Annotated in this window: 53 protein-coding genes (2 of these 53 cut by a window edge); 26 read left to right on the top strand and 27 right to left on the bottom strand. The window is 71.7% G+C overall.

Annotated features, from left to right (window positions below):
* Positions 1 to 1,031, bottom strand: the 5' portion of a protein-coding gene (locus tag OP04_RS21960; RefSeq protein ID WP_033341611.1) for a sensor histidine kinase. It extends 202 nt beyond the left edge of the window; only the first 1,031 of its 1,233 coding nucleotides appear in the window; its start codon is at positions 1,029 to 1,031; its stop codon lies beyond the left edge, outside the window.
* Positions 1,028 to 1,693, bottom strand: a complete 666-nt coding sequence (locus OP04_RS21955; RefSeq protein ID WP_033341610.1) for a response regulator transcription factor — start codon at positions 1,691 to 1,693, stop codon at positions 1,028 to 1,030. The genes OP04_RS21960 and OP04_RS21955 overlap by 4 nt, the downstream gene beginning before the upstream one ends.
* Before the next feature lie 137 nt (positions 1,694 to 1,830).
* Between OP04_RS21955 and OP04_RS51910 the strand changes: the two genes are divergently transcribed.
* From OP04_RS51910 to OP04_RS21935, 4 genes are read left to right on the top strand one after another with little or no spacing between them, the layout of a single operon-like run.
* Positions 1,831 to 2,289 carry a hypothetical protein gene (locus OP04_RS51910; RefSeq protein ID WP_033341609.1) on the top strand — a complete coding sequence of 153 codons (459 nt, stop codon included), beginning with the start codon at positions 1,831 to 1,833 and terminating at the stop codon, positions 2,287 to 2,289.
* A complete protein-coding gene (locus OP04_RS21945) occupies positions 2,286 to 3,344 on the top strand; it encodes a peptidoglycan-binding protein (RefSeq protein WP_033341608.1) in 1,059 nt (352 codons plus the stop codon). Before OP04_RS51910 ends, OP04_RS21945 begins: the two co-directional genes overlap by 4 nt.
* Positions 3,345 to 3,349: 5 nt before the next feature.
* On the top strand, positions 3,350 to 4,009 hold the full coding sequence (locus OP04_RS21940; RefSeq protein WP_456297621.1) for an ABC transporter ATP-binding protein: 660 nt from the start codon (positions 3,350 to 3,352) through the stop codon (positions 4,007 to 4,009).
* Positions 4,006 to 5,181, top strand: coding sequence for an ABC transporter permease (locus OP04_RS21935; RefSeq protein WP_033341606.1), 1,176 nt, complete (start codon positions 4,006 to 4,008; stop codon positions 5,179 to 5,181). The genes OP04_RS21940 and OP04_RS21935 overlap by 4 nt, the downstream gene beginning before the upstream one ends.
* A gap of 50 nt (positions 5,182 to 5,231) precedes the next feature.
* Here OP04_RS21935 and OP04_RS21930 read toward each other — a convergent pair whose 3' ends face one another.
* From OP04_RS21930 to OP04_RS21920, 3 genes are all read right to left on the bottom strand, one after another.
* Complete coding sequence (locus OP04_RS21930; protein WP_033341605.1) at positions 5,232 to 8,831, bottom strand: S8 family serine peptidase; 3,600 nt, start codon at positions 8,829 to 8,831, stop codon at positions 5,232 to 5,234.
* A 457-nt stretch (positions 8,832 to 9,288) separates the two neighbouring features.
* A complete protein-coding gene (locus tag OP04_RS21925; protein ID WP_033341604.1) occupies positions 9,289 to 9,615 on the bottom strand; it encodes a transcriptional regulator in 327 nt (108 codons plus the stop codon).
* Entirely contained in the window at positions 9,612 to 10,271 is a 660-nt protein-coding gene (locus OP04_RS21920) for a hypothetical protein (protein ID WP_033341603.1), read from the bottom strand. The genes OP04_RS21925 and OP04_RS21920 overlap by 4 nt, the downstream gene beginning before the upstream one ends.
* 141 nt (positions 10,272 to 10,412) lie before the next feature.
* On the opposite strand from OP04_RS21920, the gene OP04_RS21915 reads away from it, so the two are divergent.
* Both OP04_RS21915 and OP04_RS21910 read left to right on the top strand, forming a co-directional pair.
* The gene (locus OP04_RS21915; RefSeq protein ID WP_033341602.1) at positions 10,413 to 11,864 is read left to right on the top strand and encodes a ketol-acid reductoisomerase; all 1,452 of its coding nucleotides are present in this window, start codon (positions 10,413 to 10,415) and stop codon (positions 11,862 to 11,864) included.
* On the top strand, positions 11,861 to 12,292 hold the full coding sequence (locus tag OP04_RS21910) for an MEKHLA domain-containing protein (RefSeq protein WP_033341601.1): 432 nt from the start codon (positions 11,861 to 11,863) through the stop codon (positions 12,290 to 12,292). Before OP04_RS21915 ends, OP04_RS21910 begins: the two co-directional genes overlap by 4 nt.
* Positions 12,293 to 12,369: 77 nt before the next feature.
* Here OP04_RS21910 and OP04_RS21905 read toward each other — a convergent pair whose 3' ends face one another.
* The 8 genes from OP04_RS21905 to OP04_RS21870 form a co-directional block, all read right to left on the bottom strand.
* Positions 12,370 to 12,933, bottom strand: coding sequence for a hypothetical protein (locus OP04_RS21905; RefSeq protein ID WP_033341600.1), 564 nt, complete (start codon positions 12,931 to 12,933; stop codon positions 12,370 to 12,372).
* Positions 12,934 to 13,004: 71 nt separating this feature from the next.
* Complete coding sequence (locus OP04_RS21900) at positions 13,005 to 16,079, bottom strand: AfsR/SARP family transcriptional regulator (RefSeq protein ID WP_085066660.1); 3,075 nt, start codon at positions 16,077 to 16,079, stop codon at positions 13,005 to 13,007.
* A gap of 146 nt (positions 16,080 to 16,225) precedes the next feature.
* Positions 16,226 to 16,597, bottom strand: coding sequence for a peptidase inhibitor family I36 protein (locus tag OP04_RS21895; protein ID WP_198153928.1), 372 nt, complete (start codon positions 16,595 to 16,597; stop codon positions 16,226 to 16,228).
* Between the two features lie 19 nt (positions 16,598 to 16,616).
* Positions 16,617 to 17,480, bottom strand: coding sequence for a hypothetical protein (locus tag OP04_RS21890; protein WP_033341598.1), 864 nt, complete (start codon positions 17,478 to 17,480; stop codon positions 16,617 to 16,619).
* Between the two features lie 201 nt (positions 17,481 to 17,681).
* Positions 17,682 to 18,494: a carbohydrate ABC transporter permease gene (locus OP04_RS21885; protein WP_033341597.1), complete on the bottom strand. Its 813-nt coding sequence runs from the start codon at positions 18,492 to 18,494 to the stop codon at positions 17,682 to 17,684.
* Complete coding sequence (locus tag OP04_RS21880; RefSeq protein WP_033341596.1) at positions 18,487 to 19,455, bottom strand: carbohydrate ABC transporter permease; 969 nt, start codon at positions 19,453 to 19,455, stop codon at positions 18,487 to 18,489. The genes OP04_RS21885 and OP04_RS21880 overlap by 8 nt, the downstream gene beginning before the upstream one ends.
* The gene (locus OP04_RS21875; RefSeq protein WP_033341595.1) at positions 19,452 to 20,726 is read right to left on the bottom strand and encodes an ABC transporter substrate-binding protein; all 1,275 of its coding nucleotides are present in this window, start codon (positions 20,724 to 20,726) and stop codon (positions 19,452 to 19,454) included. Before OP04_RS21875 ends, OP04_RS21880 begins: the two co-directional genes overlap by 4 nt.
* Positions 20,727 to 20,797: 71 nt before the next feature.
* Positions 20,798 to 21,919: an ROK family transcriptional regulator gene (locus tag OP04_RS21870; protein ID WP_033341594.1), complete on the bottom strand. Its 1,122-nt coding sequence runs from the start codon at positions 21,917 to 21,919 to the stop codon at positions 20,798 to 20,800.
* A gap of 78 nt (positions 21,920 to 21,997) precedes the next feature.
* Here OP04_RS21870 and OP04_RS21865 point away from each other — a divergent pair, with 78 nt between their 5' ends.
* From OP04_RS21865 to OP04_RS21845, 5 genes are all read left to right on the top strand, one after another.
* Entirely contained in the window at positions 21,998 to 23,242 is a 1,245-nt protein-coding gene (locus OP04_RS21865) for a Gfo/Idh/MocA family protein (RefSeq protein ID WP_033341593.1), read from the top strand.
* A 4-nt stretch (positions 23,243 to 23,246) separates the two neighbouring features.
* A complete protein-coding gene (locus OP04_RS21860; RefSeq protein ID WP_085066659.1) occupies positions 23,247 to 24,287 on the top strand; it encodes an ROK family protein in 1,041 nt (346 codons plus the stop codon).
* Positions 24,288 to 24,394: 107 nt separating this feature from the next.
* Complete coding sequence (locus OP04_RS21855; RefSeq protein ID WP_033341592.1) at positions 24,395 to 24,820, top strand: DUF4259 domain-containing protein; 426 nt, start codon at positions 24,395 to 24,397, stop codon at positions 24,818 to 24,820.
* 17 nt (positions 24,821 to 24,837) lie between these two features.
* Positions 24,838 to 25,221, top strand: coding sequence for a hypothetical protein (locus OP04_RS21850; protein WP_232323685.1), 384 nt, complete (start codon positions 24,838 to 24,840; stop codon positions 25,219 to 25,221).
* Between the two features lie 80 nt (positions 25,222 to 25,301).
* Positions 25,302 to 25,835 (top strand): hypothetical protein, encoded by a 534-nt coding sequence (locus OP04_RS21845; protein WP_033341590.1) that lies wholly within the window; start codon positions 25,302 to 25,304, stop codon positions 25,833 to 25,835.
* 39 nt (positions 25,836 to 25,874) lie between these two features.
* Here OP04_RS21845 and OP04_RS21840 read toward each other — a convergent pair whose 3' ends face one another.
* From OP04_RS21840 to OP04_RS56495, 3 genes are all read right to left on the bottom strand, one after another.
* Positions 25,875 to 26,264 (bottom strand): MarR family winged helix-turn-helix transcriptional regulator, encoded by a 390-nt coding sequence (locus OP04_RS21840; RefSeq protein WP_198153927.1) that lies wholly within the window; start codon positions 26,262 to 26,264, stop codon positions 25,875 to 25,877.
* A gap of 41 nt (positions 26,265 to 26,305) precedes the next feature.
* Positions 26,306 to 27,838 (bottom strand): MDR family MFS transporter, encoded by a 1,533-nt coding sequence (locus tag OP04_RS21835; protein WP_051798595.1) that lies wholly within the window; start codon positions 27,836 to 27,838, stop codon positions 26,306 to 26,308.
* Between the two features lie 298 nt (positions 27,839 to 28,136).
* Positions 28,137 to 30,599 (bottom strand): FAD-dependent monooxygenase, encoded by a 2,463-nt coding sequence (locus OP04_RS56495; protein WP_198153926.1) that lies wholly within the window; start codon positions 30,597 to 30,599, stop codon positions 28,137 to 28,139.
* 101 nt (positions 30,600 to 30,700) lie between these two features.
* Between OP04_RS56495 and OP04_RS21825 the strand changes: the two genes are divergently transcribed.
* Positions 30,701 to 31,153, top strand: coding sequence for a MarR family winged helix-turn-helix transcriptional regulator (locus OP04_RS21825; protein ID WP_051798591.1), 453 nt, complete (start codon positions 30,701 to 30,703; stop codon positions 31,151 to 31,153).
* Between the two features lie 48 nt (positions 31,154 to 31,201).
* Here the strand turns inward: OP04_RS21825 and OP04_RS21820 are convergent, their stop codons facing one another.
* From OP04_RS21820 to efeU, 4 genes are all read right to left on the bottom strand, one after another.
* Positions 31,202 to 32,599, bottom strand: a complete 1,398-nt coding sequence (locus tag OP04_RS21820; protein ID WP_033341588.1) for an FAD-dependent monooxygenase — start codon at positions 32,597 to 32,599, stop codon at positions 31,202 to 31,204.
* Positions 32,600 to 32,795: 196 nt separating this feature from the next.
* Positions 32,796 to 34,025: an iron uptake transporter deferrochelatase/peroxidase subunit gene (gene efeB, locus OP04_RS21815; protein WP_051798586.1), complete on the bottom strand. Its 1,230-nt coding sequence runs from the start codon at positions 34,023 to 34,025 to the stop codon at positions 32,796 to 32,798.
* Positions 34,026 to 34,086: 61 nt separating this feature from the next.
* The gene (gene efeO / locus OP04_RS21810; protein ID WP_033341586.1) at positions 34,087 to 35,214 is read right to left on the bottom strand and encodes an iron uptake system protein EfeO; all 1,128 of its coding nucleotides are present in this window, start codon (positions 35,212 to 35,214) and stop codon (positions 34,087 to 34,089) included.
* An 8-nt stretch (positions 35,215 to 35,222) separates the two neighbouring features.
* Entirely contained in the window at positions 35,223 to 36,059 is an 837-nt protein-coding gene (gene efeU, locus OP04_RS21805; RefSeq protein WP_408606772.1) for an iron uptake transporter permease EfeU, read from the bottom strand.
* 362 nt (positions 36,060 to 36,421) lie between these two features.
* Here efeU and OP04_RS21800 point away from each other — a divergent pair, with 362 nt between their 5' ends.
* The gene (locus OP04_RS21800) at positions 36,422 to 37,387 is read left to right on the top strand and encodes a hypothetical protein (protein ID WP_157240154.1); all 966 of its coding nucleotides are present in this window, start codon (positions 36,422 to 36,424) and stop codon (positions 37,385 to 37,387) included.
* A 185-nt stretch (positions 37,388 to 37,572) separates the two neighbouring features.
* Here OP04_RS21800 and OP04_RS21795 read toward each other — a convergent pair whose 3' ends face one another.
* The 7 genes from OP04_RS21795 to OP04_RS21765 form a co-directional block, all read right to left on the bottom strand.
* Positions 37,573 to 38,103, bottom strand: coding sequence for a hypothetical protein (locus tag OP04_RS21795; protein WP_033341584.1), 531 nt, complete (start codon positions 38,101 to 38,103; stop codon positions 37,573 to 37,575).
* A 187-nt stretch (positions 38,104 to 38,290) separates the two neighbouring features.
* A complete protein-coding gene (locus OP04_RS21790) occupies positions 38,291 to 38,905 on the bottom strand; it encodes an alpha/beta hydrolase family protein (RefSeq protein ID WP_033341583.1) in 615 nt (204 codons plus the stop codon).
* A gap of 91 nt (positions 38,906 to 38,996) precedes the next feature.
* On the bottom strand, positions 38,997 to 39,743 hold the full coding sequence (locus tag OP04_RS21785; protein ID WP_033341582.1) for an IclR family transcriptional regulator: 747 nt from the start codon (positions 39,741 to 39,743) through the stop codon (positions 38,997 to 38,999).
* A 31-nt stretch (positions 39,744 to 39,774) separates the two neighbouring features.
* A complete protein-coding gene (locus tag OP04_RS49930; RefSeq protein ID WP_051798584.1) occupies positions 39,775 to 40,836 on the bottom strand; it encodes an extracellular solute-binding protein in 1,062 nt (353 codons plus the stop codon).
* 32 nt (positions 40,837 to 40,868) lie between these two features.
* A complete protein-coding gene (locus OP04_RS21775) occupies positions 40,869 to 41,927 on the bottom strand; it encodes an ABC transporter ATP-binding protein (RefSeq protein WP_051798582.1) in 1,059 nt (352 codons plus the stop codon).
* A 10-nt stretch (positions 41,928 to 41,937) separates the two neighbouring features.
* Positions 41,938 to 42,771: an ABC transporter permease gene (locus OP04_RS21770; RefSeq protein ID WP_051798579.1), complete on the bottom strand. Its 834-nt coding sequence runs from the start codon at positions 42,769 to 42,771 to the stop codon at positions 41,938 to 41,940.
* Positions 42,768 to 43,646 carry an ABC transporter permease gene (locus tag OP04_RS21765; RefSeq protein WP_051798623.1) on the bottom strand — a complete coding sequence of 293 codons (879 nt, stop codon included), beginning with the start codon at positions 43,644 to 43,646 and terminating at the stop codon, positions 42,768 to 42,770. The genes OP04_RS21770 and OP04_RS21765 overlap by 4 nt, the downstream gene beginning before the upstream one ends.
* 232 nt (positions 43,647 to 43,878) lie before the next feature.
* On the opposite strand from OP04_RS21765, the gene OP04_RS21760 reads away from it, so the two are divergent.
* From OP04_RS21760 to OP04_RS21700, 13 genes are all read left to right on the top strand, one after another.
* Positions 43,879 to 44,772, top strand: coding sequence for a DUF6282 family protein (locus OP04_RS21760; RefSeq protein WP_033341581.1), 894 nt, complete (start codon positions 43,879 to 43,881; stop codon positions 44,770 to 44,772).
* Positions 44,769 to 45,698, top strand: a complete 930-nt coding sequence (locus OP04_RS21755) for a BKACE family enzyme (protein WP_033341580.1) — start codon at positions 44,769 to 44,771, stop codon at positions 45,696 to 45,698. Before OP04_RS21760 ends, OP04_RS21755 begins: the two co-directional genes overlap by 4 nt.
* Positions 45,695 to 46,594, top strand: coding sequence for a cupin domain-containing protein (locus OP04_RS21750; protein WP_033341579.1), 900 nt, complete (start codon positions 45,695 to 45,697; stop codon positions 46,592 to 46,594). The genes OP04_RS21755 and OP04_RS21750 overlap by 4 nt, the downstream gene beginning before the upstream one ends.
* Positions 46,591 to 47,700, top strand: coding sequence for an HpcH/HpaI aldolase family protein (locus tag OP04_RS21745; RefSeq protein ID WP_051798577.1), 1,110 nt, complete (start codon positions 46,591 to 46,593; stop codon positions 47,698 to 47,700). Before OP04_RS21750 ends, OP04_RS21745 begins: the two co-directional genes overlap by 4 nt.
* Positions 47,693 to 48,457, top strand: a complete 765-nt coding sequence (locus OP04_RS21740; protein WP_033341578.1) for an SDR family NAD(P)-dependent oxidoreductase — start codon at positions 47,693 to 47,695, stop codon at positions 48,455 to 48,457. Before OP04_RS21745 ends, OP04_RS21740 begins: the two co-directional genes overlap by 8 nt.
* Before the next feature lie 172 nt (positions 48,458 to 48,629).
* Positions 48,630 to 49,880 carry an iron-containing alcohol dehydrogenase gene (locus tag OP04_RS21735; RefSeq protein WP_051798575.1) on the top strand — a complete coding sequence of 417 codons (1,251 nt, stop codon included), beginning with the start codon at positions 48,630 to 48,632 and terminating at the stop codon, positions 49,878 to 49,880.
* Positions 49,877 to 51,316: an NAD-dependent succinate-semialdehyde dehydrogenase gene (locus tag OP04_RS21730; protein WP_033341577.1), complete on the top strand. Its 1,440-nt coding sequence runs from the start codon at positions 49,877 to 49,879 to the stop codon at positions 51,314 to 51,316. Before OP04_RS21735 ends, OP04_RS21730 begins: the two co-directional genes overlap by 4 nt.
* Complete coding sequence (locus tag OP04_RS21725; protein WP_033341576.1) at positions 51,313 to 52,005, top strand: CoA transferase subunit A; 693 nt, start codon at positions 51,313 to 51,315, stop codon at positions 52,003 to 52,005. Before OP04_RS21730 ends, OP04_RS21725 begins: the two co-directional genes overlap by 4 nt.
* Positions 52,005 to 52,628 (top strand): CoA transferase subunit B, encoded by a 624-nt coding sequence (locus tag OP04_RS21720; protein ID WP_033341575.1) that lies wholly within the window; start codon positions 52,005 to 52,007, stop codon positions 52,626 to 52,628. The genes OP04_RS21725 and OP04_RS21720 overlap by 1 nt, the downstream gene beginning before the upstream one ends.
* A 99-nt stretch (positions 52,629 to 52,727) precedes the next feature.
* Positions 52,728 to 53,915: an endolytic transglycosylase MltG gene (gene mltG / locus OP04_RS21715; RefSeq protein ID WP_033341574.1), complete on the top strand. Its 1,188-nt coding sequence runs from the start codon at positions 52,728 to 52,730 to the stop codon at positions 53,913 to 53,915.
* Positions 53,916 to 54,875: 960 nt separating this feature from the next.
* Positions 54,876 to 55,538, top strand: a complete 663-nt coding sequence (locus OP04_RS21710; protein WP_033341573.1) for a GNAT family N-acetyltransferase — start codon at positions 54,876 to 54,878, stop codon at positions 55,536 to 55,538.
* Positions 55,539 to 55,606: 68 nt separating this feature from the next.
* Complete coding sequence (locus OP04_RS21705; protein ID WP_085066655.1) at positions 55,607 to 56,581, top strand: ArsR/SmtB family transcription factor; 975 nt, start codon at positions 55,607 to 55,609, stop codon at positions 56,579 to 56,581.
* A gap of 124 nt (positions 56,582 to 56,705) precedes the next feature.
* Positions 56,706 to 56,712 carry the start of a hypothetical protein gene (locus OP04_RS21700; protein ID WP_157240150.1) on the top strand. It continues 512 nt past the right edge of the window, so only the first 7 of its 519 coding nucleotides appear in the window; its start codon is at positions 56,706 to 56,708; its stop codon lies beyond the right edge, outside the window.

The following is a 56,712-nucleotide window of genomic DNA, read 5'->3' as shown; positions in this document are numbered from 1 at the left end:
GTGAGCGTGGCCACGGACTCCGGCGCGACCGGCGGACCGGTGTTGATGACCGTGAGGCGCGTCGCGGCCAGCCGGACCGTGACCTCCCCGCCCGCATGGTTGTGCCGCACCGCGTTACGGACCAGGTTCGACACGGCCTGGCGGAGCAGCACCGGATCGCCGACCGCGGTCGTGCCACCGGCCGTGACGTCACCCGCGAACGCGCCGTTGACCGTGGCGCCACCCGCAAGCGCACCGCCGCCCGCAGCGCCGGCCGGGCCCCTGATCGTGACGCCGGCCGCGGTCGCCTCCGCGGTCAGCTCCCCGATGGCGTGATTCGCAAGCGCGGCCAGGTCGACCGGCTCGCGCGCGGCGGTGCCGGTCTCGGCGTCGGCGAGGTCGAGCAGCGCGTTCACCGTCTCGATGCTGGCGCGGTTGACCTCGCTGAGCCGGGAGGCGAGCGTGCGGAGCGTGGTCGCGTCGGTCTCCGGGTCGTCGAGCGCCACGTCCAGCATGGTCTTGGTGGTGGCCAGCGGGGTGCGCAGCTCGTGTGACGCGTTCGCGGCGAAGCGGCGGTGGGCGGCGAACGACCGCTCCAGCGAGGCGAGCATCCGGTCGAACGTGTCGGACAGGTCGCGGATCTCGTCGCGCGGGCCGCCGAGCGCGAGACGGTGGTCCAGCGCACCGGTCGCGGCCCGGGTGGCGGCCGCGTTGATGGCGGCGAGCGGCTTGATGATCCGGCCGGCCACGATCCAGCCGACGGCCGTGCCCGCGGCGACGAACACGACGAGCGCCACGGCGGACGCGAGCATCAGCACGTCCAGGAAGTCGGCCACCGTGGTGATCGCGATGGAGGCGGGCCGCGCGACGCCGATCCCGGAGGGCTCGATCTCCCTGGTCGGCACGAACGGCGGGGAGATGACCGCGATCTGGTAATCCGGCACGTACCGCATGAAGAGGTAGATCACCGCGGTCAGCGCGAGCGCGCACCCGGCGATCAGGCCCACGTAGCTGAGCGTGAGCCGGACCCGGAGCGTGAGGCGCCGGGTCATCGCGCGGCCCCGAACCGGTAGCCGACGCCGGAGACGGTCTGGATCACCCACGGTTCGCCGAGGCGCTTGCGCAGGTGCGAGATGGTCACGCGGGTGGTGTTCGTGAACGGGTCCACGTTCATGTCCCAGGCCTTCTCCAGCAGCGTCTCCGCGCTGAGCACGCCGCCGTCCGCGTTCATCAGCAGCTGAAGCACCGCGAACTCCTTCGGGCTGAGCCGGACCAGCCGGCCGTCGCGGTAGACCTCGCGACGGAACGCGTCCAGCCGGACGCCGTGGGAGGTCACGACCGGCGGGCGGGCCGGCTGGGTGCGCCGCTCCAGCGCCCGCAGGCGCGCGACCAGCTCGGGGAACTCGAACGGCTTCGACAGGTAGTCGTCCGCGCCGAGCTCGAAGCCGGACACGCGCTCGTGGAGCGTGCGGGCCGCGGTCAGCATCAGCACCCGGACCTGGGGCTGGTCGGCCGCGAGCCGCACGCAGACGTCGTCGCCGTGCATGCCGGGCAGGTCCCGGTCCAGCACGACCACGTCGTAGTCGCCGACCGCCACCGCGTCCAGCGCGGCGACGCCGTCGTGCACCACGTCCGCGGCGATGGTCGCGCGGCGCAGTCCGACCCGCACGGCGTCGGCAAGATACGGCTCGTCTTCGACGATCAGAACGCGCATGTGCGGCAGCCAACCACATGAGGCATATCCAGAACGTAAAAGAAACTGGATACATCCTGGATACACGCGAGCTGCTCCACTGGTCGGCGTCGCGGCGGCACCGGCCGTCGCGACCGCACCACGAAACGGAGCAGCACGTGAGACATCGGACCCTGGCGCTCGTCGCCGCCGTGATGATCGCCCTGACGAGTGCCTGCGGCGGCGCGGAGGAGCCCGCAGCGCCGCCCGCGCCGCAGACGCTGGAGGACTACCGGCTGGCGTTCTCCGCCTGCATGCGCGAGCACGGCATGAACATGCCGGACCCGGACGCCGGCGGGGGCATCCAGCTCGACACGGGCGGCGACCAGGCGGCGTTCCAGACCGCGGCCGAGGCCTGCCAGAGCGAGCTGGGTGAGCCTCCGGCCGGCGAGGGCGGTGTACCGAACGAGGACGAGCGGATCGCCCGGCAGCTGGAGATCTCCGCCTGCCTGCGCGAGCACGGCGTCGAGGTGAAGGACCCCAAGCCGGGCGAGCTGATGGAGCTGCCCCGCGAGGTGCCGCAGGACGTGATGGACGCATGCGGGCTGGCCATGGGCGCGACCGGGGCCGGCCAGTGACGATCCGGCGGCGCAGACTCATCCGGCTCGCGGCCGCCGGGGTGGTCGCGGTCGGCGCCGGGGCGGGCGTCCGGGCCGCGCAGGCCGCCGGCCGTGGCGACGGCGGCGCGCCGGCCGCGTTCCAGGGTGCCACCGGCACGATCACCCGCGGCGACCTCGAGGGCAACACGGTCGCGACCGGCACGTTGCGATACTCCGGCTCGCGCACCGTGCGGGCCGGACGCACCGGCACGCTCACCGCGCTGCCCGCGCCCGGCGCCGTGGTCCGCCTCGGCGGCAGGCTCTACACGGTCGACAACGTGCCGGTGCCGCTGCTGCACGGCGCCCTGCCCGCGTGGCGGGACTTCGAGATCGGCATGGCCGACGGGCCCGACGTGGAGCAGCTCGAGGCCGGGCTGCGCGCGCTCGGCCACCTGAAACGGCCGCCGCGCCGCGCGTTCACCTGGGTCACGGCGAACGCGATCGTGGCCTGGCAGAAGGCCACCGGCGTCGACCGGACCGGCCGGCTGCCGCTCGGGTCCGTGCTGTTCGCCGAGGGTGACCTGCGGGTGGGCACCACGGCCGCGCGGGCCGGCGACCAGGTCGGTCCCGGCGCCGCGCTCTACGACGCGACCGGCACCACCCAGATCGTGGACGTGGACCTGAAGCTCGCCGACCAGCGGCTCGCGGTCACCGGCGCCCCGGTCGGCCTGCGGTTGCCCGGCGGCGCGACCACGACCGGGAAGATCTCGTCCGTCGGCACGCCCACGGAGCGCGAGGATCAGCAGGCGGTCATCCCGGTCGTGGTCACGCTGGACGACCCGGCCGCGGCCGCGGCGCTGCAGCAGGCGTCCGTGACCGTGACCGTGCCGAGCGAGCGCCGCGAGGACGTGCTGTCCGTGCCGGTCGGCGCGCTGCTCGCGCTGGACCCGGGCGAGTTCGGGGTCGAGATCGTCGGCGACGACGGCACGACCCGGCGCGTGCCGGTCACCACCGGGCTGTTCGCCGCGGGCCGCGTGGAGATCAGCGGTGACGGCGTCAGCGCCGGGCAGCGGATCGTGGTGCCGCAGCGATGACCGCGATCGTCTCGCTGGAGAACGTCGAGCGTGCCTACGGCGGGGAGCCGCCGGTGCTGGCCTGTGCCGGTGTCACGCTCACCATCACGGCCGGTGAGCTGGTGGCGATCGTGGGGCCGAGCGGTTCCGGGAAGTCGACGCTGCTCAACATCATCGGCACGCTCGACCGGCCTACCGCGGGGGTGGCCCGCATCGACGGCCACGACGTCGCCGGGCTCGGAGATCACGATCTGTCAGCTCTCCGGGCGTACCGTATCGGCTTTGTCTTTCAGCAGTTTCACCTGGCGGAGGGCGTGAGCGCGGTCGACAACGTGGCGGACGGGCTGCTCTACACCGGCGTGCCACGCGGCGTGCGCCGTCGGCGCGCGGTGGCGGCGCTCGAGCGGGTCGGGCTCGGGCACCGGCTCGGCCACCGCCCGCACCAGCTCTCCGGCGGTGAACGGCAGCGGGTGGCCATCGCACGGGCCGTGGTCGGCGACCCGCCGCTGTTGCTGGCGGACGAGCCCACCGGCAACCTGGACACCGCCTCCGGCGCGGCCGTGGTCGAGTTGCTGCACGAGCTGAACCGGCAGGGTACGACGATCGTGGTGATCACGCACGACACGGAGCTGGCCGCGCGCCTGCCCCGGCGGATCGCGGTCCGGGACGGGCGGGTGGTCGCGTGAGATCCCGGATCCTCGGCCGTGACCTGCTGCGACTCGGCAGTACCGGCCTGCGGGCCCGGCCCGCGCGGGCGGTGCTGTCCGCGCTCGGCATCGCGATCGGCATCGCCGCGATGATCGCGGTCGTCGGCATCTCCGCCTCCAGCCAGGCGCGGCTCAACGACGAGCTGGCCCGCCTCGGGACGAATCTGCTGACCGCGCGCGCCGGCACCGACCTGATGGGCCGGCCGGTCACGCTGGACCCGGGCGCGCTGGGCAAGGTGGGCCTGATCGACGGCGTCACGGCGTCGAGCAGCGTGGCCGCGCTGTCCGCGCCGGTCTACCGCAGTCAGCTGTCCGATCCGGCCGGCACCGGTGGCATCGTCGCCATGGCCGCGGATCTGAGCCTGCTCGACGTGGTCTCCGGCCACGTCCGCGCCGGCGCGTGGCTCAACGACGCGACGGCCGCGTTCCCGAGCGTGGTGCTGGGCAGCACCGCCGCCCGCCGGCTCGGCGTGGTCTCGCCCGGCACGCAGGTCTGGCTCGCCGGCACGCACTTCACCGTGGTCGGCATCCTCGACCCGGTGACGCTGGCCCCGGAGCTGGACAGCGCCGCGCTGATCGGCGGCGAGGCCGCGACCGCACACGCGGGTTATGCGGGTAACCCGACCACGATCTACGAGCGGTCCGCGGACGCGGTCGTGGACCGGGTCCGCGCGCTGCTGGCGCCGACGATCTCGCCGCAGTCGCCGGACCAGGTCGAGGTGTCCCGTCCGTCCGACGCGCTCGCCGCGAAGAACGCCGCGAACCAGGCGTTCACCGGCCTGCTGGTCGGCCTCGGCTCGGTCGCGCTCCTGGTCGGCGGCATCGGCGTCGCCAACACCATGATCATCTCGGTGCTGGAGCGGCGACGCGAGATCGGCCTCCGCCGCGCGCTGGGCGCCACCCGGCGGCACGTGAGGCTGCAGTTCCTGGCGGAGGCGCTGCTGCTGTCCGGGCTGGGCGGGGTGGTCGGGTGCGCGCTCGGCGCGCTGGTGACCGGCGCGATCGCGCTGCTCAACGGCTGGCCGTTCGCGCTGCCGCCGGTCACGCCCGGCATCGCCGTGGTCGCGACGCTGGCGATCGGCGCGGTCGCCGGCTTCTACCCGGCGGTGCGCGCCGCCCGCACACCACCGACGGTGGCGCTGAGCGGCTGATCAGGCAATGGGGCCGGGCCGCGTCGACTCCGACGCGGCCCGGCCGGGGATCATCGGAGGCCGAAGGCCCGGTCGACGGTCTGGTCCACGCTGTTGCCGTAGGTGTCGCGGGCGCTCGCCCGGATCGTCACCTGCCGGGCGGACTTCGGGGCCTTGAGCCGGGTTCTCCAGCCGTCGCGCGTGCGGAGCAGCGGCTGGTGGGTCCAGGTCTTGCCGTCGTCGTAGGAGAGCTGGATCGAGGCGGACACGATGGACGCCGCGCTCGGGCCGCCGGGCAGGTGGGACGGGGTCAGGGTCAGCGCGGCGTCGCGGGCGGCCCGGTGGTCGAGGTCGGTGTCGATCGTGTAGTCGAGCTGGATCAGGGGCAGGCGGGCATCGGACGCTTCCCCGGACGTGAAGTCCCAGGCGGTGCGGGTGGTGACGGAGTAGGGGTAGACGGACGGGTCCCGTTCGGTGACCACGACCATCTTGTAGGGCAGCCGGCGTGGGCTCAGCTCGGCGTCGCCGCTCAGGTAGCCGCCGGGGGTCTGGTCGACGACCTTGCCGCCCTGGTAGACGGTGGTGTTCCAGTCGACGACGCCGGTGACGCCGAGGCCGGCATGGTCGGCGCCGGAATCGCTCCAGCCGGGGATCTCCACGCGGAGACGGTTTCCGGCCCGGTACGGGAGCATGACCGCGTCGGTGATCCGCGGGCGCTGGATCGGGCCGAACCACTGCTCGCGCACGGTCGTGCCGGCCCGGTAGGACGTGCCGGCGCCGAGCTGGATCGTCGAGCGGTTGCTGGCCTCCGACGTCCAGCGCACGTCGTCCTGCACGGTGACCCAGTCGGTACGGAAGCGGTCGGACCGGACCAGCGGGGCCGCGAAGCCGACGCCGGTGTGCAGGTGCGGGTTGAGGTCGTAGCGGAACTCCCAGGCGTCCTCACCGGACGCCTTGCGGAAGTCCACGTCGACGCGGGCCAGTTCACGCTCGGCCGGCCGGTAGGTGACCGTGCCGGGCACCGTGCCGTTCCAGTGCCGGACCAGGTCGTAGACGTAGCCGGTGACCGGGTGCGGGTCGACGAGCAGGCTCACCGGGCTGCCGGCGGTCAGCTGCGCGATGAGCCGGTCCCCCGCGTCCTTGGTCAGCGTGGCCACGGCGAGCGGCGTGCGGTAGGTGCCGTCGAAGTAGCGTCCCGGCTCGTCGTTGACGATCAGCATCAGCGTCGCGCCGGCCGCCGCCACGTTCTCCACCTGGGCGTCGATGTCGCCGCGGCGTACCACCGCGATCTTGCCCTTGACGTCGGCCTTCGCGAGGTCGGGCACGCTGCCGGAGCCCGCGAAGACGGCCGGCATCTGCCGCACCCCGGCCGGGAGCAGCGTGGATCCGGGCAGCACGTGGAGGTCGTCCAGCAGTCTCCCGTCGTGGGTGAGGGACAGGATCGGCTCGGTCTTGCGCCAGCGCGCGGTCACCGACATCTCGCCGGATGCGGTCGTGGCCCCGGGTGTCACCCACATGCTGTCGTAGTAGCGGGCGACCACGTAGGAGTCCGTGACCGAGGCCGTGTCGCCGAGCGTGCGGTGGTAGTCCAGGCGCATCTCCGCGTCCGCACTGGGTCTCGGCGTGACCGCCTTGATCTCGCGGGTACGGGACGCGTCCAGCGTGACCGTGGTGTTCGCGTCCACGACCACCTCGGGCGCGGTCAGCAGCGCGACGCCGCGCGAGTTCGGGCCGTGGGTGCCCTCGACCTCGCCCCACATCCACAGTGAGTAGCGGCCCTCCGGCACCAGGATGTCCAGCTCGCCGGTGCCGCTGATGTAGGAGTAGTAGAAGTCCTCCGGGTCGCCCTCGCGCAGCAGCACCACGGAGCCGGCCATCGGTTCGCCGCCGCGGCCGGTGGACTTCACGACGAGGTGGCGTGGCTGGTCCTCGGTGCTGACGCCGACGACCGTGTCCGCGAGCACGCGCCCGTCCGCACCGGCCGCGTCGACCCGTCCGGTGTTGAGCCCCTGCTCGGCGGTCTTGCTCAGGTCCGCCGTGATCGTGACGGCCGCGGTGCCGCCCGCGGGCACGGTGACCGTGTGCGAGGAGAGCGTCAACAGGTCCGGGGCGTCCAGCGTCAGCCCGAGCGTGACCGGAGCCGTCCCCGTGTTCGTGTAGGTGATCTCCCGCGTGATCGTGCCGGTCGGTTCGTCGTCGCGCGGGTGGATGCCCAGGTACGCGGTCGCGGTCGCGAACACGGTCGCGGCCGTGGTCGCCGCGATGTCGACCCGCCCGCTGCCACCCGCATAGGGGTCCAGCTCCGGCGTGTTCTTCGCGGTGCTGACCAGCGCGTCCTTCAGCTGCGCGCCGGTCCACCCGGTGTGCTGGGCCGCGAGCAGCGCGGCCGCGCCGGCCACGTGCGGCGTCGCCATCGAGGTGCCGTTCATCGACCGGTAGTAGCCCTCGCCCTCGGTCGAGTACTGCGAGCGGGCCGCGAGCACGCCCACGCCGGGGCCGGTGATCTCCGGCTTGAGCGCGCGGTCGACCAGGCGCGGGCCGCGGCTGGAGAAGTCCGCGATGGCGTCCTGGCCGTCGACCGCGCCGACCGTGAGCGCCGCGTCCGCCGCGCCGGGCGTGCCGACCGTGGTCTCGGAGGGCCCGCTGTTGCCGGCTGCGATGACGAACAGCGCGCCGGTCTCGGCGCTGAGCGCGTTGACGGCCGCGCTCATCGGGTCGGTGCCGTCCGTCGGTGAGCCGCCGAGGCTGAGGTTGATGACCGTGGCGTGCCGGTCGCGGGCGGCCCACTCCATGCCGGCGATGATCCAGGATTCCTGTCCGCCGCCGCCGTTGTCGAGCACCTTGCCGATCTGCAGGTCCGCGCCGGGCGCCACGCCGCGTTCGCGTCCCCCGGAGGCCGCGCCGGTGCCGGCGATGGTGGAGGCCACGTGCGTGCCGTGGCCGTGCCGGTCGGTGACGTCCTCGCCCGGGACGAAGCTGACACCGGCCTCGATCTGCCCGGCCAGGTCCGGGTGGGCCGCGTCGATGCCGGTGTCCAGCACCGCGACGTCGACGCCCTCGCCGGTGTTCCCGCCGGCCCAGACCGCGGGCGCGCCGATCTGCGCGGTGGTGTCCGCGAGCGCGGCGTGCACGGTGCCGTCCAGCCAGACCTTCTCAATGTTGTGCGACAGTGTCCGTGCTTGCGGGGCGCCGCCGGTCAGTCCGGCCCAGATCTCGCCGGTGTCGGCGCTGAGCGCGCGACCCCGGATGCTGGGCAGCGCGCGCACCTCCCTGGCGCCGGCCGGCAGCGTGTCCGCCCGCCGCCCGGTGGCCGCGTCCCGATAACTGACGATGAGCGGAAGGTCGTCGTACCCTTCGCGCAGCAGCAGGGAGACGTTGAACAGGCGGCGGTCGAGCACGCCCAGGTAGGGCAGCGCGCTGTCCGGATAGACGTAGGTGTCGCCGCCGGCCGAGGTGATGTGGGCGCCGACGGATTCACCGTCCGGCCCGGTCACCGTGGTGGCGCCGGGCCGGACGGTGACCCGATCACCGGTGATCAGCGTGAGCGTGGCACCGATGTCGGCAGCCGACGGAGCAGGCCGGGCGGGCCGGGCGGGCTGGGCGGGCTGGGCGTAGGCGGGCGCCGGCGGGGTCGCCGCCAGCACGGTCACGGCCGCGACGATGAGCGGCACCGACCTGCGTGAAACTGAGAGCGTCACAGGGTTCCCTTGACTCGATCAAGAGCGGATCCGCAGACGCTACAACGCCGTTCATCAATGCCCGGTTAACGGTGTATTTCAATGGGATAGCGCCGCCGGCACCTCACCGCAGTCCACAAAGGACATAGATCGAACCCGGAAAGCAGATCTTCCCACTTCGCGGTGGTCGCGGTCCGCACGCTCCCGCGGGCACCGGTCGTCGCTGGCGCTCCTCCCTTCCACTCCCGCGCCACACCGGCTTCCACCAAAACCCGCCCGCCCGCACAGCTCCGGGCACCCTTCCGTGATCAAGGCGTCCCTCATGTCGCTAGAACAACATGAGGGACGCCCCGATCACGGGAGAGGCGCCCTGCACAGCACGTGACGCAAGACGCGCACGCCACCCCACGCATGAGCGTCAGGGCCGGGTCTGGGGTCGTCCCGGGCACGCTCAAGCGCCGGAATGGCCGGTCGTCTCCACCCGCGTGATCAGCAGCTTCAACCGGGCGATCTCCTCCGCCAGCGCCGTGCTGCCCGCCGCGGTCAGCGTGATCCAGGTCCGGCCGCGACGCCCCTCATAGCCCTTCTCCGTCAGGATCAGGCCCGCCGCCTCCAGCACCCCCAGATGCTTGGAGAGGTTGCCCGCGGACAGATCCAGCTCCGTGCGCAGGAACCCGAACTCGACGCGACGCCCCTCGTGCGCGATGGTGAGGATCCCGAGCCGGACCCGCTGATGCACCACGTCGTCCAGCCCGGTCACCGGATGCGAGTCGCTCACCGGAAGCGCCGCAGCGCGAAGAAACCGCTGCCCAGCAGCAGCAACCCGCCGTTGATGGCCAGCTGCGGCGCCATCCCCCACTCGTCGCCCCAGCCGGCGCCCCACCCGAGGTTGATCGGCGTCAGCACCACCGCAAGATAGCCCAGCGCGAAGACCAGCAGCGTCGCGCGCCGCTCCAGCCAGGCGAGCGCGAGCAGCGCCAGCCCGATCACGGTGGGCGGGTCGAGCAGGCGCAGCACGACGTGGAGGGCGGCGGACGGCTCGCCCAGGCCGAGCGCCAGCACTGTGGCGGCGGCGGAGAGCAGGACGAGCGCGATGCCGGTCAGCACGTACGGCAGCACGCGCGCGCCCAGGCCCCGCGAGCGGGCGACGCGCAGGTATCCGGCGGCGATCACCAGGTAGCCCAGCAGTAGCGCGGTCCACCAGTAGATCTGCGCGCCGCGGTAGAAGACCGTGCAGGTGCCGTCGGCCGCGCAGTCACTGAGGATCGGCGGGAAGAGCCGGTAGACCGGGATCGCGCCGAGCGTGACCAGGCCGAGCACCAGCAGCGGCAGCCAGGTGACGCGCTGGGCGAGGCGCACCCGGCGGGCGAGCGCGCGGGCATCGTCCAGGAGCCGGCGCGGGTCGGGGCCGGCGGGAACCGCATCAGTAGTCATGCCAATAGGTTTGCATCAGAAACCAGTTGGCACAAGAGTAAGCGTGCATCGGCTCACACCACCAAACCGCCGGGGCCCGCTCACGTAGATCGGGTTGGCGCGCCGGAACGTCCGCGCGCCGGACGGCAAGGAGCTGACCGCATGGATTTCGAGACCGGCGTCTTCGACAAGGAGTACATAGCCCTGCACGGCGGCCGTGAGGCGATCGTGCGCGGTGGCCGTGACCTCTTCGCGCGGCTCCCGCGCGCGTTCGACGGCGTCAACCAGGTCGCGGTGATCGGCTGGGGACCGCAGGCCTCCGCCCAGGCCCAGAACCTGCGCGACTCACTGGACGGCAACGTCACGGTCGTGGTCGGCCTGCGCGACGGCTCCGCCTCCCGCGACGCGGCCCGCGCGGCCGGCTTCACCGAGGAGGACGGCACGCTCGGCGAGATGTTCGCCGTCATCGCGGCCTCGGACATGGTGCTGCTGCTCATCTCGGACGCGGCCCAGACGGCGCTGCACGAGCAGATCTTCGCGGCGCTGCGGCCCGGCACCACGCTCGGCCTGTCGCACGGCTTCCTGCTCGGCTACCTCGACCAGCGCGGCAGCCGGTTCCCGGACGGCATCGACGTGATCGCGGTCTGCCCGAAGGGGATGGGCGCGTCCGTGCGCGCGCTCTACCTGCAGGGTGCGGAGACGAACGGCGCCGGCATCAACGCCAGCTTCGCGGTCGAGCAGGACGCGACCGGGCACGCCGTGGACCGCGCGCTCGGCTGGGCGGTCGGGATCGGGGCGCCCTACACGTTCCAGACCACGCTGCGCTCGGAGTACCTGTCCGACCTCACCGGCGAGCGGTCGATCCTGCTCGGCGGCGTGCACGGCATCGTGGAGAGCCTCTACCGGCGCTTCCGCGCGCAGGGGCTCGACGAGACCGAGGCCTACCGGCACTCGGTGGACTGCGTGACCGGGCCGATCTCGCGCACGGTGTCCAAGGACGGCCTGATCGGCCTCTACCGGCGGCTCGAAGGACAGGACCGGGAGACCTTCGCGCGGGCGTACGCCGCGGCGTACCCGGTCGGGCTGGAGCTGACCCACGAGATCTACGACGAGGTCGCGTCCGGCAACGAGATCCGCAGCGTCATCCTGGCCGGAGAGCGGCTCGCCCGCTTCCCGATGGGCCGGATCGACCAGGCGGACATGTGGCGCGCGGGCGAGGTGGCGCGCCGCGACCGCGACGACGACACGATCCCGCTGGACCCGTTCACGGCCGGCACGTTCTGCGGCGTGATGATGGGGCAGATCGACACGCTGATCGAGAAGGGCCACCCGTACTCGGAGATCGCGAACGAGTCGGTCATCGAGGCCACGGACTCGCTCAACCCGTACATGCACGCGCGCGGCGTGTCGTACATGGTGGACAACTGCTCGACCACGGCCCGGCTCGGCGCGCGCAAGTGGGCGCCGCGGTTCGACTACCTGCTGACCCAGACCGCGTACCCCGCGACCGACCCGGACCTCACACCGGTCAAGGCGTTCGAGGAGCACCCGATCCACGAGGTGCTGCGCATCTGTGCGCGGATGCGGCCGTCCGTCGACATCTTCGTCCAGTGAACGAGTTCGCCGACGTCCTCGCCGACAGCTACCACGCGCTGGTCGGCGAGCCGCTGGTCCCGATCGGGCTGCGCGGCCTCGAGGCGGCCGAGTGGCTCTACGAGGCGCCGTTCGGCCTGCTGGCGCACGACACCGCGCCGGACCCGCTGTTCACCTACGCGAATCTGACCGCGCAGCAGCTGTTCGGCTACACCTGGGACGAGTTCCTCGGCCTGCCGTCCCGGCTGTCCGCGGGCACGCAGGACCAGGAGTCACGCCGGATCTTCATGGACTCGGTGCGCCTGAAGGGTTTCGCGGAGAACTACCGCGGCCCGCGCGTCACCAAGGACGGCCGCGCGTTCTGGATCGAGGACGTCACCATCTGGAACCTGCGTGGTGCGGACGGCACCCCCGCCGGTCAGGCCGCGTTGATCCGCCGCTGGACCTGAGGTGCCGGTCGGCGCCGGGCCCCCGACCCGGCGCCGGCCACACACCCCCAGATCAAGATCATGCGATGGTACGGAGGTCAGCCCAGCGTTTCGCAGATGTTCTTCGCGATGCGATAGGCCCCGGAGACGGTGCGGTAGTTGTCCGCCGAGATGTGGATGGACCACGCGGGCCCGTCGATCTCGTAGAAGCCGCGCGGCACGTTGCCCCGGCCCTCACGGAAGCCGACCAGCAGCGGCCCGTGGTTGACGTAGGTGAGCCCGCCGTCACTGTGATGGATCATGATGCTGCTGGCGCTGGCGTCGCCGATCATGGTCGCGCCGGTGTCGACGTTGGAGAGCCGGTAGACCAGCGCGCCGGTCCCGGCCTCGGTGTGCACCGACCCGTCCGGGTACCGGCTCAGCACCTTGTAGTAGACCTCGTCCTCGATCGGATCGCCGTGGACCGGGAAGTCACAGGTCACCCCGGCCGGGGCGTCGTACGGCGGGCTCGGTATCAGCACCCACCCGGACCCGGGCGGCGGCGTGGCGGTGGCGGTCTTCAGAAGCGTCGGTTCCGGCGGGACCGGGACGGCCTGGGCGGGCGCGCTCAGCGAGAGTGCGGTCAGGACGCCCGCCGCGAGGGCGATGGACAGTCGGCGCATGGTTGCCTCCTCTGATTCCTGACGCAGAGACGCGCTGGACACCGGGATCGGTTGTCCACGTCGGACATGTGTCAGCAGGGGACGTCCTGGCGCAGCAACGCGTCCAGCTCGGCCACCACGGCGGTGTGACCGAGCCGCCGGTGGATGGTCCGGGCCTCCTGCCGGGCACGCGCGGCCGCGGCCGGATCCGCCGGGGCCTGGGCGTCGCCGAGCGTGCGCAGCGCGTCCGCGAGGAACGCGTCCCAGCCGCGTTCCCGCCACAGCCGCACCGACGCCTCGAGGTGGGCGATCGCGCGGGACCGGTTGCCCTCGGCCAGTTCGACGGCGCCGAGCACGGCGAGCGCGTCCGCGGTGTGGTGCGGGAGGTTGTACTCGCGGGCCGTGGTCAGCGCCTCGGTGGCGTACCCGCGGGCGGCCGCGGCCGGCAGGTGGGCGCGGGCCAGCGTGAGCAGCGTCAGCACCTCGGCGTACCGGTCCCGGTAGCGGCGCAGGATCCGCAGCGACTCGTCCAGCGCCACGATCGCCGGACCCGGCCGGCCCGCCCGGGTGTGCAGCACGCCGATGAACTGCAGCACGGTCGCCACGTAGCGCTGGTTGCCCAGCTCCCGGGCCAGGCCGAGCGCGACCGTGAGATGGTGCTCCGCCTCGGCCAGCGCCAGCGACTCACCGTGCACGACCGCGCGGGCCACGTGCGCGCGGGCGCGTCCCCCGAGGTGGTCGTGCCGCTCGGCCAGCCGCAGCGCCTCGGCCGCCCGGTCGGCGGCCGCGGCGTAGTCGCCCCGCGCGGTCAGCGCCCAGGCCTGGTCCACGGCCGCGTCCGCGGTGCCGGGCCCGTGGCCGGCCTCGGTGAACAGCGCGGCGAGCAGGTCGGCGTCGCGCAGCATGCGGTCCATCGCGGCGCCCGGGTGGTCCGCCTCGTGCCAGGTGGAGAGCTCGATCAGGCCGCGCAGCATGACGGCCTCGCCGAGCCGGTGGCCCGCGGCGCGGCAGACCTCGCGGACCCGGTCGTTGGTGGCCCGCCAGTCGATGTAGACGCCACGGATGTCGAAGTACTTCTCCAGGCAGCCGGCCAGGTCGAACGCGGCCTCGACCTCGCCGGTGTCGCACGCGTGCCGGACCACGGCCAGCAGCGAGGCACGCTCGGCCGTGAACCAGTCGATCGGGTCCGCGTCGGCGAGCCCGGCCACCGTGACCAGCGGGAAGGTGCCGTGGACGGCCGCGTAGCAGGGGCCGGGTATGCGTGCGGACATCCGGCGGGCCAGGCCGAGGTAGGCGCCGAAGCCGATGCGCAGCACTTCCGTACCCCCGTGCGGCTCTTCGTGCTGTGCACGCTCGCGCAGGTAGAGCCGGACCAGGTCGTGGAAGCGGTAGCGGGCCGCGCCGGCCGCGTCGGTGCCGGCGTCGAGCAGCAGGTGCGCGTCCACCAGGCGTTCCAGCAGGTCCTCGGCCGCGGGGAGCGGCACGCCGGCGACGGCCGCGGCCAGCCAGGACGGCAGGTCCGGCACGGTGAACAGGCTGAGCCGGCGGGCGAGGCGGCGGCCCGGCTCGCCGACCGCGCGGTAGCTGGCCGCGAGCGAGGTCCGCACGGCCAGGTCACCGGCGACCAGGTGATCGAGGCGCCGCTGCTCGTTGCGCAGCGCCGTGGCCAGCCGGGACATCGGCCAGGTCGGACGGGACCGCAGCCGGGCGCCGGCGATGCGCACGGCGAGCGGCAGCCGGCCGACCAGGCGTAGGATCGCGGTGCTCTCGGCCGGTTCGCGGGCGACCCGCTGCGGCGCCACGACGCGGCCGAGCAGTGCGACCGCCTCCTCGTCGGAGAACACACCGAGCTGGACGCGATGCGCGCCGTCCAGGCCGTCGAGGCCGGCACGGCTGGTCACCAGCGCGGTCGACGAGCCGTCGCCGGGCAGCAGCGGGCGGATCTGCGCCTCGTCCGCGGCGTCGTCCAGCACCACCAGCACGCGCCGGCCGGCCATCCTCGACCGGTACGCGTCCGCGCGCGCGGTCAGGTCGATCGGGATCGCGCGCTCGTCCACGCCGAGCGCGCGCAGGAAGCGGGCCAGCACGTCGCCGGGCTCGACCGGGTGCGCGTCGGTGCCGCGGAGGCTGGCGTAGAGCTGGCCGCCGGGGTAGTCGGCGAGCGCGCGGTGCGCGGCGTGGACCGCGAGGGTGCTCTTGCCGACGCCGCCCATGCCGGTGATCGTGACGACCGGGAGCGGTGTGCCGGCCGGGGTGAGCACGGTGCCGAGGCGGTCCATCTCGTCGGTGCGGCCGGTGAAGTCGACGATGTCGGGCGGCAGCAGCGCGGGCACGACGGTCTCCTCGGCCTGGGCGTCCTTCTCCGGCCGCACGGCGAGGTCTCCCTCGGGCCGGCCCGCGGTATCACCGTCAGAGTCGTCCCCGACCGGCGGCTCGGCGTCGTCGCGGAGGATCGCGCGTTCCGCGTCGAGGAAGGCCTGGCCCGGCGTGAGGCCGTGCTCGCCGGAGAGGAAGCCGCGCAGCTCACGGGCGGCCGCCAGCGCGTCCGCCCGGCGCCCGCAGCGGTGCAGCGCCAGCATCAGCGCGATCCACAGCCGTTCCCGGGTCGGCTCGTCCGCGGCGGCCCGGACCAGCTCCGGCACGATCTCCCGATGCCGGCCCAGCTCCAGCTCCGCGTCGAACAGGTTCTCCGTGGCGACGAGCCGTTCCTCGTCGAGCTGCCGCCGGGCCGCGCCGACGTAGGCGCCGGCCGCGTCCGCCAGCGCGGTGCCGCGCCACAGCGCGAGCGCCTGCCGTAGCAGCGGCACCCGTTCCGCGGCCGGTGCCGCACGGGCGCGGGCGGTCAGCGCGCCGAAGTGCAGGTGGTCGAGCTCGTCCGGCCCGGCGCGCAGCACGTAACCACCGCTGCGGCTCTGCAGATCCAAGCGGCCGCGGCCGGCGCGGCGCAGCGCGGAGATGTCGGCCTGCAGCTGCGAGCGGGCGGTGGCGGGCTCGGCGCCGCCCCACATCGCCTCGGCCAGCGCCTCGACCGTGACCACGCGGCCCGCGTTGAGCAGCAGGTAGCCGAGGACGGCCCGGTGGCGGGGGCGTGCGACCGGGGCCGCCTCGTCGCCGAGCCACACCTCCACGCCGCCCAGGATCCGGTAGCGCACGGCATGGGGTGGCATCGAAAGCAGACTATCGCTACAGGTGGCCGGAAATCGGTGTTTTGTTGGATTTCCGATCGTGCGCGCGGACGCGCCGCCCGGCGCAGGAGGCCGGGCGGCGCGGTTCAGGCCGTGTCAGGTGCACCCTCGTGTCGCACCGGGCGCGATCAGCAGGAGTGGACCCACAGGTGGGAGCTGTAGTCGTTGTCGTCCATGCCCGCGTCGTAGGTCTCGCCCGGAAGCACGCAGATGTCGAAACCCCGGTAGTCGACGTCGTCGTAGACGTTGACGTTGTCCGGGACGGTCGAACTGGACAGCGCGTTGTTGAACACCGACTCGGCGTCGTCGTTCATGCTCCCCCAGTTGGAGGAGCTGCCCTGCCACTCGCGGATCGTGCCGGAGAAGCCGTCGTTGCTCCAGGCGCAGAACGCGCCCCGGTCACAGTCGTTCAGCCCGGCGCTGGCGCTGCTGGGCGACATCACGAGTGCGGCCGCGACCAGGGACAGCCCGGCGAACAGGCTGGTGATGACCTTCTTCATGTGCATGTCCTCTCTCGGTTCAGGATTCGGCCAGGATCTGCCCGGCCGTGGGAAGTGCCGTGCGTTCGTACCGGTGCAGGGTGTTGATCTCGGTGGTGAACCTCCTCTCCGCGTCGGGCCGGTACCGCTGGTCGAGCGCGCCGACCGTCCCGGTGAACCCGGTGGTCACGGCGCAGCCGGCCTCGGTCTCGGCGGCGTGGATCTCCGGTGCCGCGGGTGGGCCCGGAAGCTCGGTGGTGACGAGCGCGCGCAGTTCCTGCGGTGTGGAGGCGGCGTAGCCGTGTGCCCGCACGCAGGCGCCCCACTCGGACAGCGCGGTGACGTACTCGGGCGCGCGGGTCACCTGCCCGGCCACGTAGTTGTCGACGTGGTCGACGATGCGCCGCGCCCGGTACCAGCCCTGCAGGTCGCCGAAGAGCGTGCGGTGCGACTCGGCGCGGCAGCCGTTGTCCGGTGCGGACAGCCGGCCCGCGTCCGGCAGGTCGACGGTCAGCTGGTTCCCGGCACCCATCAGCCTGTACTGCCAGGCCTTGCGCCGGGCGGGTGACAGCGCGGCCAGATTGCCGTCGTTGACGTCGTGTGCGGTCTCGTCGCGGCGGCCGGTCAACGCGCCGTAGCCGTGCTCGCGGGCATAGCCGACGTCGTCGAGCACGTAGCGGAACTGCCGGTCCTCGACCGGTGGTGGCTGCTCGGCGTAGGCGAAGCCGTGCGCGTGCATGCATTGTGCGATCAGGCGCTCCGAGGCCTGCCGGAGCGTTTCCTGCTCGGCCGCGGTCAGCGCCGGCGTGGGCTCACCGGATCCGGAGTCGCCGGATCCGCATCCGGCCGTCAGCGCGCCGAGCGCGACGCCGGCCGCGATCAGTGCTGCCAGCGAGCGTGCCATGGCTGCCTCCGTCCGTCGCGTCCCCTGTCGTCAGCGCCGGTCCGGCGCTGATTCGATGGTTCGCCACGGCGCTGACACGCCTCGCATGTCCGCGGCATCCGTCCGGCATACGCCCGCTATGCGGCCCCTCCAACGATCGAGGCGTCATTCACGTCGCCGGAACGACAGGAATGACGCCTCGCTCACGGGCTCGGGAAGCGCTCAGCCCTTGGTGCCGGTGAACGCGATGCCCTGCACGAACTGGCGCTGCATGACCACGAAGACCGCGATGACCGGCAGCGACGCCAGCAGCGACCCGGCCATCAGCACCGGGTAGTCCGTCATGAACTGGCCCTGCAGCGACGCCAGGCCCGCGGAGAGCGTCATCTTCTCCGGGTCGTTGTTGACCACCAGCGGCCAGAAGAAGTCGTTCCAGGACCAGATGGTGGTGAGGATGCCGAGCGCGACCAGTCCGGGCCGGGCCAGCGGCAGCATGATGGACCACCAGATGCGCAGCGGGTTCGCGCCGTCCAGCCGGGCCGCCTCGTCCAGCTCGACCGGCAGCCCGAGGAAGAACTGGCGCAGCAGGAACGTGCCGAACGCGCTGAACAGACCGGGAACGATCAGCGCGGGCAGGCTGTTGAGCCAGCCGAGGCGCGCGATGATCTCGTACTGCGGGATGATGAACAGCTGCGGCGGCACCATCAACACGGACAAGAAAATGCCGAAAATGAAGGTACGACCGGGGAAACGCAGCCGGGCGAACGCGTACGCCGCCATCGAGCAGAACAGCACCTGGCCGATCGCCCGCGCGCCGGTCATCAGCACCGTGTTCAGGAACTGCTGACCGAACGGGATCAGGTCGAAAATCTGCGCGTAGTTCTGCCATCGCCAGTCCGGTGCCAGCGTCGGCGGCACCTGCGTGGCGTGGTGCAGCGTCTTGAGCGAGGTCAGGAACTGCCAGATGAACGGCGCGACCATGCCGAGCGCGCCGAGCGCCAGCAGGACGTGGACCAGCACGCGTGACCTACGCATAGGTGACCCACTTCTTCTGCAGGCGGAACTGCACCGCGGTGAGGACGACGATGATGACCAGCAGCAGCATGGCGATCGCGGCGCCGTACCCCTTGTCGTTGGTCTGGAAGGCCTTGGCGTAGAACAGGTAGACGATCGTCTCGGTGCTGGGGAACGCCGGGTTCGCGCGCGAGCTCTGGCTCGATCCGCCCATCAGCACGTAGACCAGGTCGAACAGCTGGAGCGAGCCGATCACGGAGATGACCGAGATGAAGAAGATGGTCGGCGAGAGCAGCGGCACCGTGATCCGGAAGAACTGTGCGATCGGTCCGGCGCCGTCCAGCGACGCGGCCTCGTAGTAGTGCTTCGGGATGGACTGGATGCCGGCGATGAAGATGACCAGGTTGTAGCCGAGGCCCATCCAGATGCCGACCACGACCATGGCGTAGAGCGCGGTCGCCGGGTCCGCGATCCAGTGCGGTCCCTCGATGCCGACCAGCGACAGCAGGTAGTTGATGATGCCGAAGTCGCCGTTGTAGAGCCACTTCCAGATCATCGCGACCGCGACCGGCGTGGTGACGACCGGCAGGAAGAAGAACGTCCGGTAGATCGCCACGCCGCGCAGGCCGGGCCGGCTCAGCAGCGCGGCGAAGACCACCGCGATCGGCACGCCGACCAGGCCGAGGACGGTGTATTCGACCGTGTTGAGCAGCGCGGTCCCGACCTCGGGGTCGCTGAACATCTCGCGGTAGTTCTCCAGGCCGATCCACTCGGCCGCGCCGCCGAACGGCCCGGTCTTGGTGAAGCTCAGGTAGGCGGTCTGGAGCACCGGCCAGAGGTAGAAGACGAGCAGTCCGATGCCGGTGGGCGCGACCAGCGCGTACCCCCAGGCCGCTTCTGCCCGTCGGCCCTTGCTCTTGCTTGTGCGGGCCGGCGCCGCGGCTTTCACCGCGGCGCCGGCTTCCTGCGACGAGACGCTCATTCCTTGGCGAGGCTTTCGTCCATGGCCTTGGCCAGCTCCGTGGCGGCGGCCGCGACGTCCTTCTGCTGGTTCCAGGCGGGCGTCAGGTAGGTGGTCTCCAGCTCCTGCCAAGCGGCCGTGTTGCGGGAGATCGGGTAGGCCACCGCGTTCGGGACCTGGTCCAGGAACGCGGCCTGCAGGTTGAGCTCCGGGTGGGCGGCGGCCCAGCCGGCCTGGGTGCCGTTGTAGGCCGGGATGACGCCGCTCTTGCCGAGCTGCTCCGCCGCGGTCCGGCCGCCGAGGAACTTCACGAACTTCCAGGCCGCGTCCGGGTGCGCGCTCTTCGCCGAGACCACGTTGACCAGGCCGTGAATGACCGTGGCGGACTTGACGCCCTTGGGCAGCGGCGCCGCGGCGACGCGGGTCTTGGTGTACTCGTTCGCGGTGAACTCCGCGACGTTCCACGAGCCGCCGTAGTACATCGCGGTCTTGCCGGACTCGAAGAGGTTGAGCGGCACCGTGTCCGTCATGGTCTTGAGGTCCGGGGAGTAGCCGTCCTTGATCAGGTCGGTCCAGAACTTCAGGCCCTCGATGGTGGCCGGATCCGCGTAGCCGGCCTTCTTGCCGTCCGCGGAGATGACCGAACCGCCGGCCTGGAAGATCGTGTTGTACTGGTACTCCTGCGCCGACGAGAGGTTCGCGCCGATCGCGTACTGACCCTTGCTCTTGTCGGTCAGCTTCGCCGCGGCCTGCTTGAACGTGTCCCACGTCCAGGTCGCGTCCGGGTAGCCGACGCCCGCCGCGTCGAACAGCTCCTTGTTGTACCAGAGCCCCACGGTGTCGAAGTCCTTCGGCAGGCCGTAGTGCTTGCCCTCGACGGTGTAAAGATCAATAAGCGCCTGGGGGTACGACGAGAGGTCGACCTTGTCCGCGGCGATCTTCTCGTCCAGCGGCGCGAGGACGCCGTTGGTGGCGTAGAGCTGGTAGTTCGGCCCGTTCATCCAGAAGACGTCGGGCGCGGCGCCGCCGGTCGCGGCCGCCTTCATCTTCGTCCAGTACGTCTCCCACGGGGTGAGCTGGACGTCGATCGTGATGTTCGGGTTCTCCGCGGTGAACGCGGTGGCGAGCTGCTGCATCGCGGGGACCTGGTTCTTGTCCCAGACCGCGTACGACAGCGTGACCTTCGCGTTCGGGTCGTCATTTCCGGTATCGCCACCGCCGCATGCCGCCGTGGCCATCATCAGGGCAGCGACACCCAGCAGGGCACCCGCCCGTCGTCCAATCCATGCCATGGATAGTCCTTCCGCACCGGCCCTGTCAGCCGTCAGGGTTGGGACTATTAATGGTGTCCACAGAAAGTTTGTCAAGACTTCAAACGAGCGGCCTCCCCGAACATCGCCCGCTCGGCATGGTCCAGCGCCAGGCGCACTGCACCCAGAGCGACACTTTCCTCACCGAGTGTAGATGCTCGGACCTCCGGCGTGCGGATGCACTGCTTGTCGAGCTCGCGTCGCAACGGCTCCAGCAGCACGTCCGCCGACCGGGAGAAACCGCCGCCCAGCACCACCATCTGCGGATCCAGCGCCAGGACCAGCGCGGCCGTGCCCACGGACAGGTCCTTGACGTAGCGGCGCACCGCCCCGAGCGCGCGCCGGTCACCGGCCCGCGCGGCCGCGAACAGGTCGCCGACCTCGCCCTCCCAGGTGGCCAGGTGGTCCTGCGCGCGGATCCAGCCGGCCGCGGGCAGCGCGCCCATCTCACCGGCCGCGCCCGCGAACCCGCGGTGCAGCTTGCCGTCGATCACCAGGCCGAGGCCGGTGCGCAGGCCGGCGAGCAGATAGATGAAGTCCTTGGCATACCGCGCGACGCCCCGCCACTGCTCCGCGAGCGCGGCCAGGCGGCTGTCGTTGTCCACCAGGACCGGTGCCTGGATCTTCTTACCGAAATGTTCCGCCAGGTTGAGGCCGGTCCACTCCGGGATCGCGACCGAGAGCACCACCTTGCCGGTCGGGTCCACCAGGCCGCTGCTGGCCACGCCCGCGCCCCACAGATCGGCCGGGTCCACGCCGCTGTCGCGCAGGCAGGTGTCCACCACCTCGTCCGCCGCGGCCAGGCGCTTCTCCCGGCCGGCCGAGTCCGGGACCTCGGCCTGCGCGCGCCCGAGCACGGTGCCGTCCAGGTCCGTGACCAGCGCGCGGACCCGGTGCGCGCCGATGTCCACGCCCAGAGCGTGGCCGGCGTCGCCACGGAACCGGTAGCGCCGCGCCGGGCGGCCCATCACGCCCGCGACCGGCGGCACCTCGGCCACCCGGCGCTGCGCGATCAGGTCGTCCACCACGTCCTCGGTCGAGGCGCGGGACAGGCCGGTGCGTTTGGCCAGCTCGGTGAGGGTCATCGGCTCCGCGCCACGCAGCACGCGCAGCGCGGTCTGCGTGTTGAGCTGCCGCAGCCGCGACAGGTCGCCGCCGAGGATCTCATCCGACATCCGGCTCCTCCTTGGATCTCTCTTGACAAGGCTGCCTCGCACGCCACTAATTGTGGAGACCATAGAAAGTGAGACAACGTGAATCAGGTCAGCTTAGTGGTCGTGGGCGCCGGGCTCCGAGGTCAGGGCTACGCGCGTCGCGCGGTCGCCGGCGGTGCCGCGCGGGTGGTCGCCGTGGCCGAGCCGGACGAGGGACGCCGTTCGCGATTCGCGGCCGAGTACGGCCTCGAACCCTCCGCGCTCTTCCACGACTGGGAGTCGCTCGCCGCCGCCGGAAAGCTCGCGGACGCCGCGATCGTGGCCACGCCGGACCGGGTGCACACCGGCCCCGCCCTCGCGCTCGCGGACCTGGGTTATCACCTGATGCTGGAAAAGCCGATGGCACCGACCGAGGACGAGTCGATCGCGATCGCCGACGCCGTGTCCCGAAATAAGGTCATTTTTGCACTCTGTCATGTTCTTCGGTATACCGAGTACACGAAGACCGTGAAGGAGCTGCTCGACGGCGGCCGGATCGGGCAGCTGATGAGCGTGCAACACCTGGAGCCGGTCGGCTGGTGGCACCAGGCCCACTCGTTCGTGCGCGGCGAGTGGAGCAACAGCCGCACCTCCTCCCCCATGCTGCTGGCCAAGGCCTGCCACGACATCGACTGGCTGCTCTACCTGATCGGCAGCCCGGTCGCCCGCGTCCACTCGTTCGGGCGGCTCTCCCACTTCCGGCCCGAGTCCCGGCCGGCCGGCGCCACGGCGCGCTGCCTCGACTGCCCGATCGAGCCCACCTGCCCGTACTCGGCGAAACAGCTCTACCTCGGCTGCCTCGGCGACCCGGACCGCGAGTTCTGGCCGCTCTCCGCCGTCACCGCCGACCACACCGAGGCCGGGGTGCTGACCGCACTGCGCGAGGGCCCGTACGGCCGGTGCGTCTACGACAGCGACAACGACGCGGTCGACCACCAGGTGGTCAGCATGGAGTTCGCCGACGGAGTGACCTGCTCGTTCACGATGACCGCGTTCAGCCCGTTCGAGCAGCGCAAGACCCGCTTCTTCGGCACCCACGGCTACATCGACGGCGACGGCGCCACGCTGCGCATCGTCGACTTCCGCACCGGCGCGGACTCGGTCATCGAGATCGGCGCGTCCGACGGCATCTCCGCCGACCACACGGACGCCGACCACGCACTGACCGACGCGTTCCTGGCCGCGGTCGCCACCGACGACCCGTCACTGCTGCTCTCCGACGCGGGCGCCAGCCTGGCGAGCCACCGGGTGGTCTGGGCGGCGGAACGCGCCCGCCACACGGGCACCGTCGTCAGCATGGCCTGACGCCATGGCCTCGACCAGCACGCCCTCCGGCAGCGACGCAGGCGGCGCGATCGCAGGCGGCGACGCAGGCGGCGCGATCGCAAGCGGCACCGGCACGACGACCGCGGCCGGCGGCAGCGCGGTCCGGATCGCCGCCAACGCCGGCCGCGGCGAGGTGATCGCCGTCGACGTGGGCGGCACCAGTATGAAGTGCGCGATCGTCGGCCCGGACGGCGTGCCCCGCACGCTCTTCCGCCGCCCCACCGGCCGTGAGCACGGCCCGGACGCGGTCGTCGCCGCGCTGCTCGACGTGGCCGCGGGCCTGGCCGCCGACTGCGAGGACACGCCGGTCGCCGCCGGGATCGTGGTCCCCGGCTTCGTCGACGAGCAGGCCGGCATCGCCCGCTACTCCGCGAACATCGGCTGGCGGGACGTGCCGCTGCGCGCGCTGCTGCGCGACCGGCTCGGCCTGCCGATCGCGCTCGGCCACGACGTACGCGCCGGCGGCCTGGCCGAGGCCCGCGCCGGCAATCATGGCGACGCGCTGTTCGTCCCGCTCGGCACCGGCGTCGCCGCCGCGCACGTGGTCGACGGCATCGCGATCGCCGGCGCGCACGGCATCGCCGGCGAACTCGGCCACATCATCGTCCGCCCCGGCGGCCCCGCCTGCGGATGCGGCCGCCGCGGCTGCCTGGAGGCGATCATCGGCGCCCCCGCGGTGGCCCGCGCCTACAGCGCCCTGACCGGCCACGACCTTCCCGTGGCCGAGATCGCCACCCGCGCCGCCACCGGCGACCCCGACGCCGCCACCGTCTGGACCGGCCTGATCGACGCGCTGGCCGACGGCCTGCTCACCGCGATCGCGCTGCGCGACCCCGAGGTCATCATCCTCGGCGGCGGCCTCGCCGAATCCGGCGACACCCTCTTCATCCCGCTGCGCGCCACCCTCGCCACCCGCAACGGCCCGCTTCCCCTGCCGCCACTCCTTCCCGCCCTCCTCGGCGAGAACGCCGGCGTCCTCGGCGCCGCCCACCTGGCCCGCGACCTGCGAGACCGCACCGTCTGACACGCAGGTTTCCACTCGCGTCCCGGTGGGCCTGGTCGGCTCGGAGCCCGCTGGACGGACGATGAGATGATCGGCCGCGACATGACCACCGATATGGGGGATCGCTCGTGGGAACCTGGGATTTCGGGCCGCTGGACAACGACACCGCGGCCGATTGGTGCGGAGACCTGCGGGAGGCGCCGGCCGCCCGCCGCCTGGAACTGATCCGCACCGCCTTGACCGCCGCCGCGGACCACGATGCCGCCGCCTACCTGGACGACACCATCGGTGACCGGGCCGTAGCCGCCGCGGCGGTCCTCGCCGCGCAGCTACCCGGCGGCCCGCCGCTCGACTCCGCCTACGGTCCGGCCTTCCTGACCGACGGTGTCAGCACCGGCCTCCCGGCCGACCTTCCGGCGCTGGCGATACGCGCCCTGGACCGGGTCGACGGCGACAACTCCGAAATCCGCGAGAACTGGGAGGACGGCTACCCCAAGGTCCTCGAGCGGCGCAGCCCCTTCCGCACCGCACTCGAGCGCGCCGCCGCGTCGTGACGGTCGAGCGTCTGACCGTGCGGTGGCGGCGCGAGGTCGCGGAGCAGGAAGCCGCGGTCGCGGCCGGAACGCTCAGCGACGATGAAGCCTATGCGGCGCGAGCCTGGCCGCCGGAATTCATCTCCGGCGTCGATGCCGCGCTGGCCGTGTTCGAGCGGGATGTCGCCGCGCTGAGCGACATTGCCCCGGACGAGGCCGTCTGGGCCGCGGTCGAGCACGTCGTGCTCGCCCTCAACGACATCGACGCCCCGCCCGGCCACGCCATCGACACGATCACCCGCGAGGAGCTGTGCGATCACATCGACGACGTCGTGGCCGCCGCAGGCATCGACGTCGAGTCGCTGACCGCACGCCGCGACTGCGCCGGTGGCTCCCTGGCTGACGAGTGGCGCGATTGGTAGGGCAAAGCCGGGGTGGCGTGCCCCCGCTATCGTCGCGGCTCCCGCCGTGCGCGGGGCAGGAACGACCGCGGAGGTACGACGTGCGACAGCTCAGCCCCGACGAACTCGATCAGCTGTTCCGGTCCAACCGGAACCTCAAGATCTCCATGTGGACGCTGCTGGGCGTGCTGGTCCCGGCGCTGATCGGGCTGTCATTCGTCGGCATCAACCTCGCCGTCACGGGAGCGACCGGCGCGTTCATCGGCGGTCTGCTGCTCATCCCGCAGCAGTCGCTGCTGCGGCGGCTCGGGCTCAGCGGTCCGGAGGCGCGGGCGATCCTGGAGGCCGAGCGGGAGCGCCGGTCCGGAGCGGCGCAACAGCCGCCGGAGGTGCGGGCCGCCCGCGATCGCCGCTTCGGGCATGTCTACCTGGTCATCGGCCTGGCCTGCGCGGTGCTGCTCATCGTGTGCATGAGCTACTTCTTCCCGAAGGCCGGGCAGACCACGGTGGAGGGCGAGCCGGGCGACCCCTGGTTCGGGATCAGCTTCTTCGTCGGGTTCGCCTCGCTCATCGCCGCCCCGAGCTTCATCTCCGCGGCCCGGCAGCGCTACGCCCAGGCCAAGACGTACCGGTGACGGCGCGACCCCGGCGCGGCCTGAGCCGCGCCGGGGATGTCACCCGAGCGTGCGGTTGTACTCCGCGAGCAGGCGCACGAACCCGGTGAGCTGCTCGTCCGGCCACTCGCTGAGCCGGTCGTCCCGGTGCCGGCGGATCGACGCGGTCAGCTCGGCCATCCGGTGCACCGCCTCGTCGCTGGCCGAGACGACCGTGGCACGGCCGTCCGTGGGGTCGGGCGCGCGCACGATCAGCCCCAGCTCGTCCAGGTGGGTCAGCAGACGGCTGACCGCGCCCTTGTCCAGCGCGAACGTCTCCACGATCGCGCTGGCCCGGGCCGGGCCGTGCTCGCCGAGCCAGGCGAGGATGAGGTACGCGTTCGGCTGGAGGCCCGGGTGCACGCCCCGGGCCTTCGCGTCGAAGACGCACTTGAGCCGCCGATGCAGCACGCCCAGCTCGCCCTCGAGGCGGCGTAGGTCGTCGGCCCTGGTCAGCTGCTCGCCACCTTCACCGCGGCGGGCGTCTCCGGCACCGCGTGCACGGCCGTGCGCAGCGGGATCTCCTTGATGAAGACCACGCAGAGCAGCCCGAGCGCGGCGAACGGCGCGGACACCAGGAACAGCTCCGCGATCGACGCGCCGAACGCGTGTTCGAACACGGCGCGGATCGGCGCCGGGAGCGTGGCCAGGTCCGGGATCCCGGCGCTCTGCCCGCCGGTCGGCGCGACGCCGAGCGCGGTCAGCCCTTCCGTCACCTTCGCCGTGACCTGCGGGGACAGCACCGCACCGAGCGCGGACACGCCGATCGTGCCGCCGAGCGAGCGGAAGAACGCGACGACGGAGCTGGCCGCGCCGAGGTCGGCCGGGGCGGCCACGTTCTGCACCGGGAGCACCAGGTTCTGCATGGAGGCGCCGACGCCGGTGCCGAGCACGGCCATGTAGACGCCGACCAGGACCAGGTTGGTGCGCTCGTCGATGGTGCCGAGCAGTACGCAGCCGGCCAGCACCAGGATCATGCTGACGATCAGCCAGATCTTCCACTTGCCGCTGTTGCTGATCATGCGGCCGCTGACGATGCTGGAGACGAGCAGGCCGCCGACCATCGCGATCGACATCAGGCCGGCCTCGGTCGGGGACATGCCGCGCGCGAGCTGGAAGTACTGGCTGAGGTAGACCGTGGACGCGAACATCGACACGCCGACGAACACGGACGCGAGCGTGGCCAGCGTGATCGTGCGGTCCCGGAAGAGCCGCAGCGGCACGACCGGCTCGGCCGCGACGCGCGCCTCGACGTAGGTGGCGGCCGCGAGCAGCAGCAACGCGCCGCCGAGCACGAGCGCGCTGGTGGCGGAGACCCAGTCGAACTGCTTGCCGGCCAGCGACACCCAGACCAGCAGCAGCGAGACGCCGCCGATGATCAGCGCGGAACCGAGGTAGTCGATGCGCGCCTCCCGCTTGATCACGGGCAGGTGCAGCGTCTTCTGGAGCAGGATGAACGCGACGATACCGAACGGGAGGCCGATGAAGAAGCAGCCACGCCAGCCGAGCGGGCTGTCCGCGACCAGGCCACCGATCAGCGGCCCGGTGACGGTCGCGGCCGCGAACACCGCACCCATGTACCCCGAGTACTTCCCCAGGTCACGCGGGCTGACCATGCTCGCGATCACGATCTGGACCAGCGCCATCAGGCCGCCGACCCCGAGCCCTTGCAGCACGCGCGCGCCGATCAGCACCTCCATGTTCGGCGCGAGCGCCGCGACCAGCGACCCGGCCAGGTAGATCGACAGCGCGAGCTGGACCAGCAGCTTCTTGCTGAACAGGTCGGCCAGCTTGCCCCACACCGGCGTGGTCGCGGTCATCGCCAGCAGCGTCGCCACCACCACCCACGTGTAGCCGGTCTGGCTCCCCTCAAGGTCCGTGACGATGCGCGGCAACGCATTCGTCACCACCGTGCTGGAGATCATCGCCACGAACATGGCCAGCAGCAGCCCCGACAGGGCCTCAAGTATCTGCCGGTGCGTCATGGGCGCGGGCGGAGCGGAAACGTCTGACACCGGTGCTCGATTCATCGCGAAAAGGTTGAGTTTTGTCAACCATAGAGGGTGTGGTCGACGCGAATCCACCCTGGGGCGACCCCGGACCCCGGCCCTGACGCACTCGCGATGGGCGGCGCGCCACCCGCTTCGCGAAGATCCGGATCCAATTCATTTCCCGCTTCCGGCGTGGTCCGGCAGCGCTGCTCCCGCGGGCAAACCTCGCGCCGGGCTCCGCTGGCGCTCCGCACGACGCGAGGAGCCGGTCACGCCGTGGTCCGGCACACCATCAGGCGTGCACCGCGTCCGCGGAGTCGATCGCCAGGGCGGAGTGGACGGTGCCACGGCTGATCCGCCAGCCGGCGTCCGTGCGGCGGAAGGTGGCCTCGAGGATGCCGAAGACCTGCCTGGCCCGGTCGTCACTGGAGGTGGCGATGCGCATCTGCCAGGCGCCGGCCGCGGTGTCGCCGGAAACCGCGATGATCGGGTTCAGGTAGGCGTGCTGGGAGACGTCGTGGACGACCTGCTCGCGCACGCCGCTGATCAGCAGGTCGACGCCCTGGCCTTGCTGCGGCGTCCCGCCGGTCATGGACCACTCGACGTCCTCGGTGAAGATCTCCCGCAGTCGGTCGGCCTGGACCTGCTTACCCGGCCAGCCGCTGTCGACGATCCACGCCCACCGCGACACCAGCGTCCGCAGCTCCTCCAGATCCTCCAGCCGCCGCAGCCGCTCCTCCACGGTGGGCGCCGGCGCCCCACCGGGCACCGTCCCGTTCACCACCGCCCCGCCGGACGTCGCGCCGCCGGACGCTGACCCACTGGACGCCAGCCCGCTGACCGCCGGCCCGCCGGACGTCTGCGCGCTGGACGTCGGCGCGCTGGACGTCGGCGCGCTGGACGTCTGCGCGCTGGACGTCGGCGCGCTGGACGTCGGCGCGCTGGATGCTGCCGCCACGTGGCTGAACGCCGAGGTCAACGCGCCCGCGGGGTCGGCCGGGAGCGTGGTCGCGCGCCAGGCCACGTAACCGTCCGGGCGGACGAGGGACGCACCGGACGCGGTGATGCCGAACGCCTTCGTGATGCCCTCGTCGCGGCGGGTCGGGGCGAACGCGGCCACGATGCGGGCGAACCGGTCCGGGCTCAGCTCCTTCTTGGCCATCGGGCGCAGCGCGGTCAGCGTCATCCGGCGGAAGCGGTTCCACTGCGGGTGCGTGCGCATCTCCGGCACGACCTCGTCCATGACGTGCGCACCGCGTACGTCCGCGAAGATCTCCTCGATGGGTGTGTCGTCCACGGACAGCACGGTCGGCGCATCCGCGGAGGCACCGTCCCCGACCAGGGCGAACGTGAGCGGCACGGCGGTCCGGGCGCTCGCGGAGCCGACGGCGGCACGCCAGCGCGGGTCCTCGGAGAGCAGCACCCACCCGCGGCCGACCAGATCGAGCGTGGAACCGGTTCCCACCGGCACGTGCGGCGCGCGGGTGCCGGGCTGGCCCGCCCACTCGGCCGGGCGCAGCGCCGGGGGCAGCACGTCGGCCGCGCCGATGACCGCGGACGAGCGCAGCAGCTGGCCCAGCTCGATCGCGGCGGACGGGAGGATCGCGGACGGGACGACCGTACCGCCGAAGACCGCGAAGTCGGGGCGGTTGACGGTCTGCTGGTAGCGCAGCAGCGCGATCGGCCGGCGCTCCCGGTCGTAGGTGTCCAGCAGGCGGGGCGCGGACTCGCCGGCGAGCACGGCGGCCAGCTTCCAGGCGAGGTTGTGCGCGTCCTCGATGCCGGTGTTCGCGCCGAACCCGCCCCGGTTCGGCGGCAGCGTGTGCGCGGCGTCGCCGGCCAGGAAGACGCGGCCGGCCCGGAACGTGTCCGCGATCAGCGCACTGACGCTCCACGCGCCGGTCGCGAGGATCTCCGGGCGGCCGTCCGGCGTGCCCATCGCGCGGTTGATCAGCGGGATCAGGTTCTCCGGCGCGAAGTCCTTCTCGTCGTTGACGTAGAGCAGCCAGGTGTTGTCGAAGCCGCGCCCGATCATGGCGTCCAGGCCGGGCTGCTCGATCCGGTACTGCGAGACGCCCCGCGACCGGGCCTCCCGCACCCGGGCCTCGACCGCGTCCGCGACCGGCGCGCGGAACGTGACGCTGCGCATCTCCGGCAGGTGTCCCTGTCCGCTGCGGCCGATCCCGAGCGCTTCCCGGACCGGGCTGCGGTTGCCGTCGGCCGCGATCAGGTAGCGGGCCCGGATCGTGTGCGCGGTACCGTCCTCGCCGGTCAGGCGTGCGGTGACGCCGGCGTCGTCCTGGGTCGCGCCGGTCAGCGTGGTGGCGAACCGGACGTCCGCGCCGAGGGCGGTGGCGCGGTCGCGCAGCAGCGGGTCGAGCAGGCTCTGCGGCAGCCAGGCGTGCCGTTGCGTGGAGAGCGCGCTCATGTCGTCCTCCCCCTGGTCCGCGCTCCAGGGCAGCTCCTCGAACCAGGTGCCGGAGATGCTCTCGACGCGCATCCGCTTCGGCGGGCCGCCCGCGACGGTCCCGGTGGGCACCATGCCGCTGACCGCCTCGGCCATCCGGTCGGCGATGCCGGCGGCGGCGAAGATCTCCATGGTGCGTGGTGTCCAGCCGACCGCGCGCGGATGCAGGCCGGTGCCGGGGTGCCGCTCGACCAGGATCGTGCGGACGCCGTGGCCGGCGAGCAGCACGGCCGCGGTCAGTCCGACCGTGCCACCGCCTACCACCAGGACGTCTGTGGAGTTACGCATGGTCATCCACTCCTCACGCTGAATACATAGCCTGCTATGATGTTGGTCGGACCGCGGCGCCGCCGCGGTCTCGGCACAGGACTCACAATACATAGGGTGCTATGGAAAGCAACGATCTCTGGTCGAGCGGATTCGTGGCCGAACCCACGTTCTGGATCAACCACGCGTCGCGGCTCATCATGCGCGAGTTCGAGCAGCTGTTGCGGCCGCTCGGGTTCGGCACCGCGTACCTGCCGGTGGTGATGCTGCTCGAACAGCACAGGGAGCTGCAACAACGGCAACTGGCGGACTTCGTGCGCGTGGAGCAGCCGACGATGGCCGCGCTGCTCACCCGGATGCAGCGGGACGGGCTCATCGTGCGCACACCGCACCCGACCGACGCGCGGTCGAGCCTGATCTCGCTCTCGCCGAAGGCGCTGGAGCGGCTGCCGGAGGTCATGGCCGTGCTCGGTGACGGCGTCGGACGGGCGCTCGACGGCGTACCGGAGGAGGATCGCGCGGCGCTCCAGCGCATCCTCCGCATCGTCGTCACGAACCTCGGCGGCATCCCGTGACCCGGTGATCAGGGCGTCCCGAGGCCGGGTACGCCCTGATCAGCGCGCTCAGCTGGCAGGGCCGCCGAACCAGCGGGACAGGGCCGCGTCCAGGTCGTGCTGGTCGTCGCCGATCCACGCGACGTGGCCGTCCGGGCGCAGCAGGAGAGCCGGGGCCTCCAGTGCGGCGGCCGGGTCGGCGACATGATCGACCCGGTCCGGCCACGCGTCGGCGTGCAGGTGGCCGGTGCGGTCCAGCAGCAGGCCACGGCCGTGACGCAGCAGGTCGAAGAGGCGGCCCTGCTTCAGGTCGAGGTCGGGCAGGCGGCGGCCGAGCAGGTCGGGGCCGGGGCCGAGGTCGTACCGGATGCCGGTTGCGGTGATCTTCGCGGTGAGGTGGCGGTTGACCTCGTCGAAGTCCATCAGCTCGGTCAGCAGCCTGCGGGCGGCGGCCGGGCCGGGGCCGTCGGCCAGCAGGGCGGTCTGGGCGCGGGTGTTGTCCAGCACGCCGGCGGCGACCGGGTGGCGTTCGGCGTGGTAAGTGTCCAGCAGTGCGGGCGGCGCCCAGCCGCGGACCTGCGCGGCCAGCTTCCAGCCGAGGTTTACCGCGTCCTGGATCCCGAGGTTGAGGCCCTGGCCGCCGATCGGTGGGTGGATGTGGGCGGCGTCGCCGGCCAGCAGGACCCGGCCGGCACGATAGCGCTCGGCCAGGCGGGTGGCGTCGCCGAAACGGGACAGCCAGCGCGGGGAGTGCACGCCGAAGTCGGAGCCGGCGAGGGCCTGAAGTTGCCGGCGGAAGTCGTCCAGGACGGGCGCTTCGGAGCGGTCGGTGACGCCACCGGCGGGGACGATGACGCGGTAGACGTCCGTGCCGACGGGGCGGATGCTGACGCGCCGGTCGCGGATGGTCGTGGGCGGGCTGCTCGCCGCCATCTCGCCCATCAGCGTGTCGTTGCGCGAGGGCTCGCCGGGGAAGGCGATGCCGAGCTGTTTGCGGACGGTGCTGCGGGCGCCGTCGCAGCCGACGAGGTAGCGGGCGCGCAGGTGTTCGCCGTCGGCGAGGGTGACGGTCACGCCGGTGTCGTCCTGGGTGACGGTGGTGACGGTGACGCCGCGGCGGACCTGGGCGCCGAGGGCGATCGCGTGGTCCTCGAGCAGGTGCACGACGACCGGCTGCGGGATGCCGAGCAGGTAGGCCTGGGCGGAGTCCAGGTTGCCGGGCGCGGGCTTGTCGATCGCGGCGAAGTAGGCGCCGGCGGGACGTTTGCGGCCGTGGACGAGGAGGCGGTCCAGGAGGCCACGCATCGCCATCAGTTCGAGGCTGCGGGTGTGCAGGCCGACGATGCGGGCGAACGAGGCGGGCTCGGTGTCGCGGTCCAGGACGAGCGTGCGGATGTCGTGGAGGCGCAGTTCGGCGGCGAGCATGGCGCCGGTGGGGCCGCAGCCCGCGATGATGACGTCGAACATGGGTGGTGCCTTTCGGGAGTGGCTCTGGGCGCTCCCGGCGACACCTACGTCTATCGCCGGACCAGGACGAGAAGGGGGAGCTCCCGTGTCGATATGTCGTTCATGCGGGGCTCACCTCCTCGGGATGTGTCGCGGTCGGGACGGAAGGTACAAGGCGGGGTGGGGTGTCGTCCAGTGGTTTTTCGGGCCGCCGGGGTCAGCCGAACAGCTGCTGGGCCCAGAAGCCGCCCTCGGGGACGCCGGGCGGGACGGCGAAGAGCGCGCTGGAGGTGTGGCGGAGGTATTCGTTCATGGCGTCGTGGCGGGCGAGGTTGGTCTGGACGGGGATGAAGGCGGTGCGTGGGTCGCGCTGGTAGGCGATGAAGAACAGGCCGGCGTCGAGGCGGCCCAGGCCGTCGGAGCCGTCGACGAAGTTGTAGCCGCGACGGAGCATGCGGGCGCCGGCGTTCGCGTCCGGGTGGGCCAGACGCACGTGGGCGTCTTCGGGAAGTGTGGTCAGGTCGGGCTCGTCGAACTCGCCGGTGAGGCCGAGTGGGGCGCCGGTGCCTTTGGTGCGGCCGACGATTGCCTCCTGTTCACCCAGTGGGGCGCGGTCCCAGGTCTCGATCACCATGCGGACCTTGCGGGTGACCAGGTAGCTGCCGCCGTCCATCCATGATGGACCGTCGCCGGGTTGCACCCAGAGGTGGTCGCGCAGCAGCTCTGTCTCCTCGGCCTTCAGGTTGCGGGTGCCGTCCTTGAAACCGAACAGATTCCGTGGGGTCGCCTGGGACTGCGTGGTCGACGACGTGCGTCCGAAGCCGAGCTGCGACCAGCGGACACTCACCGTGCCCATGCCGATGCGGGCCAGGTTGCGAATCGCGTGCACGGCTACCTGGGGATCGTTCGCACACGCCTGGACACACAGGTCACCGCCGGACAGCGCGGGGTCGAGTTTGTCGGCGGGGAAACGGGGCAGCTCGGCGAGCGCGTCGGGCCGCTGCGCGGCAAGATCGAAACGATCAACACCCTCGGGGGTACGGAACAAGCCCGGCCCGAGACCCAACGTCAGCGTCAGGCCGGACGGCGGCAGGCCGAGCGCCTCGCCGGTGTCGTCCGGCGGGGCCTCGGGGATGCCGCCGACGGCGCCGACCGGGCCTGCGTCAAGGCCCGCGGTCATCCGGGCGGCGGCCTCGGTCCACAGACGGAGAAGCGCGACCAGGCGGGCCCGGTCCTTGGTGATCACGTCGAAGGCCACGAAGTGCAGCCGGTCCTGGGCGGGCGTCACGATCCCGGCCTGGTGCGCGCCGTAGAAGTCGACGGCGTCGTGCGGCGGCGCGGCCGGGGCGTCGCGGGACGCGTGCAGGGCCACGGCGCCGGCGGCGGCCGCGGAACCGGCGAGACCGGCGCCGGCCACCGTGAACATGCGGCGGCGCGACATCCTCATCGGCGTGCCTCTCTGCGGAAGGGACGGGAGGGCCGCGGTACGGCCCTCCCACCGGGTGGTTCTACTTGACGACGGCGGCGGCGACCTGGCTGATCGGCTCGGAGACCGCGTTGATCACGTCGGACAGTTCCTTGAGGTCGGCCTCGGTCAGCTCGGTGTGGAGCTTGTAGCCGTCGCCGGCGCGGTGCTTGGCCAGCGCGGTGTCGACGTCGGCGAAACCGGTGTCCAACTGGGTGACCAGTTCGGGGGCGCGCTGCTCCAGCGCGGGGCGCAGGGCGGCGATGGCGGCCTTGGAGCCCTCGACGTTGGCGGCGAAGTCCCAGAGGTCGGTGTGCGAGTAGCGGTCCTCCTCGCCGGTGATCTTGCCGGTGGCGACCTCGTCCAGCAGCTCTTTCGCGCCGTTGGCCAGGTTCAGCGGGGACAGCTGGGCGGTCGTGGCCTTGGCGACGATCTCCTTCACATCCGTCATCAGCTGGTCCGCGATCGGGCCGGACCGGGAGATGTCGCCGGTCTCCCAGAGGTCCTTCTCGAGGCGGTGGTAGCCGGTGAACTCCATGCCCTCCTCGATGACCTCCTCGCGGCCGTCGATGCGGGGGTCGAGGTCGCCGAAGATCTCCGCGACCGGCTCGATGCGCTCCCAGTAGGTGCGGGCGACCGGGAACAGCGCCTTCGCCTCGTCCACCTTGCCGGCCTTCACCGCGTCGACGAACTCCTGCGTCTTCTCGAGCAGGCCGGCGGACTGGCTCTGGACGTAGCGCTGGTAGCTCGCGGTCGCCTCGGCCAGTGCGGCGTCGTCGGTGAGCGGCGCGGCGGAGCCGCTGACCTGGAGCGTGCCGCGGAGGCCGCGGCCGACCATGCCGGGCTTGCACGCGGTCTCGTAGGTGCCGGCGGGGAGTTCCACGCGCAGCTCGCGGGTCAGGCCGGGCGCGATGTTCTCGATCTCGCCCATGATGCGGTCGCCGGGGGCGTACACGTAGAACTCGGTGATCTTGGCGCCCTTGTTCGTGATGGCGAACGTGGCGGTGCCGGCGGCCAGCGTGGTGGAGCCGACCTCGCAGGTGGTGTCCGTGGCGTTGACCGCGACGGGGCCGCCGGAAGCGGTGGCGCCCTCGTCGGATTCTGCGCAGGCGGTCAGGCCGGCGACCGCGAGCGCGGCGGTCGTCAGCGCGAGGAATCGGGGGGTACGCATGGAACTCCTTAGCGGGCTGAAACGGGGGTACGGGACGGCATCAGGAAGAGCACGAGGACCGGCAGCGCGTAGATCAGGTAGGCGGCGGTCTCCAGCACAGTCGGCGCGGGCGTGATGTTGAACGTGCCGGCGAGCAGCGCGGCCGGCCAGCCGGACGGGTCGAGCGTGGCGGTGATGTCGAAGGCCTGCGTGTTGAGGCCGGGCAGGACGCCGGCCTCCTGGAAGTCGTGCACGCCGTACTTGAGGATTCCGGCCGCGACCAGGACCAGCAGGACGCCGGTGACGGTGAAGAACCGGCCGAGGTCGATCCGGACCGTGCTGGCGTAGAGCAGCGCGCCGAGCACGACGGCGGCGAGGATGCCGCCGACGATGGCGAGCAGCGGGCCGGCGTTGGTGGTGGCGCCCTGGACGGCGGCGAAGAACAGCAGCGCGGTCTCCAGGCCCTCACGGGCGACGGCGAGGAACGCGAAGAGGACGACCGCGACCGGGCCGACCGCGATGGCGCGGTCCAGGCCGGCGCGCAGGTCGCCGCCGAGCGAGCGGGCGGCACGGCGCATCCAGAAGACCATCACGGTGACGAAGCAGACCGCGGTGACGGAGGTGACGGCCTCGAACAGTTCGCGATGGCGGTAGTCCGCGAGCAGCGTGGTGCTGGTGTAGGTGAGCAGCGCGCCGAAGGCGACGGAGAGCACGACCGCGGCGAGGACGCCGGCCGCCACCCAGGGCAGGCGGTGGCGGCGGTCGGACCGGACCAGGAACGCCACCAGGATGCTCACCACGAGCGTCGCCTCGAGGCCCTCGCGGAGCCCGATGAGGAACGACGCGAACAACGGGGAGTCCGACACGACGTAGCTCCTGGTTTAGATTAGCCTTGCCTAACTCGTGGCAATCTCCTACAGACCGTGGGAGAAAGTCAAGCGGCGTGCGGCGCATCACGAGCAACGACGCAGCACGGGGACGCGATTCGCACGTGGCCGCGGTCGCGGAAGGACGTCCGGCGTACCCTCAGATGATTTTGATCTTGAAACGGCTCACTCGTCGGTGAGCGGGCCGTTGTCGCGGGCGTAGAGCGCGGCCTGGGTGCTGTGGCTGTCCGCCACGCTCCCCCACGGGCTCGGGCGGAGACGGCGGGCTTTGATATAAATCGATACCGTGGTGCGGTCGGGCGGAGGTTCTGCCCGGATGGTGACACGGGGGTGGTCTCCACATGACCGATACGCGTTCTCCGGTGTTCTCCGCGACCCTGACCGTCTCCGCCGAGCTCGGCTTTCTCGCGGAGCTGCGGCAGTTGCGGGCCCTGTCCGGGCAGCCGTCGTTCCGGCGGCTCAGCCAGATCGCGGAGCAGCGCATCGCGGCCTCGCCACCGGACCGCCGTCCCGAGCCACTGCCACCCAGCACCGTCTCGGAGGTGCTGGGCGGCAAGCGGTTGCCCCGGCTGCCACGGTGGGCGTTCGTCGAGTCCTACGTGACCGCCTGCCTCCACGCCGGCGGCGCCGACGCACCCGCGGTCGCCGCCGAGACCGCCCGCTGGCGGGAGCGGTGGTGCGAACTGGCCGTCGAGGACGAACCCGCCGCACCCGCGCGACCCGAGCGCCCGGCCCGGCCCTGGATCGCCGCCACGGCGGTGGCCTGCGCCTTCGTGGTGGGCGCGGGCAGCGGCGTGCTCGGCACGCTGCGATGGACCGGGCAGCTGGGCTCCGGGACGGCCTCGGACGCCTGCGTGACCTCGGCCGGTCCGGCGGGCGACGACCTGCTCACCGGCAGCCGCGCCCGGAAGGAGTGGTGGATCAACAACCAGAACCTGGGCACGCTGCACGTCGACGGCCCGCGACTCGACGCCACCGTGCCCGCCGGCACGACCGTCCCCGGCGACGTGCTGCTCGGCCTCAGCGACGTGCCGATCGTCAAGAACCGCGACTACCTGCTGGCCTTCACCACGGTCGCGGACCGGGACGCCACCATCCGGGCCCGCCTCCAGGACACGTCCGCGCCGTCCTACCTGCCGTCACTCAACGAGGACTTCAGCGTCGGCACATCCGCCTGCCGCCGCGAATACCGCTTCACCGGCGCCCAGGACAACCCGCACGCCGAGCTCACCTTCCAGCTCGGCGGCCTCCGCGACGACCTCCACCTGAACGTCTCCGATGTTGCACTGCTGGAGATGACCGGTTAGATGAGCATCGAGACGGACTTTGCGGGAAGGGGACGCTGCTGAGCACGATCGCCGCCCCCGCGCGGCATCGGCGCCGGCGAACCCTCCCACGAGCCCGGCACCCTGGCCGACCGCATCTGGTCCCTGCACACCGACCGCACCGGCTTCCGCACGCCGGCCGCACCCTTCGATTTTTGAGGGACGCGTCAGGCGACGAGGTGTCGCAGGTAGCGCTCGGAGTCGAGGTTGGCCTGGGAGGCGATGCGCCTCGCCTCGTCGGATCGGGCCTGCGACTCGCCGCCGATCAGGGTGGGACAGCGCGTGCTGCGGTAAAGCTGCGCACCGGGCTCGTATCCGTTGTGGACGTTCACGAGTTGTGACGCGTCCGCGGGACTCACGATCGTGGCCCGCGGCGGGTTGTCGAAGTCCGGGCCCGCGACGACCGCGCGGCCGGCCGCCCGCGGGTCGTTCGCGGTGTTCAGGAGGTGCTCGCCCATCAGCTCACGGACCTCGTCCGCGTCGCCGTGCAGGTTCTCCTCGCTGAGGAACTCCCAGAACCACACCTCGCCGTCCGCCCCGTTCCAGCAGACCAGGCCCGCCAGCTCCAGCGTCATCCGCAGATCCGCGGTGACGATCCTGGCCGGGTCCTCACGCAACAGCTGCGCGGCCCTCAGCATGATCGCAGACGGATAGTCCAGGGTGAGCCTCGTGTCCTCAGGCTCGCTGCGGTCCTTCACGGCGCGAGTCTAGGCGCGGCGCTCAGCCGTGCCGGAAGGCTCAGGCCGGACAGATCTCGATCTGCCTGGACAACCCCCAGGACCGAGGCCACCCCGACAACGGTCGATGCACTGCAGTTCGCGGGATCAACGCCGCCGGACCATGCCGGAGGCGGGAAATGAACGGGCTCTTCAGGTTGAGGGGTCGTTACTTGGATTCGATCGTGCCCATGGAGGCGGGGAGGGCGGCGAGGGCTGCGGGCCAGGCGGGGTCGCCGGGGTAGAGCTGGGTGCGGAGGTAGGACCAGATGAGGGCGCGGAGGGTGGCGACGCGTTCGGGGTTCTCGTCGGTGGTCTCGGCGGCGTCGTACATGGAGACGCCGCCCAACCCGTGTTCGGCACCGAGGACGGCGGCGATCCTGGTCGGGTCGATGCGGCCGGGTAGCAGCGGGAGGTCGGCGAGGTGGTCGAGGAGATGGTGCATGTCGGTGACGCGGGAACGCCAGTAGAGCGGGGCGTCCGGGTCGTCGGCCTCGCGCAGGCCGAGCGCGGTGGAGTCGAGGTGGGTGGGCTGGATGACGGCGAAGCCGTGGGCGGCCCAGAAGTCGACGACCGGGCCGTACCCGCGCAGGGATGAGATGAAGTGGGAGGGGCCGTGGCCGTGGGACATGAGGATGACGGGGAGGTCGTCGCCGGTCACGGGCACGGAGACCTTGACCTGGAGGCCGACCGGGCGGCCGGGGACCGGCAGCGTGACGGGGCCGTGCGTGATGACCGGGGTGGCGGTGCTGACCGGGATGCCGCCGGCTTCGCTGAAACTCATGAGGGTGCTCCTCGCCCGAGGTCGCCAAAACGGAACTTTGTTCCACATCACGATATGGAACAAAGTTCCGCTTGGCAAGCGGCGAGCACGATCAGGCCGGCGCGCCCATCTCCTCGCTCAGCGCGGCCGCGCACGCCAGCAGCGACTCCAGCGCGGGTGACAGGTCCGGCAGGTCGCCGGCCCCGAGGATCGCCACGGTCGCGCACAGGCCGATCTCGTCGAAGACCGGTGCGGCGACCACGAACGAGCCGCCGCTCTGGCGCACGAAGCTGAAGCCGCGCTGGCCGGCCGTGTGCACGTCCGACTCCAGCCGGGCGCGCTCGGCCGGCGATATCCCGGCCGCCATCTGTTCCATCAGCGACGGCTCCGAGTGGGCGAGGAACACCCTGGTCTGGGCCGCGTCCGCGGTGAGTTTCGTGCCGGCGTGGACGGTGACCACGACCATCCGGCTGGTGTCCTCCTCGACCAGTGCGACGACCGGGCCGGCGACGCCGCGGACGCTGAGCACCGCGGTCATCCGGACCGCGACGCTGAGTTTCTGCAGGTGGGGGCGGGCGATCTCGACGACGCGCTGACGCCCGAGCGCGAGCGCGCCCAGCTCGAGCATCAGCGGGCCGAGGGCGAACGTGCCGCGCCGCGAACCCCGTGCCAGGATGCCGGCCGCGACCATCGACGCGCAGTAGCGGTAGGCCGTGGTGCGGTTGAGGCCGGTCCGCTCCGCGACGTCGGCGGCGGAGAGCTCGGGCACCCGGGGACCGAAGAGCGCGCAGATCTGGCCGACACGGGCGACCGCCCGGATGTCGGAGGTCGAGGCATCGCTCGGGTCAAGGTTCGCCATGTCAAAATCCTAAATTAGGGGGTACGGAGAGCTAGCCGACCAGCCAGTTGTTGACCTTCGTCGTGACCGCGTCGAAGTTGGACGCGTACCAGCCGACATCCTGCTGCACGGTCTTCCCGGTGTTGACCGGGCCGTAGACCTCCACCTTCTTCGCGTTGTCGGACAGCTCGGGCTTGGCGGCCTTGTTGATCGGCGCGGTGCCGAGCGCCTCGGAGATCGCCTCCACGTCGTCCGTGGTCACCAGCGTCTCCAGGAACCGGCGGGCGGCCTCGGCCTTGGGCGAGCCCTTCGGGACGCCGAAGCCGTTGAGCGCGGTGACCGTGGTGTCCCAGCAGATGGTGAGGTCGGTGCCGGCGTCGAGCAGCGGCACGAGGCGGGAGTCGGGCAGCACGAACACGTCGACCTGGTTCGCGCCGACGGCCTGCTGGAGCGCGCCGACGTTCGGGGCGAACGTGGTGACGGACTTGATCGTGTCGAGCTTCTTCAGTGCCCGGTCGACGTCGAGCGGGTACATGGCGTCCGGCGCGACGCCGTCCGCGAGCAGCGCGTATTCGAGCAGGCCGTTCTGGACGTTGGTGAGCAGGCCGCGCTTGCCGGGGAACTTCTGCAGGTCGAAGAAGTCCGCCGGGGTCTTCGGGGCGGCGGTGGCCGGGTACGCGGACGTCCGGTACGCGATCGGGTTCGCGTTGATCCAGTTGGCGATGTAGCACTTCCCGACCGTGCCCTCGACCAGGTTCGTCTTGTCGACGCCGGAGAAGTCGAGCTCCTCGAAGAGCGTGCCGCAGTTCTGTTCCGCGGCCGCGGGTGCGAGCGCGACCACGTCCCAGGTGACGTTCTTGCTCATGACCTGCGCCTTGACCTGTGCGAGGTCGGGCGGGGAGGTGTTGGTGAAGGTGACGTTCGGGTGGGCGGCGGTGTAGGGCTTCTGGTAGGCGTTGATCATCGCCTCCTGGCCGGCGCCACCGTACGCGGTGAACGTCAGCGTGACGTCGCCGTCCGGGTTGACGGCGGCGGTCTGTCCTCCGCAGGCGGCGAGGACGGCGGTCATCATGGTGGCGCTGAGGACGGTCAGCGCGCGTCGGGGTGTCGGCATCGTTGTCGCTTTCTATGAAAAAGGGGGATATTTCAGGAGAGGACCAGGCGCTGCCGGGCGACCGGCCAGGACGCGACCACGGTCTGACCAGCGGCGATGGCGGTGTCCTCCGGGCCGAGCCGAGCCCGGCCGGTGAGTCCGGAGCGGCCGAGCGCGAGCACGACCGTGCGGTAGGCGCCCATGTACTCGACCGCGCGGACGGTCGCGCCGACCGAGTTGGTCCCGGGCACCGACGAGGTGGAGAGGCGCATGTCCTCGGGCCGGACCACGAGCGCGGAGGCGGTGGGTGCGGCGACCGTGCCCGGGTCCACCGCCCAGACGCTGTCCTCCCACACGGCCTTGCCATCAAAGGGTTTGTCGAGCGGGAAGACGTTGGAGTCGCCGAGGAAGCGGGCGGTGAAGAGGGTCTCCGGCCGTTGGTAGAGCGCCTCCGGCGTACCCACCTGCTCGATCTTTCCGTTGTTGAAGAGCGCGATGCGGTCGGAGAGGTTCATCGCCTCCTCCTGGTCGTGCGTGACGAACACGAACGTGGTGCCGACCTCCTGGTGGATGCGGTGGATCTCCGCCTGGAGGACGCCGCGAAGGTTGCGGTCGAGCGCGCCCAGCGGCTCGTCCAGCAGCAGCGCGGCCGGGCCGAACACGATCGCGCGGGCCAGCGCCACCCGCTGCTGCTGCCCGCCGGACAGCTGGGAGGGGTAGTGGCCGTCGCGGCCGGTGAGCTGGACCAGGTCGAGGACCTCCGCGACGCGGCGGGTGATGTCCGGCTTGGGCACCTTCCGCTCGCGGAGCGGGTACGCCACGTTCTGCGCGACCGTCATGTGCGGGAAGAGCGCGTAGTTCTGGAACAGCATGCCGAGGTTGCGCTTGTGCGGCGGGAGCGTGCTCACGTCCGCGTCGTCGAACGCGATGGTGCCGGCCGTGAGCGTCTCGAACCCCGCGATCAGGTTGAGCGTGGTGGTCTTGCCGGAGCCGCTCGGACCGAGCAGCGTCATGAACTCGCCGGGCTCGATGGTGAGCGAGACGTTGTCGACGGCCGGCACGGCGAGCCCGTAGTCCTTGGTGACGTCGGTGAGTCGGATCCGCGTGGACATGTGGATGCTCCTAAGAGGACTTGCGGCGACCGCCGACGAACTGCAGGACGAGGCAGATGAGGGTGACCGCGGTGACGACGACGCTGGACGACGCGGCGATCGTCGGGTCGATCTCGACGGTGACGCTGTTGTACATCTGCACGGGCAGCGTCTGGAGGGCCGGCGAGCGCAGGAACAGCGCGATGACGACCTCGTCGAACGAGGTGACGAACGCGAACACCGCGCCGGTGATGACGCCGCGGCTGATCAGCGGCATGGTGACCGTGACGAACCCGCGCAGCGGCGTCGCGCCGAGCGACGAGGCGGCCCGCAGCAGCCGGGCGTCGAAGCCGCCGAGCGCGCTGGTGACGGAGACCAGCACGAACGGGACGCCGATCGCGGCGTGCGCCAGCACGTAGCCGGCGAGCGTGCCGACGAGCTGCCACTGGAGGAAGGAGATGTAGACCGCGACCGCGATGACGATCGCCGGGGTGACCATCGAGATCATCAGCACGGTACGGGCGAAGCGTGCCAGCCGGCCGCGCAGGTTGTGCAGCCCGACCGCGGCCGCGGTGCCGACCACGGTGGCGAGCAGCGAGGCGAGCGTGGCGACGACGACGGAGTTGCGCAGCGCGTCCAGCCAGACGGGGTTGGTGAAGAAGTTCTCGTACAGCTTCAGCGAGAACCCCTGCGGCGGGAACTGGAACGTGGTCGCGGTGCTGAAGCTCATCGGGATGACGAACAGCGTGGGCAGCACGAAGTACAGCCCGACGACGCCGCCGATCAGCTTCAGCCACCAGGGAACCGGGTCCACCCCGCGCACGCGCCGTTGAGCACGCGGGGTGGCGATCTGCGTGGCGGTCATGGCCGGTCCTTCGTGGGTGCGTTCGTCGGTGTGGAGGCGGCGACGCCGATCGCGGAGATCGTGCCGCCGAAGCGGTTCGCCCAGGAGACCAGCGCCAGCGAGACGACCAGGACGAGGATGCCGAGCGCGCTCGCGCCCGGGAAGTCGAGCAGCTGGGTGGTGCGCTGGCCGAGCAGCTGCGCGACGAGCGACTGCTGCGGCGAGCCGACCAGCGCGGGCGTGACGTAGAAGCCGAGGCTGAGGGTGAAGACCAGGATCAGGCCGGCCACCACGCCGCCGCGGGACAGCGGCCAGTAGATCTTCCAGAACGCCGTGATCGGGTGGGAGCCGAGACCGCGTGCGGCCAGCAGCAGCCGGCGGTCGATGCCGCTCAGCGCGCTGAACAGCGGCAGCACCATGAACGGCAGCAGCACCTGGCTCATCGCGATGGTCACGCCGGCCACGGACTCGTAGAGCACCAGGTCCCAGCCGAAGAGCTTGAAGAACGAGTTCACCGGGCCGCCGCGCTGCAGGATGATGATCCACGCGAAGTTGCGGGCCATCACCGAGGTCCAGAACGGCACCAGGACGATCACCATGAGCAGCCCGCGCAGACGCGGTCCGACCCTGGTCATCAGGTACGCATACGGGTATCCGAGCAGCACCGCGACGATCGTGACGATCGTGGCGGTGAGTGCGGTGCGGGCCAGCACCGTCAGCGTGACGCCGTCGGTGAACAGGGCCGTGTAGTGGTCGAGCGTCCAGGCGGGCGCGTCGACGCTGTAGGTGAGGCTCCGGCCGAGCGGAACCAGCAGGATCACGGCCAGTAGAGCGAGCGCCGGCAGGACCAGCAGCCATTGCGGGCTGGGGATCCGGCGCTGCGGTGGGTCAGCCATCTTCACGCCTCCGTGAACGGTCCGAATGTGTCCGGGGCCCGGTGAGACCGGCGCCCGGTGTGACCGGGGTCCCAGTAGAGCAGGCGAATGTTCATAATGCAATGAGCCATTCCGTATCGCGAACGCAACGTTGACGCGATAGCGCGCTGACTACGGCGCCGGGGCTAGACGAGACCGCCGTTCGTACTTACTGTGAACATCCATTACGGCATCCGAACATCAGGAGGCACGCATGGAGACGCTGCTCAAGGTCCTCGAAGGCACCGTCGACCTCCACTGCCACAGCGGTCCGAGCCCGTTCCCGAGGCGGTTCGACCACGTGGAGGCCTCCTACGACGGGGCGCGGATCGGGATGCGCGCGATCCTGGTCAAGTCCCACCATCACAACACCGTGATGGACCTGCTCGCCATGAAAACGCAGCTCAAGGACGCCCCGACCGCGATGTACGGCGGCGTGGCGCTCAACTCCGAGGTCGGCGGCATCAACCCGTCCGCGGTCGCGGTCGCGATCAACATGGGCGGGCGGTGCGTCTGGGCCCCGACCGTCTCGGCCGGCCAGCACCTCGCCGCGCACAGCCACGACGACGGCTTCCCGAACAACACCGGCAACCTGTACGAGGAGGAGGTCTCGATCTTCGACGCGAGCGGGGCGGTCTCCGCGCAGACGCAGCTGGTCACCCGGCTGATCGCGGACGCCGGGATCATGCTCACCGGCGGCCACCTGGCCGGCGAGCACCAGGCCGCGCTCTTCGAGACCGCGCGCGCCAACGGCGTGACGCGGCTGCTTGTTCACCATCCGGACTTCATCGTGAACGTGTCCGAGGCCGCGCTCGACGCACTGCTCGGCCACGGCGCGTTCATCGAGCACGAGCTGGCCATGTACCACCCGGGCGTCTCCGCACCGCAGTGGCCGATCTCCCGCCTGGTCGACTGGATCCGGAAGGTCGGGCCGGAGCGCACCGTGCTCGACTCCGACCTCGGGCAGGAGGGCAACCCGCTGCCGGTCGACGCCTACCTGCTGATCATCCAGCAACTGCTCGACAGCGGGATCTCCGCGGCCGACATCCGGCAGATGATCTGCAAGAACACGGCCTTCCTGCTCGGCCTGGAGGAGTCGAACCGATGAGACGCGCCGACAAGGTCATCATCACCACGGCCGTCACCGGGTCGGTCAACGTACCGTCGCAGAGCCCCTACCTGCCGCTGACCACCGCGCAGGTGGTCGAGGCCGCGGTCGGCGCGGTCGAGGCCGGGTCCGCGATCGTCCACCTGCACGCGCGGCACCCGGACGGGCGTCCGGCCTGGGAGCCGGAGATCTTCGCGGAGATCGTGCCCGCGATCGAGGAGCGCACGGACGCGGTCATCAACATCACCACCGGCGGCTCGTCCGCGATGACCATGGACGAGCGCCTGGCCGCCGCCACCACGTTCCGCCCGGAGCTGGCCTCGCTCAACATGGGCTCGATGAACTTCGTCTACTCCGGGATCGCGGACAGGGTCACCGAGTGGCGGTACGACTGGGAGAAGCCGTACGTGCTCAACACGTACTCCCAGCCGTTCATCAACTCGTTCGACCGGATCGAGCACACGCTCCGCACGCTCGGCGCGAACGGCACCCGGTTCGAGTACGAGTGCTACGACATCGGCCACCTCTACAGCCTCGCCCACTTCCTGGACCGGGGACTGATCGAGACGCCGCTGCTCATCCAGGGCGTCTTCGGCATCCTCGGCGGCATCGGCGCGGACCACGAGAACCTCACCCACATGGTGCGCATCGCGGACAAGCTGTTCGGCGACGACTACGCGTTCTCCGCGTTCGCGGCCGGACGGGACCAGATGCAGTTCGGCACGCACAGCGCCTGGCTCGGCGGGCACGTCCGGGTCGGGCTGGAGGACAGCCTGTGGATCGGCAAGGGCCGGCTCGCGGAGTCCAACGCCGCGCAGGTCACCAAGATCCGCGCGGTACTCGAAGACCTCGGCAAACAGATCGCCACCCCGGCCGACGCGCGCGCGATGCTCGCGCTGCGCGGCCGAGACAGGAGCGCACGATGAGCACGTATGCCGCCGACGACATCCGCTCCCGGCTGGCAGCGGCCCCGGCTCGGGCCGTCGATGTCAGCACGCCGATCCGGCCGTCACAGTGGATCTCCTTCCTCGGCGGTCCCCCACAGGAGACCGCTGCGCAGGGCAGTCGCACCTGGATCGCCCGCGCGGCCAACCTGGTCATCGCGTACACCGAGGCCAAGGCCGGCGACGTCTTCACCCGCACCGGCCAGCCGGACGAGTACACCGTGCTGATGTACTCGGACAGCGCGCCGATCACGGTCAACGGCACCGAGTCCGTCGCGGAGGAGGCGTTCGTCGTCGTCCCGCCCGGCGACAGCGAGATCCGCGCGGACGGTGACGGCATCCTCATCCGGCTCTTCTCCTCGGTCGCACCGGACCTGTGCGCGCAGGCCGTCAACGCGGACGTCTACGCCGAGCCCGACCCGCGCGCCGCACCGCTGGTCCCGTGGCCCGACCCGGTCGGCGGCTTCCAGCTGCGCGTCTACCGCCTGGCCGACACGCCGATCGCCCCCGGCCGCTTCGGCCGGATCTTCCGCACGACGAATCTGATGGTCAACTTCCTGGCCGAAGAACCGCAGCCCCGCGACCCGCACAAGCTCTCCCCGCACCACCACGACGACTTCGAGCAGATCTCCCTCGCTGTCAAGGGCCGGTTCGTGCACCACATCCGCTACCCGTGGGGGCCGGACTCCGCCCGCTGGCAGGAGGACGAGCACCGGGAGATCCCCACGCCGTCGATCTGCGTCATCCCGCCGCCGACCGTGCACACCACCCAGGGCGTCGGCCACCACCAGCAGCTCATCGACATCTTCTCGCCGCCGCGCACCGACTTCTCCGCCAGCGGATGGGTGCTCAACGCCGACGACTACCCGGCCGCGTGAACGGCCTGCTCCGCGACGCGCTGGCACGCAGCACGCCCGCGCTCGGCACCTGGGTCAAGATCCCGGCGATGGAGGTGATGGAGCTGGTCGCGCTGGCCGGCTTCGACTTCGCGGTCATCGACCTGGAACACGCGCCGATCGGCATCGAGACCGCGTACCGCCTGATCGGCACCGCACTCCACACCGGCGTCGCCCCGGTCGTCCGCCTTCCCGGCCTCGACCCCGGCCTCGCCCAGCGCCTGCTCGACGCCGGCGCCGAAGGCATCATGATCCCGCACGTCGACACGGTCGCGCAGGCGCGCGCCGCCGTCAACGCGGTCCGGTTCCCGCCCCTCGGCGCGCGCGGCGTCGGCTCCACCAGCCGCGCCGGCGCCTGGGGCGCACTCCCCCGCGACGTCTACCTCAGCCACGCCCCGGTGCTGATAACCCAGATCGAGAGCGCCGAGGGGGTACGCCACGCGGGCGCGATCGCCGCGGTCGAGGGCGTGGACGCGCTGCTGGTCGGCGCCGCCGACCTCTCGGTCAGCCTCGGACTGCCGGAGACCGATCCGACGGTCCGGGACCTGATCGCGCACACGATCAGCCAGGCCCGGGACGCGGGCCTCCCGATCGGCAACGCGGGCAACGGCACGGCCGAGGCGGCGCGCGCCTCCGCCGAGGCCGGCTTCACGTTCACAATGTTGAGCAACGACGCCAGCCTGCTCGGCGCCGCCGCCCGCGCGGCCGTCGAGGGGGCGCGCGCGGCCGTGTCCCCGGCTCGCGTGGCCGCGGCGTCGGCTTCCGGGCCGGGCGGCGCCGCCCACACGGCAGGGACCCCGGCTACCGGGCCGGGCGATGCCGCCCGCACGGGCGTGGCGCCCGCGGCCGGGGATCCAGCCCGCGTCGCTGATGACGCCGCACACGTTGCTGATGAGGCGAGTCGTGCGTTCACCGGACATGCCGGCCCTGCTGGTGAGGGTCCCGCCGACCGCGCGGATTCACACCGTGCAGCCGGCGATGCAGCCGGCGCGTCGGCGCCGGCCGCAGGCGATCCGGCTCGCGCGGCGGACGAGCCGAACCACCCCGCCGCCGAGGCGGACCGTACCGGAAGAGGAACACATGCCTGACAATTCACTCCCGCTGGCCGGCAAGGCCGTGCTCGTGGTCGGCGCCAGTGCCGGCATCGGCGCGGACACGGCACGGGTGCTCGCGGCCGACGGCGCGTCGCTGATGCTGGCGGCCCGCAGCGAGGGGCCGCTCGCCAAGATCACCGCGGAGCTGGAGGAGGCGGGCCACACGGTCGCGTTCACCACCGGTGACATCTCCCGCGCGGACGACGTGACTCGGATCGTCGACGAGACCGTGGGGCTCTACGGGCGGCTCGACGGTGCGTTCAACAACGCGGCGATGACGCAGGGCGGGCGGCTCGACCAGGTGCCGGAGGAGGAGTTCGACCGGATCATGGCGGTCAACGTGAAGGGCACCTGGCTGCTGATCCGCGAGGAGGCGCGCGTGATGCTGGCGGCCGGTGCGGGCGCGATCGTCAACGTGAGCAGCATCGGCGGGCTGCGCGGCAGTTCGGGGATGGGCGCCTACCAGGCCAGCAAGCACGCGGTCATCGGACTGACGCGCACGGCCGCGCACGACTTCGGGCCGCTCGGGCTGCGGGTCAACGTGATCGCGCCGGGCCCGACCGAGACGCCGATGCTGGAGGAGACGCGGCGCAACGTGCCCGGCGGCGTGGAGAAGCGCATCGCGGCCACGCCGCTGCGCAAGGCCGGTACCGGTGCCGAGGTCGGCGCGACCGTCTCGTTCCTGCTCAGCGACCGCGCCAGCCACCTGAGCGGCGTGATCCTCCCGGTGGACGGTGGTTTCCTTGCCTGATCAGCCGATCAACACGCCCGGCGCGACGCCGGACCCGGCACGGAAACCCGGCGCAACGCCGACTTCCGCACCGGACCTGGACGCGGCACCGGCTTCGGGCGCGGCATCCGACTCCGTGGCGGCTCCGGACCGGGACGCGTCACGCGTTTCGCGTGCGACAGCGGCCCCGGGCTTGACGGCGGAGCCGGTTCCCGGCGCCGAGCCGGCCTCCGCTACGGTCCCGTTCGGTGCGACAAGCCAGCTGCCGGCCGTCGGCACGCTGCGTCTTCCCGCGCGGATCCACGTCGGCTACGGCACCCGGGCCCAGCTGCCCGTGATCGCCGCCATCCACGGCCGGCGCGTCCTCGCGGTCGTCGACCCGTTCCTGACCGGCACGCCGTTCTACACCGAGCTGATCGGCGGCATGACCGACGCCGGCCTGGACGTGCGGGTCTACTCCGACATCACGCCCGAACTGCCGGTCGGCACGCTCGATGCGGCAGGTAGGACGGCGCGCGACTTCGGGCCGGACGTGATCGTCGCGATCGGGGGCGGGAGCGCGCTGGACGCCGCCAAGCTGATCGCGCTGCTGGCGGCGCACGGCGGGCCGCTGGCCGGCTACTACGGCGAGAACCTGGTGCCCGGCCCGGTCGTGCCGATCGTCGCGCTGCCGACCACGGCCGGGACCGGGTCCGAGGTCACGCCGGTCGCGGTCGTCTCCGACCCGGCTCGGGAGCTGAAGGTCGGGATCTCCAGCCCGTTCCTGGTGCCGGCCGCCGCGATCGTCGATCCGGAGCTGACGCTGGCGGTGCCCGCCTCCGTGACCGCATTTTCCGGCATCGACGCGCTGGTGCACGCAGTCGAGTCGTACACCGCGAGAGAATTTGATCTTGATCTTGGCGCCACGCTGCCGGTCTTCACCGGGCAGAACGCGCTCATCGCCCCGATCGCGCTGCGCGCCGCCGCCCACCTCGGCCCGTGGCTGCCCCGAGCGGTCGAGGAACCCGGCAACCGTCAGGCCCGGCACGAGGTCGCGCTGGGTGCGCTGCTCGGCGGCATCGCGTTCGGCGCGACCGGCACGCACCTGTGCCACGCGGTGCAGTATCCGCTCGGCGCGCTGACCAAGACGCCGCACGGGCTCGGCACCGGGCTGATGCTGCCCTACGTGCTGGACACCATCCGGGACGCGCCCGGCACGGCCGCCCGCATCGCCGATCTCGACACCGCGCTCGGCGGACCCACCCGGGACCGCGTCGTCGAGATCAACAGGCGGATCGGCGTGCCGGCCACGCTCGCCGACCTCGGCGTGACGCGCGACCAGCTGCCGCACATCGCGGAGCTGGCGCTCGCGTCGAAACGGCTGATCGCGATCGCGCCCGTCGACCCGGAACCCGAGATCCTGCTGGACCTGCTGCACCGCGCCTTCGAGGGAGTACTGAGATGACCCTCTTCACCGACCTGTTCATCGACGGCCGGTGGCGGCCGGGCGCGGACGGGCGCCGCTTCGACGTGATCGACCCGTCAGACGGCGGCACGATCGCGGCGTTCGCGGCCGCCACCGAGCAGGACTGCATGGACGCGGTCGACGCCGCCGCGGCCGCGCAACCCGGGTGGGCCGCGACCGCGCCCCGGGAGCGTGGCGAGATCCTGCGCGCCGCCTACGAGATCCTGACCGCGGAGACGGAGATCTTCGCGGAGATCATGGTGCGGGAGAACGGCAAGGCGTGGCCGGACGCGATCGGCGAGGCGACCTACGCGAAGGAGTTCTTCCGCTGGTTCTCCGAGGAGGCGGTACGGATCCCCGGCGACTACCGGCTCTCCCCGGCCGGGGACAAGCAGATCGTGGTCGACCGGTCGCCGATCGGCGTATCGCTGCTGATCACGCCGTGGAACTTCCCGGCCGCGATGGCCACCCGCAAGCTCGGGCCCGCACTCGCGGCCGGCTGCACCACGATCCTCAAGCCCGCGCGGGAGACGCCCCTGACCGCGGCCTACGTCGTGGACGTGCTGCGGCGCGCGGGCGTACCCGCCGGCGTGGTGAATCTCGTGACGCCCGTGCCGACCGGCCCGCTGGTGAAGCGGATGCTGGACCGCCCCGAGGTGCGCAAACTGTCGTTCACCGGGTCGACCGAGGTCGGCCGCGACCTGCTGCACGCGTGCGCGGACACCGTGGTCAGCGCCTCGATGGAACTCGGCGGCAACGCGCCGCTGATCGTGCTGCCCGGCGCGGACCTGGACGTCGCGGTGGAGGGCGCGCTGCTGGCCAAGATGCGCAACGGCGGCTCCGCCTGCACGGCTGCGAACCGGTTCTACGTGCACGGTTCGCTGCACGACGCGTTCGTGGAACGCCTGGACGCCGCGCTGGCCGCGATCCCGGTCGGCCCCGGCCTGGACCGGGCGAACGGACTCGGCGCGCTGGTGTCCACGGCCGAGCGGGACAAGGTGGCCGCGCTGGTCACGAACGCGGTCGCGGACGGCGCCACGCTCCGGCGCGGCGGGCAGGCGTCGGCGAAGGGCGCGTTCTACGACGCCACGCTGCTCACCGGCGTCCGGCACGGGTCGGAGATCACCACCACGGAGATCTTCGGGCCGGTCACCGCCGTCGTGCGGTTCGACGACGTGGACGAGGCGGTCCGGATGGCGAACGACACGATCTACGGGCTGATGGCCTACGTGTTCGGTGAGGAGCGCGAGGCGGTCGCGGTCGCGCGGCGGATCGAGGCCGGCATGGTCGCGGTCAACCGGGGCGTGGTCAGCGATCCGGCCGCGCCGTTCGGCGGCGTCAAGCAGAGCGGGCTCGGGCGCGAGGGCGGCGCCGAGGGCATCACCGAGTTCCTCGAGGAGAAGTACATCGCCCTGACCGCGGACGGTGCGCGATGAAGCTGCACGACAGCGCGACCGACGCCGTGGCCGGGCTGCTGCGGGACGGGATGACGATCGCGGTCGGCGGGTTCGGCGTGTCCGGCAACCCGTTCGACCTGATCGAGGCCGTGCGCGACTCCGGCGCCCGCGACCTGACGATCGTCTCCAACAACATGGGCATCGACGGGTACGGCCTGGGCCTGCTCCTGGAGGCGCGCCTGGTCAGCAGGGTCGTCGCGTCGTACGTGGGCGAGAACAAGCTGTTCGCCCGGCAGTACCTGGACGGCGTGCTGGAGGTCGAGTTCGTCCCGCAGGGCACGCTCGCGGAGCGCCTGCGGGCCGGCGGCGCCGGGGTGGCCGCGTTCTACACCCGCACCGGCGTCGGTACGCCGCTGGCGGCCGGCAAGGAGGTCGCGGAGTTCGACGGCGTGCCACACGTGCTGGAGAAGGCGATTCGCCCGGACCTGTCGCTCGTGCACGCGCACCGGGGCGACGCACACGGCAACCTGCGCTACCGCCTCACGGCCCGCAACTTCAACCCGGTCGTCGCCGCGGCCGGGATCGTGACCGTCGCCCAGGTGGAACGCGTCGGCGGTCTCGATCCGGACGACGTGCACACGCCCGGCATCCATGTGCACCGGCTCGTCCCGGCCCGGCCGCGGGAGAAGCCGATCGAACAGCGTACCGTCCGAAGTGGAGTGCTCTGATGCCCTGGAACCGCGACGAGATGGCCGCGATAGCCGCGGCGGAACTGACCGACGGCGCCTACGTCAATCTGGGCATCGGCATCCCCACGCTGGTCGCGAACCACCTCCCGGCCGGTGTGTCCGTGTCGCTGCAGAGCGAGAACGGGCTGCTCGGCATGGGCCCGTTCCCGCCGGCCGGGGAGGAGGACGCGGATCTGATCAACGCGGGCAAGCAGACCGTGACGCTGCTGCCGGGCGGGAGCTGCTTCGACTCCGCGGACTCGTTCGCGATGATCCGCGCCGGGCGCATCGACGTGGCCGTGCTGGGCGCGCTGCAGGTGTCCGCGCGCGGCGATCTGGCCAACTGGACCGTACCCGGGAAGATGGTCAAGGGTCCGGGCGGCGCGATGGATCTGGTCGCGGGCGCGCGGCGGGTGATCGTGCTGATGGAGCACACGGCGAAGGACGGCACCGCCAAGATCGTCGAGGAGTGCACCATGCCGCTCACCGGCACGCGCGTCGTCGACCGGATCATCACCGACCTGGCGGTCTTCGACGTGACGGACCGCGGCCTGTCGCTGCACCGCACCGCACCCGGCGTCTCCGCGGAGACCGTGCGGGAGCGCACCGCCGCGGCCTTCTGAGCACCGGCCACTGTGGAATTGAGCCTTCCGGCTGTGCCGTCCGGGGACGCTACCCCTAAAGTGTCCCCGGATCGTGCAGGCCGGTAGGAGGCGTAGCTGATGTTCGATGACCTGGACGACGCGTTCGACGAGCGTCAGCCCCAGAAGGGGCGCCCGCTGCATCGACGCGGGAAGAAGCGTGGTGGGTCCGTGATCGCGCTGGTCCTGGTGGTGCTGATCTTCGGCGGGCTGGCCGGCGCCGGATATTTCGGATTCGACCGTCTGCGGGACCGGTTCACCACGCCCGACTACGCCGGCCCCGGCCAGGGCGAGGCGATGGTCGAGGTGAAGACCGGCGCGTCCGCCACCTCGATCGGCAACGCGCTCTACAAGGAGGACGTGGTCAAGTCCGCCAAGGCGTTCATCCTCGCGGCGAACGACAACCCGGACAGCACCGGCATCCAGGTCGGCTTCTACAAGGTGAAGAAGCAGATGAAGGCGTCCGACGCGCTGCTCATGCTGCTCGACCTCGGCAACCGCGTCTCGAACAAGGTCACGTTCCCGGAGGGCACCACCTCGTTCGACGTCTACAAGATCCTCTCCAAGGAGACGGAGATCCCGGTCGAGGAGTTCGAGGAGGCCGCGAAGGACCCGATCGCGCTCGGTGTCCCGGACTTCTGGTTCAATCGCAGCGACGGCAAGTCCTCGTCCACGAAGTCGATCGAGGGTTTCCTCTACCCGGACACGTACCAGTTCGATCCCGGCCTCGACGCGAAACAGCTGCTCCAGGTCATGGTCAAGCGCTTCCTCGCGGTCACCACCGAGATCGACTTCGTGAAGAAGGTGGAGAGCAAGCTGGACATCACGCCGTACGACGCGCTGATGGTCGGCTCGCTCGTCCAGTCCGAGGCCGGCATCGCGGAGGACTTCCCCAAGGTCGCCCGCGTCATCTACAACACGCTCTTCGAGCCCGGCGACGAGATCGGCTACCGCCCCGTCCTCCGCCTCGACGTGACGATCAACTACGGCCTGATGCTCCAGGGCAAGGACGCCAAGAACTCCGGCAGTCTCACCGAGGCCGAGCTCCAGGACGCCCGCAACCCCTGGAACTCGCACCTCAACGAGGGCCTCCCGCCGTCCCCGATCGCCAACCCGGGCAAGGGCGCACTCCAGGGCGCGGAGACCCCCGCCGACGGCGATTGGTACTTCTTCGTCGCCATCGACAAATCCGGCCGCTCCGCCTTCGCCGCCACCCACGCCGAACACGAGGTCAACAAGGCCAAGGCCAGGGCGAACGGCGCGCTGTAGGGCGTTTGCACGGGCGTGCCCGGCTTCGTCGCCGGGCACGCCCTTCAAGATCAAGATCCAATTCCTCTTCCCGCTTCCGGCGTGGTCCGGCAGCGCTGCTCCCGCGGGCAAACCGAGCGTCGTGCTCCGCTGGCGCTCCGCTCGACGCTCGGAGCCGGTTCCGTCGCTGGTCACCGCAACCCCAGTGGTTCACAACCCCCGGCCATCACCGTCCGCAGCGGCGATGACGGCCGAAGATCGCCGCCGGCCTCTGCCGCGCCGAACGGCCCTCCTTGTGCCCGAAATTTCGCGACATAGCGCCCTGGCCATTGCCCCACCCTGACGCCGGAAGCTGACGGAAAGCAGACCTCGCCGCAGGCCCGCTTGGCCGGATGCCCCACGCCCGCCATATCCACACAAGTGGCTGCCACTGTCTCCCACCGCGCCCGTCGCACGGGAAACGATCATTGAGTGTCGAGAAGAGGTCCTCAAACGGCGGTCTTGAGGACCTCTTCTCGACACTCAATGATCCACTGGCCAGCTCCAGCAAGAAGCCGCAGCGCGGCGCACCGCTGCGATTCCGTGGCAACGGCCAGCCTTGGAATACTTTATGCCGAAATTTCGGATGCAGCGCCACGCCCGAGGCCGCATCCAGGGCCGCGTCCGGCGAGGCCCTGACACCGGAAGCCCAATAGCCGGAAGCTCCGCACTGGCCCGTCGGCGTCAGGGCGAGGCCGACTCGGCCGCAAGGCCTGCTATTCCCTGACATTTCGGTTACGAAGCACCCGCTCCCGCCGAACGGGACCCACGCGGCGAGCCACGCGATCGAGGTTCGAGGAGCGCGACTGGAGCCCAGACGGCGCGGGCAACGTCACCGGTTCGTCCGCAAGCGCTGCTGAGCGCGACGGGACCATTCAGCGCCGGCGGCGTACCCGCGGATCGCAGTTGATCTTCGGGTGGCCGGCGCGTGACACTGGCCGGGTGAGTGATCTCGGGGAGACGGTGCTGCGGTGGCAGCGTGGGTGGAGCGTGTCGCGCGGGCTGCCGGACGGGGAGGACGCCGGGGGCGGGACGCGGGTGCGGTGTGAGCAGCGGGGACGGGACGTCGAGTATTTCGCGCACGACGACGCGCCGGACGTGATCGGCGCGCTGGCGGAGAAGGTGCTGGCCGAGCCCGCGGTGACCTGGCTGACCGTGCCGACGCACGCGCCGGGCCCGACCGCACGAGCGCTGACCGGGGCCGGCCTGGTCGTGCTCCGCAGCGGGGAGGCGCTGATGGAGACGGACCTGCGGACCCAGCCCCGGTCGACCCCGAAAGCGCCCTACGCGCTGGCCCTGACCGGCGACACGTCACTGACCGTCACCGTGACCCACCCGGACTGCGAGACCGCCGCGCGCGGCAGCGCCGGCCTGGCGGGACGGGACGCGATCGCGGACCGGATCGGCACCGACCCGGCGCACCGCCGCCGTGGCCTGGGCAGCGTGGTGATGAGCGCGCTCGCGGACGCGGCCCTGGAGCGCGGCGCGGACCGGGGGCTGCTGATCGCCAGCGAGGACGGGCAGCGGCTCTACACCGCGCTCGGCTGGCGGACGCTGGCCACCGTGCTGGTCGCGGCGCGGCCCGGAACCGTGTATCCGTTCTGACGGACTTTCCCCCGCAGCGTCCAGCGTGGACACTCTGAGGTCGAGAGTGTTCGATGTCAGGGGGAGACATGCGGGGACTGCTGCGGATTCATTTCGGCGCGGAGGACATCGCCCGGCTGCGGGTCGCACCGGGGGCGGACGCGCTGTGGGAGACGACGAACAGCATGCACATGCTGCAGACACGGCGGGGCAGTCTGCTGTTCGACGGGTGGCGGACGGAGAGCAGGCGGCGGCTGCCACCGGAGATGAAGGCGCTGCTGGCGATCAACCCGGCGACCGGCTCGTTCCCGGACTTCCTCACGCCGACCACCGGCGTCAGCGACTTCGACACCGGGCTGGAGCTGCTGCTGTCCACGCCGCGCCGCCGGCTGCGGGCCGAGCTGGGCGAGCTGACCACAACCGCGCGGGTACGGCCGTGGGCGCGCGCGGTCGCGGACACCGAGCCGGAGGCGATGCGGGAGCTGGAGCGGCTGCTGCGCACCTACCATCGCACCGCGATCCTGCCGACGTGGAGCACGATCGTGGCGGAGGTGGCGGCGGAACGCCAGCGGCTGGCGCAGGCCTACCTGCGCGGCGGCTCCGAGTCCGTGCTGCGCCAGCTGGGTGAGTGGCGGCCGCCGGTGCTGGAGCTGGCGTACCCCTGGGACCGTGATCTGTTCCTGGACGGCCGTGGCCTGGTCGTGGTGCCGTCGTACTTCTGCTGGAAGCACCCGTGCACGCTGATCGACCCGGAGCTGCCGCCGGTACTCACCTATCCGCTGCGGCACCGGCGCCCGGTGCCGTCCGCCGCGGGCACCACGCACGGGGACGAGCCGCTGGGCGCGATGATCGGGCTGACCCGGGCCGCGGTGCTGCGCACGCTGGAGGTGCCGCACACGACGTCGGATCTCGCGCAGCGGGCCGGGACCTCGGTCACGTCGGCCAGCCAGCACGCGACCGTGCTGCGCCGCGCCGGGCTGATCACCACGGAGCGTCATCAGGGTACGGCCGTGCACAGCCTCACCCCGCTCGGCGCCGCCATGCTCGCCTCCCAGACGCGTTGACCTGCGGGTTTCAGCCCTGACGCAAAGCCGTTGATCCATGTCCGGCGGGACTCGGAGGATACGTCCAGGCGCTCGGCGGCCGATGGGCCGCCCACAGTCGCGCCGGACACGGGAGGGCAACACCATGCTCA

The sequence above is a fragment of the Catenuloplanes japonicus genome, from assembly GCF_000717135.1.
Lineage (GTDB): Bacteria > Actinomycetota > Actinomycetes > Mycobacteriales > Micromonosporaceae > Catenuloplanes > Catenuloplanes japonicus.
The sequence above is the reverse complement of the archived record's forward strand: the minus strand, read 5'-3'. Positions and strand labels throughout refer to the sequence as shown.

What these genes read in the sequence shown, in the direction of transcription:
- OP04_RS21955 (WP_033341610.1), bottom strand. Translation starts at nt 1,693, where the DNA reads ATGCGCGTTCTGATCGTCGAAGACGAGCCGTATCTTGCCGACGCCGTG.
- OP04_RS21920 (WP_033341603.1), bottom strand. Translation starts at nt 10,271, where the DNA reads ATGACTACTGATGCGGTTCCCGCCGGCCCCGACCCGCGCCGGCTCCTG.
- OP04_RS21915 (WP_033341602.1), top strand. Translation starts at nt 10,413, where the DNA reads ATGGATTTCGAGACCGGCGTCTTCGACAAGGAGTACATAGCCCTGCAC.
- OP04_RS21905 (WP_033341600.1), bottom strand. Translation starts at nt 12,933, where the DNA reads ATGCGCCGACTGTCCATCGCCCTCGCGGCGGGCGTCCTGACCGCACTC.
- OP04_RS21900 (WP_085066660.1), bottom strand. Translation starts at nt 16,079, where the DNA reads ATGCCACCCCATGCCGTGCGCTACCGGATCCTGGGCGGCGTGGAGGTG.
- OP04_RS21895 (WP_198153928.1), bottom strand. Translation starts at nt 16,597, where the DNA reads ATGAAGAAGGTCATCACCAGCCTGTTCGCCGGGCTGTCCCTGGTCGCG.
- OP04_RS21890 (WP_033341598.1), bottom strand. Translation starts at nt 17,480, where the DNA reads ATGGCACGCTCGCTGGCAGCACTGATCGCGGCCGGCGTCGCGCTCGGC.
- OP04_RS21885 (WP_033341597.1), bottom strand. Translation starts at nt 18,494, where the DNA reads ATGCGTAGGTCACGCGTGCTGGTCCACGTCCTGCTGGCGCTCGGCGCG.
- OP04_RS21880 (WP_033341596.1), bottom strand. Translation starts at nt 19,455, where the DNA reads ATGAGCGTCTCGTCGCAGGAAGCCGGCGCCGCGGTGAAAGCCGCGGCG.
- OP04_RS21875 (WP_033341595.1), bottom strand. Translation starts at nt 20,726, where the DNA reads ATGGCATGGATTGGACGACGGGCGGGTGCCCTGCTGGGTGTCGCTGCC.
- OP04_RS21870 (WP_033341594.1), bottom strand. Translation starts at nt 21,919, where the DNA reads ATGTCGGATGAGATCCTCGGCGGCGACCTGTCGCGGCTGCGGCAGCTC.
- OP04_RS21860 (WP_085066659.1), top strand. Translation starts at nt 23,247, where the DNA reads ATGGCCTCGACCAGCACGCCCTCCGGCAGCGACGCAGGCGGCGCGATC.
- OP04_RS21835 (WP_051798595.1), bottom strand. Translation starts at nt 27,838, where the DNA reads ATGACGCACCGGCAGATACTTGAGGCCCTGTCGGGGCTGCTGCTGGCC.
- OP04_RS56495 (WP_198153926.1), bottom strand. Translation starts at nt 30,599, where the DNA reads ATGCGTAACTCCACAGACGTCCTGGTGGTAGGCGGTGGCACGGTCGGA.
- OP04_RS21825 (WP_051798591.1), top strand. Translation starts at nt 30,701, where the DNA reads ATGGAAAGCAACGATCTCTGGTCGAGCGGATTCGTGGCCGAACCCACG.
- OP04_RS21820 (WP_033341588.1), bottom strand. Translation starts at nt 32,599, where the DNA reads ATGTTCGACGTCATCATCGCGGGCTGCGGCCCCACCGGCGCCATGCTC.
- efeB (WP_051798586.1), bottom strand. Translation starts at nt 34,025, where the DNA reads ATGAGGATGTCGCGCCGCCGCATGTTCACGGTGGCCGGCGCCGGTCTC.
- efeO (WP_033341586.1), bottom strand. Translation starts at nt 35,214, where the DNA reads ATGCGTACCCCCCGATTCCTCGCGCTGACGACCGCCGCGCTCGCGGTC.
- OP04_RS21800 (WP_157240154.1), top strand. Translation starts at nt 36,422, where the DNA reads ATGACCGATACGCGTTCTCCGGTGTTCTCCGCGACCCTGACCGTCTCC.
- OP04_RS21790 (WP_033341583.1), bottom strand. Translation starts at nt 38,905, where the DNA reads ATGAGTTTCAGCGAAGCCGGCGGCATCCCGGTCAGCACCGCCACCCCG.
- OP04_RS21785 (WP_033341582.1), bottom strand. Translation starts at nt 39,743, where the DNA reads ATGGCGAACCTTGACCCGAGCGATGCCTCGACCTCCGACATCCGGGCG.
- OP04_RS49930 (WP_051798584.1), bottom strand. Translation starts at nt 40,836, where the DNA reads ATGCCGACACCCCGACGCGCGCTGACCGTCCTCAGCGCCACCATGATG.
- OP04_RS21775 (WP_051798582.1), bottom strand. Translation starts at nt 41,927, where the DNA reads ATGTCCACGCGGATCCGACTCACCGACGTCACCAAGGACTACGGGCTC.
- OP04_RS21770 (WP_051798579.1), bottom strand. Translation starts at nt 42,771, where the DNA reads ATGACCGCCACGCAGATCGCCACCCCGCGTGCTCAACGGCGCGTGCGC.
- OP04_RS21765 (WP_051798623.1), bottom strand. Translation starts at nt 43,646, where the DNA reads ATGGCTGACCCACCGCAGCGCCGGATCCCCAGCCCGCAATGGCTGCTG.
- OP04_RS21760 (WP_033341581.1), top strand. Translation starts at nt 43,879, where the DNA reads ATGGAGACGCTGCTCAAGGTCCTCGAAGGCACCGTCGACCTCCACTGC.
- OP04_RS21755 (WP_033341580.1), top strand. Translation starts at nt 44,769, where the DNA reads ATGAGACGCGCCGACAAGGTCATCATCACCACGGCCGTCACCGGGTCG.
- OP04_RS21750 (WP_033341579.1), top strand. Translation starts at nt 45,695, where the DNA reads ATGAGCACGTATGCCGCCGACGACATCCGCTCCCGGCTGGCAGCGGCC.
- OP04_RS21740 (WP_033341578.1), top strand. Translation starts at nt 47,693, where the DNA reads ATGCCTGACAATTCACTCCCGCTGGCCGGCAAGGCCGTGCTCGTGGTC.
- OP04_RS21730 (WP_033341577.1), top strand. Translation starts at nt 49,877, where the DNA reads ATGACCCTCTTCACCGACCTGTTCATCGACGGCCGGTGGCGGCCGGGC.
- OP04_RS21725 (WP_033341576.1), top strand. Translation starts at nt 51,313, where the DNA reads ATGAAGCTGCACGACAGCGCGACCGACGCCGTGGCCGGGCTGCTGCGG.
- OP04_RS21720 (WP_033341575.1), top strand. Translation starts at nt 52,005, where the DNA reads ATGCCCTGGAACCGCGACGAGATGGCCGCGATAGCCGCGGCGGAACTG.
- mltG (WP_033341574.1), top strand. Translation starts at nt 52,728, where the DNA reads ATGTTCGATGACCTGGACGACGCGTTCGACGAGCGTCAGCCCCAGAAG.
- OP04_RS21705 (WP_085066655.1), top strand. Translation starts at nt 55,607, where the DNA reads ATGCGGGGACTGCTGCGGATTCATTTCGGCGCGGAGGACATCGCCCGG.